Below are 57,671 nucleotides of genomic sequence, written 5' to 3' on the forward strand. Positions count from 1 at the left end.
TAAGTGAACGGAATGACCACCACCGCCGTATATTTCCCTCACCCTAACCCTCTCCCCGGAGGGGCGAGGGGATTGCTCAGTGCTCGCATTAATTTGTGGGGAACCCTCAGCCCCGTGGGAGAGGGCCGGGGTGAGGGCATCAGGCCCCACCCTTTTTTAACTCTCTTTCACCTGCCCCCGTAAAACCGGCACCGGTAACCATGCGCGAATGCTCAAACCACCCCGTTCGCTGGTGCCAATTTCCAGCAGTCCGTTATGGTTATCAACAATACGCTGCACAATCGCCAGGCCTAAGCCGGTTCCGCTGGTGCTGCGCGCGCTGTCGCCGCGCACAAACGGCTGGAACAGGTGCTTACGCTGCTCAGGCTTGATGCCCGGGCCATCGTCTTCCACCTGGAACCAGGCGCGGTTGAGTTCCGTACCGCTGCTGACTTTGATCCAACCGTTGCCGTAGCGCGCCGCGTTGACCACCATATTCGCTACCGCGCGTTTGATGGAGAGCGGGTGCATACGTACCTGAATCTCGCCCGCCTGAAGGTCGGTCGCAATTTCACGTTCGTAGCCGCTTTCGGCGGCAACAACTTCGCCCAGAACCGCGTTCAGATCCGCCATCTCCATCGGCATCTCCTGCCCGGTACGCAGGTAGTCGATAAACTGCTCGATGATGGCGTTACACTCTTCGATATCCTTGTTGATGGACTCTGCAAGATAACCATCCTGCTCGCCCATCATCTCTGTTGCCAGCCGGATACGTGTCAGCGGGGTGCGAAGGTCATGGCTAACCCCCGCCATCAGCAGCGTACGGTCGTCAGCCAGCTGTTTAACGCCTGCCGCCATGTGGTTAAAAGCACGCGTTACCGAGCGCACTTCCGATGCGCCATACTCGCGCAGCGGCGGTGGGATAATACCTTTACCAACCTGCAATGCCGCATGCTCCAGGTCGACCAGCGGTCGGTTCTGGATACGAATAAACAGCCATGCGCCACCGATGGCCAGCAGCATGATCGCCAGGGTGTATCGGAACAGCGGTGAGAAGTCGCCCTGATGAATCTCGGTGAGCGGAACACGCACCCAGATGTTGGGTGACAGCCAGGTTTTCAGCCAGACAACCGGCGAGCTTTTATTGACCTCAACGCGCACTTCCGTCGGGCCGCCAAGCTGCTGCGCCATCTGCTGGCTAAGGAATTCATAGTGCTGCGCCCAGCGCAGGCCGGCATCTTCCGCCGCTTCGTTCGAATAGAGAGAAATGCCCAACTCACGGTAGATTTCCCGACGGAATGCCGGGGGAACAACCAACTGCGTGCCGTCCTCCAGTTGCAGTTTGTCGGTCATCAGCATACGCACTTCGTATGCCAGCACCTTATTAAACTGCTGAAGGCTCGGCAGGATCGCAAAGTTCAGCACCACCAGGTAGGTCGTCACCAGGCTGACAAACAGCAGGGTGACGATCAATAACAGCGTGCGGGCAAACGAACTTCGCGGCGAGAAGCGCATTCGCCTCATGCTTTAGAGCCGTCCGGGACAAACACGTAGCCCAGACCCCACACGGTCTGAATATAACGAGGATGCGCCGGATCTTCTTCCACCATGCGGCGCAGACGAGAGATCTGCACGTCGATAGAACGTTCCATTGCGGAGTATTCACGGCCGCGCGCCAGGTTCATCAGCTTGTCACGTGAAAGCGGTTCACGCGGGTGGCTGACCAGCGCTTTCAGTACCGCAAACTCGCCGCTGGTGAGCGGCATTGGCTCATCTTCACGGAACATTTCACGGGTGCCGAGGTTCAGCTTGAACTTACCGAATGCAATGACGGCCTCTTCCTGAGACGGCGCGCCCGGCAGCTCGTTCGCCTGACGACGCAGCACGGCGCGAATACGCGCCAGCAGTTCACGCGGGTTGAACGGCTTAGGAATGTAGTCATCAGCGCCAATCTCAAGGCCGACGATACGGTCAACTTCTTCACCCTTCGCCGTCACCATGATGATTGGCATCGGGTTGCTCTGGCTACGCAGACGACGGCAAATAGAGAGCCCATCTTCGCCAGGCAGCATCAGGTCCAACACCATCAGGTGGAAGGATTCACGCGTCAGCAGACGATCCATCTGTTCCGCGTTCGCGACGCTACGAACCTGGAAGCCCTGCTCGGTCAGATAACGTTCCAGCAGCGCACGCAGGCGCATGTCGTCATCTACGACCAGAATTTTGTAGTTCTCTTGCATTGTGTGTACTCCCAAAGGTTCGGATAAGCCTGGAACAGCGTATTCTAAAAAAGTGCACGGGTTCGACCAGCAAATTCTGGTATAAATTCTAGACGAAATTGTTACAAAGCATATTTAACAGCAGCTTATCTGTTCATTTCATCACATAAATCATTATTAATCTTGTCTGTTACACTGTGCGCTACGTATTGTGCGCAAAGACAGTTAACCGGCATTAAAGGCAGCACCATGAAAACGCCTCTGATCACCCGTGAAGGGTACGAGAAACTCAAAAAAGAGATGGATTACCTGTGGCGCGAAGAGCGTCCGGAAGTGACCAAAAAAGTCACCTGGGCCGCAAGTCTGGGCGACCGCAGCGAGAATGCGGACTATCAGTACAATAAAAAGCGACTGCGCGAAATCGATCGCCGGGTACGCTACCTGACGAAGTGCCTCGAGAATCTCAAAATTGTCGATTACTCCCCGCAGCAGGAAGGTAAAGTGTTTTTCGGCGCGTGGGTCGAAATTGAAAACGACAACGGCGACACCCTGCGTTTTCGTATCGTTGGCTATGATGAAATTTTCGGTCGTAAGGATTACATTTCTATCGATTCACCCATGGCCCGCGCCCTGCTGAAAAAAGAGGTGGGCGATTTAGCCGTTGTCCAGACGCCCGCGGGTGAAGCAAGCTGGTACGTCAACGAAATCGAGTATGTTAAATAGTCCGAGAGCGCCCTCCCCGGCTGGCATTTTTTGGTGTCAGCCCGTATAACTATCCCCCTGATTTTCGATCCACAAGATGAAATGACCATGATGAAAGAGTCGCTCTGCCGCATTATTGCGGGTGATATTCAGGCCAGAGCCGAACAGGTAGAAGCTGCCGTTCGTCTGCTTGATGAAGGGAACACCGTGCCGTTTATTGCACGTTATCGTAAGGAAGTCACCGGCGGTCTGGATGACACGCAGCTGCGTAACCTTGAGACCCGTCTGGGCTATCTGCGCGAGCTGGAAGACCGACGTCAGGCGATCCTCAAATCTATCGGCGAGCAGGGAAAGCTGACCAGTGACCTGGAAAAAGCCATTAACGGTACCCTGAGCAAAACCGAACTTGAAGATCTCTATCTGCCGTACAAACCGAAGCGCCGCACGCGCGGGCAGATTGCGATCGAAGCCGGCCTTGAGCCGCTGGCCGACCTGCTGTGGAACGAGCCGTCTCACGATCCGGAAACCGAAGCCGCCAGATTTATCGACGCCGAAAAAGGCGTAGCGGACACCAAAGCCGCGCTGGACGGCGCTCGCTACATTCTGATGGAGCGCTTCGCCGAAGACGCGGCGCTGCTGGCCAAAGTGCGTGATTACCTGTGGAAGAACGCCCATATCGTCTCCACCGTGGTGTCCGGCAAAGAGGACGAAGGCGCGAAATTCCGCGACTACTTCGATCACCACGAACCCATTTCTACCGCGCCGTCTCACCGCGCGCTGGCGATGTTCCGCGGTCGTAACGAAGGCGTGCTGCAACTCTCCCTGAATGCCGATCCGCAGTTTGACGAGCCGCCTAAAGAGAGCCACTGTGAGCAGATCATTATGGATCACCTCGGTCTGCGCCTGAACAACGCCCCGGCGGACAGCTGGCGCAAAGGCGTGGTGAGCTGGACCTGGCGCATCAAGGTGCTCATGCACCTCGAAACCGAGCTGATGGGCACCGTGCGCGAGCGCGCCGAAGACGAAGCGATCAACGTCTTCGCCCGTAACCTGCACGACCTGCTGATGGCTGCGCCGGCTGGCCTGCGCGCCACCATGGGTCTCGATCCGGGTCTGCGCACCGGCGTGAAGGTGGCCGTGGTTGACGGCACCGGCAAGCTGGTTGCCACCGACACCATTTACCCGCACACCGGTCAGGCAGCGAAAGCGGCTGTCGTGGTCGCCGCGCTGTGCGAGAAGTACAACGTTGAGCTGGTTGCCATCGGTAACGGTACGGCGTCCCGCGAAACCGAACGTTTTTATCTCGACGTGCAGAAGCAGTTCCCGAAAGTGACGGCGCAGAAAGTGATCGTCAGCGAAGCGGGGGCATCTGTCTATTCCGCCTCTGAGCTGGCAGCGCAGGAGTTCCCGGAACTGGACGTTTCCTTGCGCGGTGCGGTCTCTATCGCCCGTCGTTTGCAGGATCCGCTGGCGGAGCTGGTGAAAATTGACCCGAAATCCATCGGCGTGGGCCAGTATCAGCACGACGTGAGCCAGACGCAACTGGCGCGCAAGCTGGATGCGGTGGTGGAAGACTGCGTTAACGCCGTCGGCGTGGACCTGAACACCGCTTCCGTTCCGCTGCTGACCCGCGTAGCAGGCCTGACCCGTATGATGGCGCAGAATATCGTCGCCTGGCGTGATGAGAACGGTCAGTTCCAGAACCGCCAGCAGCTGCTGAAGGTGAGCCGTCTGGGGCCGAAAGCTTTTGAGCAGTGCGCGGGCTTCCTGCGCATCAACCACGGCGATAACCCGCTGGATGCCTCTACCGTTCACCCGGAAGCCTATCCGGTTGTCGAGCGTATCCTGGCCGCCACCCAGCAGGCGCTGAAAGACCTGATGGGCGACAGCAGCGCGCTGCGTAACCTGAAAGCGGTGGATTTTACCGACGAACAGTTCGGCGTGCCGACGGTCACTGACATCATCAAAGAGCTGGAAAAACCGGGCCGCGATCCGCGTCCTGAGTTTAAAACCGCGACCTTTGCTGACGGCGTGGAAACCATGAACGACCTGCTGCCGGGCATGGTGCTGGAAGGGGCGGTAACCAACGTCACCAACTTTGGCGCGTTTGTGGATATCGGCGTGCATCAGGACGGTCTGGTGCATATCTCTTCCCTCGCCGACAAGTTCGTTGAAGATCCGCACACCGTGGTCAAAGCGGGCGACATCGTGAAGGTGAAAGTGCTGGAAGTGGATCTTCAGCGTAAGCGTATCGCCCTGACCATGCGTCTGGACGAGCAGCCGGGCGACACTAACGCGCGCCGTGGCGGTAATGGCGGTGGCCGTGAACAGCAGCGTCCGGCAGCGAAAGCCGCGAAGCCACGCGGACGTGACGCACAGCCAGCAGGCAACAGCGCGATGATGGATGCTCTGGCAGCGGCGATGGGTAAGAAACGCTAATCCTGTAAATGCCCCTCACCCTAACCCTCTCCCCAAAGGGGAGAGGGAACTTGAACACCCTCGCCCCTTTGGGGAGAGGGCCGGGGTGAGGGGAAAAATTATATCGTAAAATATGAAACCGATTGCATATCCATATTTAAACCGCTACTTATCACTCCATTAACAAATACGCTTTTTATTCCTTCCCGGGTATTCCCGCAAATCTTGAGCAAGGTCAAGCAGACCGCAAATTAATACGATTAACAACATCCCGTCACATTTTTATTATTGCTGATAAAAACTATTCTCATTATCATCGCAGTGTTGATTATTTAACCTCTCGTGGAATCAGGCGCTATGCAATTCACTCCAGAAAGTGCGTGGAAAATTATCGGTTTTACCCGTGAGATAAGCCCGGCCTATCGGCAGAAGCTACTGTCACTGGGCATGCTACCCGGCTCATCATTCCAGGTGGTGCGCGTGGCGCCGTTGGGCGATCCTGTTCATATCGAAACCCGACGCGTTAATCTGGTTCTGCGTAAAAAAGACCTCGCATTAATTGAAGTTGAATCTTTATCCCGTTAACAAGCCAGCGGTTTCAGTGAGTCTAAAACAATGAAAAAATTAACTATTGGCTTAATTGGCAATCCTAATTCCGGCAAGACAACCTTATTTAATCAGTTAACCGGCGCACGCCAGCGTGTGGGAAATTGGGCAGGCGTAACGGTTGAACGCAAAGAAGGCCAGTTCACCACGACAGATAATCAGGTCACGCTGGTTGATTTACCGGGGACCTATTCACTCACCACAATTTCATCTCAGACCTCTCTCGATGAGCAAATTGCCTGCCACTATATTCTGAGCGGCGACGCGGATCTGCTCATCAATGTGGTGGATGCCTCCAATCTCGAACGAAATCTGTACCTCACGCTACAGCTGCTGGAGCTGGGGATCCCCTGCATCGTAGCGCTTAACATGCTCGACATCGCCGAGAAGCAAAAGCTGCGCATCGACGTCGACGCCCTCTCCGCCCGTCTGGGCTGCCCGGTGGTTCCGCTGGTTTCTACCCGCGCGCGCGGCATTGACGCCCTGAAGCTGGCAATTGACCGCCACACGGGCAATGCCGACGTCGAACTGGTGCACTACGCCCAGCCGCTGCTGCGCGAGGCCGGGCAGCTGGCGCAGGAGATGGACAACGCCATGCCCGCCAGACAGCGCCTGTGGCTTGGCCTGCAAATGCTGGAAGGCGATATATACAGCCGCGCCTACGCAGGCGATGCGGCGGATAAACTGAGCGTTGCACAGGCTCGCCTGAGCGACGAGCTCGACGACCCGGCCCTGCATATTGCGGATGCGCGCTATCAGGCCATCGCCGCTATCTGTGACGTGGTCAGCAATGCATTAACCGCTGAACCCAGCCGCTTCACCGCCGCCGTGGATAAGATTGTGCTCAACCGCTTCCTCGGTTTGCCAATCTTTTTACTGGTGATGTACGTAATGTTCCTACTCGCTATAAACATCGGCGGTGCATTACAACCCATCTTTGATGGCGGCTCTGTCGCTATCTTCGTGCACGGTATTCAGTGGCTGGGCTACACCCTCCACTTCCCGGAATGGTTGACCATCTTCCTTGCGCAGGGGATCGGCGGCGGGATCAACACCGTCCTGCCGCTGGTACCGCAGATCGGCATGATGTACCTGTTCCTCTCCTTCCTTGAGGATTCCGGTTACATGGCACGCGCCGCCTTCGTGATGGACCGCCTGATGCAGGCGCTGGGGCTGCCGGGGAAATCCTTCGTGCCGCTGATTGTCGGTTTTGGCTGTAACGTGCCGTCAGTCATGGGCGCGCGTACGCTGGACGCACCGCGCGAACGCCTGATGACCATCATGATGGCGCCGTTCATGTCCTGCGGCGCACGTCTGGCGATCTTCGCGGTCTTTGCCGCGGCGTTCTTTGGTCAGGAAGGGGCGCTGGCCGTCTTCTCCCTGTATGTGCTGGGTATCGTGATGGCTATTCTCACCGGCCTGATGCTGAAGCACACCATCATGCGTGGCGAAGCGTCGCCGTTCGTGATGGAACTGCCGGTTTATCACGTTCCGCACCTGAAAAGCCTGATTATTCAAACCTGGCAGCGCCTGAAGGGCTTTGTTCTGCGCGCCGGTAAGGTGATTGTAGTGGTCAGCATTTTCCTGAGCGCCCTGAACAGCTTCACCCTGAGCGGCCAGGCAGCGGACAACATTAATGACTCTGCCCTTGCCTCCGTCAGCCGGATCATTACGCCGGTCTTCAAACCGATTGGCGTACAGGAAGACAACTGGCAGGCAACCGTGGGCCTGTTCACCGGCGCGATGGCAAAAGAGGTGGTTGTCGGCACCCTGAACACGCTCTACACCGCGGAAAACATCCAGGAAGAGGAGTTCAACCCGGCAGAGTTCAGCCTCGGTGACGAACTTCTGGGTGCAGTAGAAGAGACCTGGCAGAGCCTGAAAGACACCTTCAGCCTGAGCGTGCTGGCGAACCCGATTGAAGCCAGCAAAGGCGACGGCGTAATGGCGACCGGAGCAATGGGCGTGATGGGCCAGAAATTTGGCAGCGCGTCGGCGGCCTACAGCTACCTGATCTTCGTCCTGCTCTATATTCCGTGCATCTCGGTCATGGGCGCCATTGCCCGTGAGTCCAGCCGCGGCTGGATGGGCTTCTCCATTCTGTGGGGGCTGAACATTGCCTACTCGCTGGCGACCGTGTTTTATCAAACCGTCAATTACAGCCAGCATCCGCGCTACAGCCTGGTCTGTATCCTCGCGGTGATCCTGTTTAACGTGATGGTGATTGGCCTGCTGCGCCGGGCACGTAGCCGCGTTGACGTTAACCTGCTGGCAACGCGCAAAAACCCAACGACCTGCTGTAGTAGCCCTGCGGGCGACTGTCACTGAGGGGAAAAAAGATGGCATCGTTGATTCAGGTCCGTGACTTACTGGCGTTACAGGGACGAATGGAGGCGAAGCAGCTCAGCCTCAGCCTGCATACGCCGCAGCCGATGATCGATGCCATGCTGGAACGGCTGGAGGCGATGGGGAAAGCCGTGCGCATTCAGGAAGAGCCGGACAGTTGTCTGTCCGGCAGTTGTAAAAGTTGTCCGGAAGGTAAAGCCTGCCTCAGGGAGTGGTGGGCGCTTCGCTGATAAAATTGGACAGCGCCGAACAAAACTCAGCAGGATGAGAGATGAACGGCGCATGTGCCGCTTTGGCAACCACCATTGATTCACTCTCCGGCCACAGCGCATCCAGCAGCGGAACCACCTTGCGCGGGACCAGCCCATCCAGATAGCCATAAATACGCAGATGCGGCACCGTCAGTGACGCCAGCGGCTCACGCAAATCGGCCGTTTTCAGGATCTCCAGTCCACCGTTCAGCACCTCAACCTCCGGCATCGGCAGGGAAAGCACCGTCTGCTTCAGCATTCGCGCGTCCTGACGGGCGGTTTCTGTTCCCATCGTCTGCAACGCCAGGAAACGCTCCACCGTCCGCTGGAAATCTTCGCTCAACTGGTGCTGGAACCCGGCCAGCACCTCAGGTTTGATGCCCGGCCACGCCTCGCGGGCGCTGAAACAGGGTGATGAGGCAACGGTGATCAGCGCCTGGACCCGCTCAGGATGGCGCAGCGCAATCTGGCTTGCCACCAGCCCGCCCAGGCTCCAGCCGAGCCAGACGGCTTTTTGCGGCGCCGCTTCCAGAACCTGCTCCGCCATGTCCTCGAGCGTCATCGCGCCGTAGCCGTGGCTACGGCCATACCCCGGCAGATCCACCAGGTGTACCGTAAATTGCGAGGCCAGTTCCTCACTTATGCAACGCCACACTTCGGCGTTCAGTCCCCATCCGTGCAGCAGCACAAGATGACAATTTCCCGTCCCAACGGTCTGCCACCACAGCGTCTTCATCAGTTAACGTTCTCTTTTTTCACATGGAGGTTGCGTATGCTAACAGTGCCCGGCTTGTGCTGGCTATGCCGAATGCCACTTGCGCTGAGCGCGTGGGGCGTCTGTTCCGTTTGCACGGGAGCGCTGGGTTACCTGAAGGGCTGTCCGCAATGCGGCTTGCCTGCCGTAAGCCAGACGCTCCCCTGTGGTCGATGCCTGAAAAAAGTGCCGCCGTGGAGCGCGCTGGTGGCGGTGGATGATTACGTTTTGCCGCTGAGTCGTCTGGTTCATCAGTTTAAGTTTTCCAGCCAGTTCGCGCTGGCGCAGCCACTGGCACGCCTGTTATTACTGGCGGTATTGCAGGCGCGAAGAACGCGTGGGCTACCGTCGGTCGACACGCTCGTGAACGTGCCACTCTTTCAGCGTCGGCACTGGCGGCGGGGATACAATCAGAGCGACCTGCTGTGCCGTCCGCTCGCCCGCTGGCTGGGTTGCCGGTACCCCGCCTCTGCACTGAAACGTATTCATGCCACTGCCGTTCAGCACCGGCTCAACGCCCGGTCGCGCCAAAGAAACCTGAAAAACGCCTTTCGCCTTGAATTGCCGGTCAACGGTCTCCATATCGCGATTGTGGATGATGTCGTCACCACGGGCAGTACCGTGGCTGAACTTTCCCGACTGCTTTTGCAAAGCGGCGCCGCGTCAGTTCAGGTATGGTGTCTGTGCCGTACCTTGTAGCCCTTCTTCAATGGGCGTATGATTATACCCAGGTAATTTAGTCAACTATTAGGCCAAAGCTATGATCCGTATTTCCGATTCTGCACAAGCGCACTTTGCCAAACTGCTGGCAAATCAGGAAGAAGGGACGCAGATCCGCGTGTTTGTGATCAATCCAGGCACTCCGAATGCAGAATGTGGTGTCTCTTATTGTCCTCCGGATGCTGTGGAAGCAACTGACACTGCCCTTAAATTTGAACAGCTCACCGCATACGTTGATGAGCTGAGCGCGCCGTATCTTGAAGATGCGGAGATTGATTTCGTCACCGACCAGCTGGGTTCTCAGCTGACGCTGAAGGCGCCAAACGCGAAGATGCGTAAAGTCTCTGACGATGCCCCGCTGATGGAGCGTGTGGAATATCTGCTGCAATCGCAGATCAACCCGCAGCTGGCCGGCCACGGTGGACGTGTTTCCCTGATGGAAATCACCGAAGATGGTCTGGCGATCCTGCAATTCGGCGGCGGCTGTAACGGCTGCTCCATGGTCGATGTAACCCTGAAAGAAGGGATCGAGAAGCAGCTGCTGAACGAATTCCCGGAACTGAAAGGCGTGCGCGATCTGACCGAACACCAGCGCGGCGAGCACTCTTACTACTAATTCAGTGCCCGTCTGTATTGCCCGGTGGCGCTGCGCTTACCGGGCCTGCTTTTTCTTGCCTCCCCCTCTATATGTTGACCTGCGTCTCATAATTCAAATTTTGCCTCCCTGGGTGATTCTCAATCACGTCATGTTACCCGTATCATTCCCATGGGCACTCAACACCCTTATAACAGCCGACTAAACTTATCGTTTTCGCAGGCATTAGTATGAGTGCCGTTAATACTCTGTTCCCAGTTGGGACAACCGGAATTTGTCGTTGAAACAATGACGTTACCCATAACAATTCAAAGGCCAGGTCAATCATGCCATTAGTCATCGTCGCTATCGGTGTTGTGTTATTACTGCTCTTGATGATCCGCTTCAAAATGAACGGATTTATCGCTCTGGTTCTGGTGGCACTTGCAGTCGGTCTGATGCAGGGAATGCCGCTGGTTAAAGTTATCAGCTCCATTAAAGCCGGTGTCGGCGGTACGCTCGGCAGCCTGGCGCTGATCATGGGCTTCGGCGCCATGCTCGGTAAAATGCTCGCGGACTGCGGTGGCGCGCAGCGTATTGCCACTACCCTTATCGATAAATTTGGCAAGCAGCACATCCAGTGGGCGGTGGTGTTAACCGGTTTTACCGTCGGTTTCGCACTGTTCTATGAAGTGGGCTTCGTCCTGATGCTGCCGCTGGTGTTCACCATCGCCGCTGCCGCCAACATCCCGCTGCTGTTCGTAGGCGTACCGATGGCTGCGGCGCTGTCCGTCACCCACGGCTTCCTGCCGCCGCATCCGGGTCCAACGGCTATCGCCACCATCTTCCACGCCGACATGGGTAAAACCCTGCTGTTCGGTACGATTCTGGCGATCCCAACGGTTATCCTGGCCGGTCCTGTTTATGCGCGCTTCCTGAAAGGCATTGATAAGCCCATCCCGGAAGGCCTGTACAGCGCCAAAACCTTCACAGATGCAGAGATGCCTGGCTTTGGCGTCAGCGTCTGGACCTCTCTGGTGCCGGTGATCCTGATGGCAATGCGTGCCGTAGCAGAGATGGTTCTGCCGAAAGGTCACGCGTTCCTGTCCGTTGCGGAGTTCCTGGGCGACCCGGTGATGGCAACGCTGATTGCGGTCCTGATCGCCATGTTCACCTTCGGTCTTAACCGTGGTCGTTCCATGGATCAGATCAACGACACGCTGACCTCTTCCATCAAAATCATTGCCATGATGCTGCTGATCATCGGCGGTGGCGGCGCGTTTAAGCAGGTGCTGGTCGACAGTGGCGTGGATAAATACATTGCTGCCATGATGCATGAAACCAACGTATCGCCGCTCCTGATGGCATGGTCTATTGCCGCGGTGCTGCGTATCGCGCTGGGCTCTGCAACCGTTGCGGCGATTACCGCGGGTGGTATCGTTGCGCCGCTGATTGCGACCACGGGCGTAAGCCCTGAGCTGATGGTTATCGCGGTCGGTTCGGGCAGCGTGATTTTCTCCCACGTGAACGATCCGGGCTTCTGGCTGTTCAAGGAGTACTTCAACCTGACCATCGGTGAAACCATCAAGTCCTGGTCCGCGCTGGAAACCATTATTTCGGTGTGCGGTCTGGTCGGGGTGCTGCTGTTGAATATGGTGATTTAATGCCATGAGTCGGGTGGCGGCTACGCCTTACCCGACCTACTCGATACCTGTAGGCCCGGTAAGCGTTAGCGCCACCGGGCAATAAAAAACCCGCCACTGGCGGGTTTTTTATTATTTCTTCGCGGCTGCTTTTCGCCGTTTATCCAAATCCTTAATCAGCCTGTTCACCCCGTCATCGGCGAACATCGCTTCAAGCGTAGTGGACAGCTTGCGACGCCAGTTTTTGTACTGATAGCTGGTGCCGGGAATGTTTACCGGCTCCGCCATATCAATCCAGTCTTCCGGTTGCAGACCGAGCAACGCGCTGTTGCTGTCGGCAATATAGCGCTGTAAGCCACGGTTAAGCGTTGGCGTCATCGACATCAGCGCCGCCTTATGCCCGGCGCGCTTCGGCAGACAGCCATGCTTATGCAGCGCATCCAGCAGCCCCTGTTTCGCCAGCTCGCGATCCTGATACAACCCACGCAGAACCTCTTCATCCGGGTAGAGACCCAGCGTTTTGCCGAGCGTCAGGTCGCCGCTTTCCCAGTAGCCTCTGAGCGTAGGAAGATCATGCGTCGTCGCGACTGCCATTGACTGTTCAGGGTACGCTTTCGGCGCGCGGAAGGTTTTCTCATGGTCGTTTTCAAAATAGAGCACTTTGTAGGAGTAAACCCCGCTGTCGCGGAGCTTGCTGACAATCTCAACCGGCACGGTACCGAGATCTTCGCCAATCACCATGCACTGATGACGTTTACTCTCCAGCGCGAGGATTGAGAGCAGATCGTCCACCGGATACTGCACGTACGCCCCGTGATCGGCCGTTTCACCGTACGGGATCCACCACAGACGCAGCACGGACATCACATGGTCGATACGCAACGCGCCGCAGTTCTGCATGTTAGCGCGCAGCAGATCGATAAACGGCTCGTAGGCACGCGCCGCCATCACGTGTGGATCCATCGGCGGCAAGCCCCAGTTCTGACCAAGCGGGCCCAGAATATCCGGCGGCGCACCGACGGAGGCTTTCAGACAGTAAAGTTCACGGTCACACCAGGTCTCCGCCCCACCTTCCGCCACGCCGACGGCCAGATCGCGATACAGACCGATCGGCATGTTATAGCCCTGGCTCACCTGCCAGCAGGCAGCAAACTGGCTGTACGCAAGCCACTGCAACCAGAGATAGAAATCCACCTCGTCGGCATGCGTCTCACAGAACGCCTTCACTTCCGGGGTGTCCACGGACTGATACGCTTCCGGCCACACCGGCCAGCCCCAGCGCATCTCATCCTCCTGGACCTGATACGCATGCAGCGCATCAAACGCAGCCTGCCAGTAAAGGCTCTCGCCTTCCTGCATCACAAACTGGCGGAAGGCTGCCATCTGCTCGTCGTCACGCTTCGCAAAGCCCTTCCAGGCCAGACGCAGCGCCGCCATTTTCAGCGCGGTCACGGAGGCATAATCGACCCAGTCCGCATCGCGGGCCTGTTTCAGCATCTGTTGGGTGGTCTCAAGCTTCCACCACGCCTGCGCCTCTTTGCTGTTTTTGAAATCGTCTAACGCGTTAACGTCGATGTAGATCACGTTCAGCCAGCGGCGGGAAGACGGGCTGTACGGGCTGGCGCTTTCCGGATTCGCCGGATAGAGGGCGTGGATCGGGTTGAGACCGATAAATGCCCCGCCGCGCTCACCAACAGATGCCAGCATCTTTTTCAGGTCGCCAAAATCGCCAATGCCCCAGTTGCTGTCTGAACGCAAGGTGTAAAGCTGCACACAGGCGCCCCACAGCTTTTTGCCTTCGAGTAGCGCCTGCGGCTCATAGCAGCGCTTCGGCGCGACGATCACCCGACAGTGGAAGCGGCTGTCATTCTGGGTGAGCGTCAGGCTGTGATAGCCCTCCGGCAGCTTCGCCGGAAGGGTGAGGGTTTTGCCGCCGGTGGCATGGCCTTTATGCTGATGCCCCTCTTCGGTGGTGAGCAGCCAGCTGAACTCGCCGCGCCCTTCCACCGCCAGCGGCATCTTTTTGCCCGCGGTAAAGACCTTCACGTTCGGCACCGGCGCTCCCGACGCTTTCGCGTCGGTTTTGTGCATGGCATCCAGCAAACGTCTTTTGGTGTCCGCACCAATAGACTGCGGTTTGCCGTGCGCATTGATGTAACTGAGGCTAATTCCCGCCGCCTGCGCGGCACTGTCCAGACGTTTACTCTCCATCGCGCTTCCTTAGCGTTTTGCCTGCCAGATACGAGCCTGATAATCACGGATTGAGCGGTCAGAGCTGAACATACCGCAGCGCGCGGTGTTCAGGATACACGCGCGGGTCCAGGCATCCTGGTCGCGATACAGCACGTCGACCTGCTTCTGCGCTTCAACGTAAGCGGTGAAGTCCGCCATCACCAGGTACGGGTCGCCGCCCTGTTTGTCCATGCTGTGCAGCATCTGGTCAAACGCGTGCTTGTCGCCGTCGCTGTACTTCCCGCTTTCCAGCTCTTTCAACACCGCATCCAGCACTTTGTCTTTTTTACGCCATTTCACCGGGTCGTACCCTTTGGCTTTGATGGCTTTCACTTCTTCAACAGTATGGCCGAAGATAAAGATGTTCTCTTCGCCGACCTTCTCGGCAATTTCGACGTTCGCACCGTCCAGCGTGCCGACGGTCAGCGCGCCGTTCAGGGCCAGCTTCATGTTGCCGGTGCCGGACGCTTCTTTACCGGCGGTAGAGATCTGCTCGGAAATATCCGCCGCCGGGATCAGCATTTCAGCCGCAGAGACGCAGTAGTCCGGCAGGAACACCACCTTCAGCTTGTCGCCCACTTTCGGATCGTTGTTGATCGCCGCCGCCACTTTATTAATGGCAAGGATAATGTTTTTCGCCAGGTAGTAGCCCGGCGCCGCTTTCGCACCGAACAGGAACACGCGCGGGACGCGGTCGGCCTGAGGGTTCTCGCGGATCTCTTTGTACAGCGCCAGAATGTGCAGCAGGTTCAGGTGCTGACGTTTGTACTCGTGCAGGCGTTTGATCTGGATATCGAAAATCGCATTTGGGTTAATTTCAATTCCGGTACGCATTTTCACGAACTCGGCCAGACGTACCTTGTTCTCCAGCTTAATGGCGCGGTACTGCTCGCGGAACTTCGCGTCGTCAGCGTATTTTTCCAGGTTGATGAGCTGGTCCAGATCGTTGGCCCACTCTTTCTTCAGGGTCTTGTCCAGCAGGCCGGCCAGCAGCGGGTTGCACTGTTTGATCCAGCGACGCGGCGTAATGCCGTTGGTCACGTTGTGGAATTTGGTCGGCCACAGCTGGTGGTATTCCGGGAAGAGGTCTTTCACCACCAGATCCGAGTGCAGCGCGGCCACGCCGTTCACCGCAAAGCCGCTTACCACGCACATGTTCGCCATGCGCACCTGTTTGTTGTGTACCACGGCCAGCTTCGCCCAAACGGCCTTATCGCCCGGCCAGGTTTTCTCCACCAGCGTTTTGAACTGGTCGTTAATCTTATTGATGATCTGCATATGGCGCGGCAGCAGCGTTTTCACCAGCTTCTCATCCCAGCACTCCAGCGCTTCCGGCATCAGGGTGTGGTTGGTGTAGGCGAAGGTGCGGCTGGTGATGGCCCAGGCGTCGTCCCAGCTCAGCTGATGCTCGTCGATCAGCACGCGCAGAAGTTCCGGGATGGCAATGGTTGGGTGCGTGTCGTTGAGCTGAATAACTTCGAAGTCCGGCAGCTGCGCCAGCTTGCGGCCCGCCAGGTGGTGGCGGCGCAGAATGTCCGCCACGGAGCAGGCGCACTGGAAGTATTGCTGCATCAGGCGCAGCTTTTTACCCGCCAGATGGTTGTCGTTCGGGTAGAGCACTTTGGTCAGCTTCTCGGCGTCGATACCCTGCTGCTCGGCGCGCAGGAAATCACCGTCATTGAATTTAGTCAGGTTGAATGGATGCGCGTGCTTCGCCTGCCACAGACGCAGCGGCTGCGCCACGCCGTTACGGTAGCCGAGCACCGGCAGGTCCCAGGCTTCACCGGTAATGGTGAACGCTGGTTCCCAGAGCCCCTGCTTCGTGACTTTCCCGCCAATCCCGACCTGCACATCCAGCTGTGCGTTGTGGCGGAACCACGGGTAAGTATTACGATGCCAGTCGTCCGGCGCTTCCATCTGGTGGCCGTCAACGAACGACTGGCGGAACAGACCGTACTGGTAGTTCAGACCATAGCCAATGGCCGACTGGCCCACGGTTGCCATGGAATCCAGGAAGCAGGCTGCCAGACGTCCCAGACCGCCGTTACCCAGCGCCGGATCAATCTCTTCTTCCAGCAGATCGGTCAGGTTGATGTCGTGTTCTTTCAGCACATCGCCGACGTCCTGATACCAGCCAAGGTTCAGCAGATTGTTACCCGTCAGACGGCCAATCAGGAACTCCATCGAAATGTAGTTGACGTGACGCTGGCCTTTCACAGGCTTCGTCGCGGGCTGAGCGTCCAGCTGCTCTGCGAGCGCCCCGCTCACCGCCTGCCACCACTGGTGAGGCGTCATCTCGTTTGCAGCATGAAGGCCAAAACGCTGCCACTGACGCGTCAGGGCAGCCTGGAATTGAGCTTTGTTGAAAGTAGGCTGTGACATAGGGAATCGGCATCCTGTAGAGAGAAAACACATTTGGCGCTAGTGTGCCTGGCTCATTGCGCCTCTTCCTCCTCCTGTCGGGGATTAGGCAGGGAGGAGTAGCGGGGATGAGCATAAAAGTGTGATCGAGGCCACTGTGTAAGTGTGCGCTTCGCTGAAAAAGCGATCCCGGAAGAGCGTCAAAGAAATGAAATGCAGTTTCGGAGGAAATTAATCATCGCTGAAATGATTACTTACGTAGAATAATATTTCTCACGTACAGCGGCTTTCCTGCAACACTATTAAGCCAGAGCAACTTTCCCCAAAGTTAATTAACTTCACCGTCATTATCTCTTTCTGAAACCAGTTTCAGCGCAACCGCGCGCCATGCAGACAAGCCAGTAACAGCGCGGCATCCAGCCATTTATGAAAAGTTCCACCAATGATGAGAATGTTTTGTGACAGAGTGCAAATTCAGAGCCTCCAAACCCAGACATAACTTGCAATAGTTCCTCTATTGGCCGAACTTATAGATATTAATTACGAAGCGCAAAAAAAATAAATTCTCTCGTTCCCCACAGTGAAGTGAAAACTATGTTGATTCCGTCCAAATTAAGTCGCCCGGTTCGTCTTGACCATACTGTGGTCCGCGAGCGCCTGCTGGCTAAACTTTCCGGTGCGCATAATTTCCGACTGGCGCTGGTTACGAGTCCTGCGGGTTATGGAAAAACAACGCTCATTTCGCAATGGGCGGCAGGTAAAAGCGATCTTGGCTGGTACTCCCTGGATGAAGGTGATAACCAGCAGGAGCGTTTTGCCAGCTATTTAATTGCCGCGATTCAGCAGGCAACCAACGGACACTGCGTCACCAGCGAGGTGATGGTGCAAAAGCGCCAGTACGCCAGCCTGTCCTCTCTGTTCTCCCAGCTGTTTATCGAACTGGCCGAATGGCATCGCCCGCTGTATGTGGTGATTGATGATTATCATCTGATCACCAACCCGGTTATTCACGAGTCCATGCGGTTCTTCCTGCGCCATCAGCCGGAAAACCTGACGCTGGTCGTCCTGTCGCGCAACCTTCCGCAGCTGGGCATTGCCAACCTGCGGGTGCGCGATCAGCTGCTGGAAATCGGCAGTCAGCAGCTGGCCTTTACCCATCAGGAAGCGAAACAGTTCTTTGACTGCCGTCTGACTTCTCCGATTGAGGCGTCGGAAAGCAGCCGCCTGTGTGATGACGTTGCAGGCTGGGCCACGGCGCTTCAGCTGATTGCCCTTTCCGCGCGGCAAAACAATAGCCCAACGCACCAGTCCGCGCGCCGCCTGGCGGGCATCAACGCCAGCCACCTGTCGGATTATCTGGTGGATGAGGTACTCAACAGCGTAGACCTCACTACCCGCCATTTCCTGCTGAAAAGCTCCCTGCTACGTTCGATGAACGATGCGCTGATTGTGCGCGTCACCGGTATTGAAAACGGGCAGCTTCAGCTCGAAGAGATTGAACGTCAGGGTTTGTTCCTGACGCGAATGGACGATCCCGGCGAATGGTTTAGCTACCATCCGCTGTTTGGCAGCTTCCTGCGCCAGCGTTGCCAGTGGGAGATGGCCGCAGAGCTGCCAGAAATTCACCGCGCCGCCGCCGAAAGCTGGATGGCGCAAGGTTTCCCGAGCGAGGCTATCCACCATGCGCTGGCCGCCGGAGATGCCGGTATGCTGCGCGATATTCTGCTCAACCACGCGTGGGGACTGTTCAACCACAGCGAACTGACGCTGCTGGAAGAGTCGTTAAAAGCGCTGCCGTGGGAGAGCCTGCTGGAGAATCCGCGTCTGGTGCTGCTCCAGGCCTGGCTGATGCAGAGCCAGCATCGCTACAGCGAAGTGAACACCCTGCTGGCGCGCGCCGAGCAGGAGATGGAAAGCGAGATGGATGCCACCCTGCACGGCGAATTTAACGCCCTGCGTGCGCAGGTGGCGATTAACGACGGCGACCCGGAAGAAGCCGAACGGCTGGCGATGGTCGCGCTGGATGAGCTGCCGCTGGCGAATTTCTACAGCCGTATTGTGGCCACCTCGGTACACGGCGAAGTGCTGCACTGTAAGGGCGACCTCACGCGTTCGCTTTCGCTCATGCAGCAAACCGAACAGATGGCCCGCCGCCACGATGTCTGGCACTACGCACTGTGGAGCCTGATCCAGCAAAGCGAGATTTTATTTGCTCAGGGGTTCCTGCAGGCCGCCTGGGAAAACCAGGAGAAAGCGTTCCAGCTGATCCGTGAACAGCATCTGGAACAGCTGCCGATGCACGAGTTCCTGTTGCGTATTCGCGCTCAGCTGCTCTGGGCATGGTCGCGTCTGGATGAAGCAGAAAGCTGCGCCCGCCAGGGCCTGAATGTGCTTTCGAGCTTCCAGCCGCAGCAGCAACTCCAGTGCCTGGCCCTGCTGGTGCAGTGCTCGCTGGCACGCGGCGACCTGGATAATGCCCGCAACCACCTTAACCGCCTGGAAAACCTGCTCGGCAACGGGCAGTACCATAGCGACTGGGTCTCCAACGCCGATAAGGTCCGGGTGATTTACTGGCAGATGACCGGCGATAAAAAGTCCGCCGCCAACTGGCTGCGTCACACGCCTAAACCAGAATTTGCCAATAACCACTTCCTGCAAAGCCAGTGGCGCAATATTGCCCGCGTGCAGATCCTGCTGGGTGACTTTGAGCCTGCCGAGATTGTGCTGGAAGAGTTAAACGAAAACGCCCGCAGCCTGCGCCTGATGAGCGATTTAAACCGCAACCTGCTGCTGTTAAACCAGCTTTACTGGCAGGCGGGCCGCAAAAACGATGCCCAGCGCGTACTGCTGGAAGCGTTACAGCTGGCGAACCGCACCGGGTTTATCAGCCACTTTGTGATTGAGGGTGAAGTGATGGCCCAGCAGTTGCGCCAGCTGATTCAGCTCAACACGCTGCCGGAACTCGATCAGCATCGCGCCCAGCGCATTCTGCGCGAGATCAACCAGCACCATCGCCACAAGTTTGCGCACTTCGATGAGAACTTTGTTGAACGTCTGCTGAACCATCCGGAAGTACCGGAGCTTATCCGCACCAGCCCGCTCACACAGCGTGAATGGCAGGTGCTGGGGCTGATCTATTCAGGCTACAGCAACGAGCAGATAGCCGGTGAGCTGGCGGTGGCGGCAACCACCATCAAAACGCACATTCGCAATCTGTATCAGAAGCTGGGCGTGGCGCACCGTCAGGACGCGGTGCAGCATGCGCAGCAGTTGTTGAAGATGATGGGGTACGGAGTTTAGTTTTGTGCGGCCTGATGCCCTCACCCCGGCCCTCTCCCACAGGGAGAGGGAGAACAATTTGTAGGTCGGGTAAGCGCAGCGCCACCCGACACAACCGCTAGCACAACTCCAGCTGCAAATTGTTATCCTTAATCACCTGCAACACGCCCGCCGGCGGCATCTCGTCGGTGTAGACCGCATTCACCATGCTAATGCTGCCCATGTTGACCATCGCATTGCGGCCAAATTTCGAGTGATCCACCACCAGCATCACGTGGCGTGAGTTCTCAATAATCGCGCGCTTGGTGCGCACCTCGTGGTAATCAAACTCCAGCAGCGAGCCGTCGGTGTCGATGCCGCTGATCCCCAGAATGCCGAAATCGAGGCGAAACTGAGAGATAAAATCGAGCGTCGCTTCGCCGATAATGCCCCCGTCGCGGCTGCGCAGTTCGCCGCCCGCGAGGATGATGCGAAAATCGTCTTTCTGCATCAACGTGTTAGCCACGTTCAGGTTGTTGGTCACCACGCGGAGGTTCTCGTGATTCAGCAGCGCATGGGCGACCGCTTCCGGCGTGGTGCCGATATCAATAAACAGCGTCGCGCCGTTCGGGATCTGGCTCGCCACTTTACGGGCGATACGCTCTTTCTCTGCCGTTTGCGTCGCCTTACGGTCATGCCATGAGGTGTTCACCGAGCTGGACGGCAGCGCCGCGCCGCCGTGATGGCGCAGAATACGGTTCTGATCGGCCAGGTCGTTGAGGTCACGACGGATGGTTTGCGGGCTGACGGCAAACTGCTCCACCAGCTCTTCAGTACTGACGTATCCCTGTTTTTTTACCAGTTCGATAATGGCGTCATGACGTTGTGTTTGTTTCATGAAATATCCCTGGGAATTATGTTCGTTTTCGCGCATGGAGCGTATCGGCCAGCGCCATCGCCAGCCCGACCGCCAGGCCGGTAACGTGCGCACCATTGGCGATAGACATACCAAACAGATCAAACCATCCGGCAATAAGCCATATTAACGCAAAGGTTATTAATCCACGTTGTAAATAGATGCCGCTTTCCGGGTCGCGCTCGCCTCTGAGCCAGGCGTAACCCATCAGGGCGTACACCACGCCGGATAACCCGCCAAACCACGGACCGCTGAATTTATGCTGCACATAGCCGCTTAACAGGGCGCTGATAAGGGTGATCACAATCAGCTTGCCGCTGCCGAGCCGCTTCTCCACTGCTCCGCCGAGATACCACCACCACAGCAGGTTAAAGAGGATATGCATCACCGAGAAGTGCATCAGCGCATGCGTGAAGTAGCGCCAGACGTCAAATTGCAGGGAGGGATCGTACGGCCATGCGAGGGCAATCATCACGCTCTGGTCGCCCACCACGCTCATAATAATGAAGACGATGATGCAGGCTGCCATCAAAAGCAGCGTAAACGGTCCTGCGCGCTCGCGGAGGGTGGCGAGAAACGGAAAACGTTGATAGTGCAGGCCACTGTCGGTCTGGCCGGATTGCCAGCTTGCTGCCAGATAACGCGGGTCGCCCGGGTTTTCCAGGAAACGCGCCAGCTCGGCGTTCACGCGCCCAGCCTGGCTTTCGTCTGCCAGCCAGACATCCGTCTGTGTATGCTGCTGAATAGTCAGGATAATGCCCTGCGTCGCCATATAGTCGACAAACGCCTGGGCGACGCGCGGGTTGCTAAAAGAGGTGATCATCAACATGGGCAGCGGTCGCTTATTTCCACACAAAAGGGGACAGTATAGCGGGATCAGCGCTCAAACGCGTATTCAACTTCTGCCGGGAAATGACGATGCCATGCATCGAAGCCGCCATCGACGCTGTATACCGCGTCGTAACCCTGCTGGAGCAGATACTGCGCCGCGCCTTTACTGCTGTTGCCGTGATAGCACATCACCATCACCGGCGTGTCGAAGTCGTTATCGCGCATAAACGCGCCCAGCGTGTCGTTGGTGAGATGGAACGCGCCCGGCGTGTGGCCCATCGCAAAGCTCTGCGGATCGCGGATATCCACCAGCACCGCGGTTTTCTGGTGCATCTTCTGATGGGCTTCTTCTACGTTAATACATTCAAACTGATCCATGGTGTTCTCTTTCTGTTGTTCTGGTTGGGTGCGCTCTGGTGCCCTCACCCCAGCCCTCTCCCACAGGGAGAGGGAGAAAAGTTAGTCGCACGATTTTACCCCGTAGTGTACGTCCTGGCGGCGGGTAAACGCCATTATGTTATCCATATCACTCTAAATTGTTTTTTTGATGTTACCAAAAGCGCGTTCCTTTGCTATTATGAGCGATATCGAACATTTTTGAGCTTTAACGAAAGTGCATGAGGGTGTTATGGAAACCAAAGATCTGATTGTGATAGGCGGGGGCATCAACGGTGCCGGTATTGCGGTTGATGCCGCAGGACGCGGTTTATCCGTGCTGATGCTGGAAGCTAACGATCTCGCCTGCGCGACGTCGTCCGCCAGCTCCAAGCTGATCCATGGAGGCCTGCGCTACCTGGAACACTACGAATTCCGCCTGGTCAGCGAAGCGCTGGCCGAACGCGAAGTGCTGCTGAAAATGGCTCCGCATCTGGCGATCCCGATGCGCTTCCGCCTGCCTCACCGCCCGCACCTGCGTCCGGCGTGGATGATCCGCATCGGCCTGTTCATGTACGATCATCTGGGTAAACGCACCAGCCTGCCGGGTTCGACCGGTTTGCGTTTTGGCTCAGAATCGGTCCTTAAGCCTGAAATCGTGCGCGGTTTCGAATATTCTGACTGCTGGGTGGACGATGCGCGTCTGGTGCTGGCTAACGCGCAGATGGTCGAGAAGAAAGGCGGCGAGGTGAAAACCCGTACCCGCGCGACCGCCGCGCGCCGCGAAAACGGCCTGTGGATTGTGGAAGCGGAAGACGTAGATACCGGTGAGAAGTTTAGCTGGAAAGCGCGCGGCCTGGTGAACGCCACCGGCCCGTGGGTGAAACAGTTCTTCGATGACGGTATGCACCTGCCTTCTCCGTACGGCATCCGCCTGATCAAGGGCAGCCACATTGTGGTGCCGCGCGTGCATACCCAGAAGCAGGCTTATATCCTGCAAAACGAAGACAAGCGCATCGTGTTTGTGATCCCGTGGATGGACGAGTTCTCCATCATCGGCACCACTGACGTGGAGTACAAGGGCGATCCGAAAAACGTTGAGATTGAAGAGAGCGAAGTCAGCTACCTGCTGAAAGTGTACAACGCACACTTTAAAAAACAGCTGGCGCGCGATGACGTGGTCTGGACCTACTCCGGCGTGCGTCCGCTGTGTGATGACGAGTCTGACTCACCGCAGGCCATCACCCGTGACTATACGCTTGATATTCATGACGTGGACGGTCAGGCGCCGCTGCTGTCGGTGTTTGGCGGTAAGCTCACCACCTACCGTAAACTGGCGGAGCACGCGCTGGAGAAACTGGCGCCGTATTACAAAGGCATCGGCCCGGCGTGGACGAAAGGCGCCGTGCTGCCTGGCGGCGATATCGGCAATAACCGCGACGATTACGCCGCGAAGCTGCGTCGCCGCTTCCCGTTCATTACCGAAGGAATGGCGCGCCACTACGCCCGCACCTACGGCAGCAATACCGAACTGTTCCTCGGCGACGCAAAAGAGATTGCCGATCTGGGCGAGCATTTTGGCCATGAGCTGTACGAAGCGGAACTGCGCTACCTGGTGGAACACGAATGGGTGCGCCGTCTGGACGATGCCATCTGGCGTCGTACTAAAGAAGGGATGTGGCTGAATGCCGAGCAGCAGTCTCGCGTGGCGCAATGGTTGCAACAGCATGCGGGAAAGCGTGAATTGTCACTGGCGTCCTGAGGGTGACAAAAAATGCCCGGTGGCGCTGCGCTTACCGGGCCTACAGGATCGAGTAGGCCGGGTAAGGCGGAGCCGCCACCCGGCTTTGTTTTTACAACCGCACCGGATCAATATGCCAGATATTCTCGGCATACTCTTTGATGGTCCTGTCTGACGAGAAGTATCCCATGTTGGCGATGTTATGCATCGCGGCGCTGGTCCACTTCTCCTGCTGACGGTACAGTTCGTCCACCTTATCCTGACAATCCACGTAGCTGCGGTAATCCGCCAGCACCTGATAGTGATCGCCAAAGTTAATCAGCGAGTCCACCAGGTCACGATAGCGCCCAGGCTCCTCAGGGTTAAACACCCCGGTGGCGATTTGCGTCAGCACCTGGCGTAACTCTTCATCCTCTTCATAATACTCACGCGGCGAGTAGCCCTGCTTGCGAAGCGCCTCTACCTCTTCCGCCGTATTCCCGAAGATAAAGATATTCTCCGCGCCCACATGCTCCAGCATTTCGACATTTGCGCCGTCCAGCGTGCCGATGGTCAGCGCGCCGTTCAGGGCAAACTTCATGTTGCTGGTGCCGGATGCTTCCGTCCCCGCCGTGGAAATCTGCTCTGAGAGATCCGCCGCCGGAATAATCAGCTGCGCCAGGCTTACGCTGTAGTTCGGGATAAACACCACTTTCAGCTTGTCGCCAATGTCCGGATCCTGGTTCACTACCTTCGCCACATCGTTGATAAGATGAATGATGTGCTTCGCCATGTAGTACGCGGAGGCCGCCTTACCGGCAAAGATTTTCACGCGCGGCACCCACTCCGCTGTCGGGTCAGCCTTAATGCGGTTGTAGTGAGTGATGACGTGCAGGACGTTCATCAGCTGACGCTTGTACTCGTGGATACGTTTGATCTGCACGTCGAACAGCGCTTTCGGGTTCGCCACCACGTTGAGATGCATCGCCAGCCAGACTGACAGCCGTTTCTTGTTCAGCAGCTTGGCTTCCCGTACGGCTTTGTTCACCGTCGGAAAATCAATGTGTTGCTCAAGCTCGCTCAGCTGGCTCAAATCGGTGCGCCAGGTGCGGCCGATATTTTCGTCCAGCACGTCAGACAGCGGCTGGTTCGCCAGCGCCAGCCAGCGGCGCGGGGTGACGCCGTTGGTCACGTTGCAGAAACGCGTCGGGAAGATCTTCGCAAAGTCTGCAAACAGCGACTGCACCATCAGGTTCGAATGCAGCTCTGAAACCCCGTTAACCTTATGGCTGATCACCACCGCCAGCCAGGCCATGCGTACGCGGCGACCATTGGATTCATCAATGATCGAGGCGCGGCTCAGCAGGCCGGTATCGTTCGGGTACTGCTCCTGCAAGGTCTTGAGGAAGTAGTCGTTGATCTCGAAGATGATTTGCAGGTGGCGCGGCAGAATTTTGCCGAGCATATCCACCGGCCACGTCTCCAGCGCTTCACTCATCAGCGTATGGTTGGTGTACGAGAACACCTGGCAGGTCACTTCAAACGCGTCATCCCAGCTGAACTTATGCTCGTCAATCAGCAGGCGCATCAGCTCAGGGATCGACAGCACCGGATGGGTATCGTTGAGGTGAATAGCGGTTTTTTCCGCCAGATTCGCATAGGTTTTGTGCAGCTGATAGTGACGGCTAAGGATATCCTGAATCGTTGCCGAGACGAGGAAATACTCCTGACGCAGGCGCAGCTCGCGGCCCGAGTAGGTCGAGTCATCCGGATACAGGACGCGGGACACGTTCTCAGAGTGGTTTTTATCTTCCACCGCCGCGAAGTAGTCACCCTGATTGAATTTACCGAGGTTGATCTCGCTACTGGCCTGCGCGTTCCACAGGCGCAGCGTGTTGGTCGCATCGGTGTCGTAGCCGGGGATAATCTGGTCATAGGCCACGGCGAGGATCTCTTCGGTTTCCACCCAGCGGGATTTTTTCCCTTCCTGCTGAATACGCCCGCCAAAACGCACCTTGTAGCGCGTGTTGTGGCGCTTGAACTCCCACGGGTTACCGTACTCCAGCCAGTAGTCCGGCGACTCTTTCTGACGCCCATCAACGATGTTCTGCTTGAACATGCCGTAGTCGTAGCGAATACCGTACCCGCGTCCCGGCAGCGCCAGCGTCGCCAGTGAATCGAGGAAGCAGGCGGCAAGACGCCCGAGACCACCGTTACCCAGCCCCGGGTCGTTCTCTTCGTCAATCAGCTCTTCTAAGTCCAGCCCCATCTCTTCCAGTGCGTTTTTGACGTCGTCATAAATCCCGAGCGATAACAGCGCATTGGAGAGGGTGCGACCAATCAAAAACTCCATCGACAGGTAATACACCTGTCGCGTCTCCTGCGAGAGCTGGGCGCGGTTGGAGCGCAGCCAGCGTTCGACCATACGGTCACGCACCGCAAACAGCGTGGCGTTCAGCCACTCATGTTTGTTGGCAATAACGGGATCTTTCCCAATGGTAAACATCAGCTTATAGGCGATGGAGTGTTTCAACGCCTCAACGCTGAGCGTGGGGGAAGAGTAGCTAAATGGAGCATTCATATCAGTAACTTCGCCTCGTTACATCAAGCGTTGATAAAGGTCGCGGTAGGACTGCGCCGCAACGTGCCAGCCAAAGTCCATGGACATCGCCTGACGTTGTACGTAACGCCACAGGGATGGACGGGACCACAAGACGAAAGCACGCCGGATCGCCCGAAGTAGCGACCAGGCATTACTGTCCTCGAAAACAAACCCGCTGGCGATACCATCCGCCAGGTTTTCCAGGGAGCTGTCAGACACCGTATCCGCCAGCCCGCCCGTGCGGCGTACCAGCGGCAGCGTGCCGTATTTCAGACCATAGAGCTGCGTCAGGCCGCAGGGCTCGAAACGGCTCGGCACCAGAATCACGTCTGCGCCGCCCATGATGCGGTGCGAGAACGCTTCGTGATAGCCAATCTGCACGCCCACCTGCCCCGGATGTTCCGCCGCGGCCGCGAGGAAACCTTCCTGCAATACCGGGTCGCCCGCGCCGAGCAGCGCCAGCTGCCCACCCTGCTCCAGTAATCCCGGCAGCGCTTCCAGCACCAGATCCAGCCCTTTCTGGCTGGTCAGGCGGCTGACCACCGCAAACAGCGGTACCTTGTCGTTGACCTTCAGCCCCATCGCAATCTGTAGCTGACGCTTGTTCTCCGCTTTGTCCTCCACGGAGTCGCGACCATAGCGCGCTGCCAGCAGGAGGTCCGTTTCCGGATTCCAGATCTGTTCATCCACGCCGTTCAGAATGCCCGACAGACGACCTTCACGGTGGCGCTGTTGCAGTAGCCCTTCCATACCGTAACCGAACTCCGGCTGGGTAATTTCCCGCGCGTAGGTTGGGCTGACCGCCGTGATGTGGTCGGCGTAGTACAGACCGGCCTTCAGGAACGAAATCTGTCCGTTAAACTCCAGTCCGTGCATGTTAAAGAACGACCATGGCAGATCGATGTCATTCATATGATGCGCGTAATACATGCCCTGATACGCCAGGTTGTGCACCGTAAACACCGATTTCGCCGGGTGTCCTTTCGCCGCCAGATATGCAGGAGCCAGCCCCGCATGCCAGTCGTGCGCGTGCACCACGTTCGGACGCCAGAACGGATCCAGCCCGACGGCCATCTCCGCCCCCACCCAGCCGAGCAGGGCAAAGCGCAGCACGTTATCGGTATAGGCGTACAGGTTGGTATCGTGATACGGGCTGCCGGGTCGGTCGTATAAATGCGGCGCATCAATCAGGTAAATCCCTACGCCATTGTAATGTCCAAACAGCAGGGTGATACGTCCCGCGAAGGTCTCGCGGCGGGTAACAACCTTCGCATCGGGAATACCACGCCGGATATCCGGAAAAGCGGGTAACAACACGCGGGTATCCACCCCTCCGGCAATTTGCGCCGCCGGTAATGCACCAAGAACATCCGCCAGTCCGCCCGTTTTTAACAACGGGAACATCTCAGAACATACGTGTAAAACCTGCATCATCGCTCCTGTTTGATTTGCAGCTTCCGCAACATTTCCCGTGTTACTAACACGATCCCCTCTTCCGATCGGTAGAAACGACGTGCATCTTCTTCCGCGTTTTCCCCAATCACCATCCCTTCGGGAATGACGCAGGCACGGTCGATAACGCAGCGACGCAGACGACATGAGCGCCCTACCCAGACATCCGGCAGCAGGACTGCCGAATCGATATTACAGAATGAGTTTATACGCACGCGCGGGAACAGCACGGACTGCACCACCACCGAACCGGAGATAATGCACCCGCCAGAGACCAGCGAGTTCAGCGTCATACCGTGGCTGCCGGAGCGATCCTGGACGAACTTCGCCGGCGGCAGCGATTCCATATGGGTGCGAATCGGCCAGTTCTGGTCGTACATATCCAGTTCAGGCGTCACAGATGCCAAATCGAGGTTGGCTTTCCAGTAGGCTTCCAGCGTGCCGACGTCGCGCCAGTAAGGTTCCGCATTTGGATCGGACTGCACGCAGGACAATGGGAAAGGATGTGCATACGCCATGCCAGCTTTGGTAATTTTCGGGATGATGTCTTTACCGAAGTCGTGGCTGGAGTTTTCGTCTTTGTCGTCTTCTTCCAGCAGCTCATAAAGATAATCGGCATCAAAGACATAGATCCCCATGCTGGCGAGCGATTTGGTGTCGTCTCCCGGCATGGTTGGCGGATTCGCCGGTTTTTCGACAAAGTCGATAATCTTGTCGTCGCCATCTACATGCATCACGCCAAACGCGGTTGCTTCTGCAACAGGCACCGGCAGACACGCCACGGTGCAGCGCGCACCTTTTTCGACGTGGTCGATCAGCATGTGGGAGTAATCTTGCTTGTAGATGTGGTCCCCGGCGAGGATAACGATGTATTCCGCGTTGTAGCGGCGAATGATGTCGAGGTTCTGGGTCACGGCATCCGCCGTGCCGCGGTACCAGTTCTCCCCGTGAACGCGCTGCTGCGCCGGGAGCAGATCGACAAACTCGTTCATCTCTTCGCTGAAGAATGACCAGCCGCGCTGAATGTGCTGCACCAGCGTGTGCGACTGATACTGGGTAATGACGCCAATACGGCGAATTCCTGAGTTCAGGCAGTTGGACAGTGCAAAATCGATAATACGGAACTTACCACCAAAGTGAACGGCCGGTTTGGCGCGCTTGATGGTCAAATCTTTCAGACGGGTACCACGCCCGCCCGCGAGGATCAGGGCAACTGTTTTTAATGGTAGCTGGCGCGCCAACATTAACGGATCGTTCTTCTCTAATCTAACCATGACTAACTCCTTTTTTATCATCTTTGGAATACGCACACTCCGTGCGCAGGCCCGTGCCAGACAGCCATAACAACCGGATTATCCGCTCCGGCAAAGGGAGGAATGGCTCGCCATTCCCCGTCAGGTAAAACAATCTCTGCGACGTCATCCGTCGCGTTCAGCGTCACCAGCCACGCATCCGAAAGCAGGATTTGCAGACAGGGTATGCCGTGTTGCCACTCTTGCGCGCTTAACGGTTGCGCGTCTTTATTCAGCCAGCGAACGTTGCCGTCGCCCTCTTCCCACCAGCAGTCGGCGGTGAGCGCGGGGATGTGCTGGCGAAGATGGATCAGCGCCGCGGTGAAATGGGTCAACCCGCTGTTCGCTTCTTCCCAGTTGAGCCAGGTCAGGGTGTTGTCCTGGCAATAGGCGTTGTTGTTGCCGTGCTGGCTGTGACCGTGCTCATCGCCCGCCAGCAGCATCGGCGTGCCCTGCGACAACAAAAGCGTCGTCAGCAGCGCATGAACGCTGGCGCGTCGCCGCTCGATCACATCCAGACTTCCGCCTAACCCTTCTATACCATGGTTAAAGCTATGGTTGTTGTTAGTCCCATCGCGATTCTCTTCGCCGTTTGCCTCATTGTGTTTCTGATTGAAACAAACGCAGTCGCGCAGCGTAAAACCGTCGTGCGCCGTCACCAGATTAATGGTGGCCGACGGACGTTTGCCGTCACGCTTAAAGAGATCGCTGGAGCCGGCAAAGCGACCGGCAAACTCCCCCAGCGACAGATCGCGCGTCAGCCAGAAGCGGCGGACGGCATCGCGGAAGTGGTCGTTCCACTCGGCAAACAGCGGCGGGAAGTTCCCCACCTGATAGCCGCCCTCGCCGATGTCCCAGGGCTCCGCAATCAGCTTCACCTTTGAAAGCACCGGACAGTTTTTGATGGCCTCAAACAGCGGCGCCTGCTGGCTGAACGCCGGGGTGCGCCCCATTACCGGCGCCAGGTCGAAACGAAAACCGTCCACGTGGAACGTCTCAACCCAGTATTTCAGGCACGCGTACGCGTAATGCGTAACGGCCGGATCACTGAGGTTGAGGGTGTTACCGCACCCGGTCCAGTTCTCGTAATCGCCGTCGTCCCTGATCCAATAATAGCTACGGTTATCGATTCCGCGCTGTGAGAGCGTCGGGCCATCAAGATCGCTTTCTGCACTGTGGTTCAACACCACGTCCAGAATGACCTCGATACCCGCCGCGTGAAGCGCCTTCACCGCATCGCGAAACTCATCCCGCGCCTTCTCCGGATGCACCGCGTAGCGCGGGTCGAGGGCGAACATCGCCAGCGGGTTGTAGCCCCAATAGTTGCTTAACCCAAGACGCTGCAGCCGCGGCTCGCTGGCAAAATGCGCCACGGGCAACAGCTCCAGGGCGGTGATCCCTAAGTGCTTCAGGTACGCGACCATCGTCGGATGTCCAAGCGCTTTGTAGGTACCGCGCATCTCTTTGGGGATTGACGGATGCAGATACGTCAGCCCTTTGACGTGGGCTTCATAAATAACGGTGTTGCCCCACGGCGTGCGCGGCGGGGCATCGTCTTCCCAGTCGTAGAGATCGTGTACCACCACGCTTTTGGGCGCGACGGGTGCGCTGTCGCGGTGGTCTGGTTCGCCGTAGCCAACGTGGAACAGCGGGTCGTCTTTAAACTCGCCGTCCACGCGGTGCGCACATGGGTCAATCAGCAGCTTCGCCGGGTTAAACCAGTGCCCCTGAGAGGGCTCCCAGGGGCCGTGTACGCGAAAACCGTAGTGCATCCCCGGCCGTCCTCCGGGCAGGTAGCCATGCCAGGTATCCCCCGTGCGCGCCGGTAAATCGTAACGGTGTTCGTTACCTTCCCCGTCAAACACACAGAGTTCCACCCGCTCAGCATGGGCAGAAAAGAGCGTGAAGTTCACCCCCTTTCCGTCAAAACTCGCCCCGAGCGGTTCGGGTTTACCTGCCGAGAGCTGCGTCATTCTCCCTCCCGCACCAGCCAGATTGTGCTCAGCGGCGGCAGCGTCAGGCCAAGGGAGTTCGGACGACCGTGGCTTTCGATGGCGTCGCTCTGTACCAGCCCGCCGTTACCGGCGTTGCTGCCGTGGTAGTGCATGGAGTCGGTGTTAAGGATTTCGCGCCATTTGCCCGGCTGGTTAATGCCGAAGCGGTAGTGTTCGCGCGGTATCGGCGTGAAGTTGCTGGCGACGATGATCTCGTTACCGGCTTTATCACGTCGTACAAAGACAAACACCGAGCGCTCGTGGTCGTCCACCACCAGCCACTCAAAGCCGTACGGATCGAAGTCCAGCTCGTGCAGCGCTTTGTGGTGGCGATAGGTCAGGTTCAGGTCGCGAACCAGACGCTGCACGCCGTGGTGCCAGTTGTCCGCGCCTTCCAGCAGATGCCAGTCAAGGCTGGTGTCGTGGTTCCATTCGCGCCCTTGCGCAAATTCGTTGCCCATAAACAGCAGCTTTTTGCCCGGGAAGGCGAACATCCAGCCGTAATAGGCGCGCAGGTTGGCAAACTTCTGCCACGCGTCCCCCGGCATGCGGTCGAGAACGGATTTCTTGCCGTGTACCACTTCATCGTGCGACAGCGGCAGCATGAAGTTTTCGGTGTAGTTGTAGAGCAGCCCGAAGGTGAGCTTATCGTGGTGATACTGACGATAAACCGGGTCAAGCTTCATGTAGTCGAGCGTGTCGTGCATCCAGCCGAGGTTCCACTTGTACCAGAAGCCCAGGCCGCCCATTGCCGGTGGACGGGAAACGCCCGGGAAGTCGGTTGACTCTTCAGCCATGGTCACGGCGCCTTCCACCTGCTCGCCGATGATGCGGTTGGTGTTGCGCAGAAACTCAATCGCTTCGAGGTTTTCACGCCCGCCATACTCGTTTGGGATCCACTCACCCTCTTTGCGGCTGTAGTCGCGGTAGATCATCGACGCCACCGCATCGACGCGCAGGGCATCAATGCCGAAACGTTCGATCCAGTACAGCGCGTTCCCGACCAGGTAGTTTGACACTTCACGGCGACCGTAGTTGTAGATCAGCGTGTTCCAGTCCTGGTGATAGCCTTCGCGCGGATCGCTGTGCTCGTACAGCTTCGTACCGTCAAACTCTGCCAGCGCAAAATCATCCGACGGGAAGTGGCCCGGCACCCAGTCGAGGATCACGTTCAGTCCGGCGGCGTGCGCGGCATCAATGAAATAGCGGAAGTCATCGCGCGTGCCGAAGCGGCGCGTAGGCGCATATAGCCCGGTCGGCTGATAGCCCCAGCTACCGTCGAACGGGTGTTCGTTGATTGGCAGCAGCTCCAGATGGGTAAAGCCCATCCATTTGGCGTACGGCACCAGCTGGTCCGCCAGCTCGCGATAGCTCAGCCAGAAGTTGTTATCGGTGTGGCGACGCCAGGAGCCGAGATGCACTTCATAGACGGAGATCGGCGCATCAAAGCGGTTGGCCTGCTTGCGCTCCTCGCTCTGGACAACCTTCTCCGGCAGACCGCAAATCAGCGAGGCGGTATTCGGGCGCAGTTCGGCCTCAAAGGCGTACGGGTCGGATTTAATACGCAGCTTGCCGTTGGCATCGATCATCTCGAATTTGTAGAGCTGACCGTTGTGCGCGCCGGGGATAAACAGCTCCCAGATGCCGGTTTCCCGGCGCAGGCGCATGGGGTGACGACGACCGTCCCAGTAGTTGAACTGCCCGACGACGGAGACGCGCTGGGCGTTTGGCGCCCATACGGCAAAGCGCGTGCCGGTGATACCGTCCATGGTATCCGCATGGGCACCCAGCGTTTCGTAGGGGCGTAAATGGGTCCCTTCGGACAGCAGCCAGGCGTCCATCTCTTTTAAGAGCGGGCCGAAGCTATAGGGATCATCAATCAGGTTTTGCTGACCGTGCCAGATAACGGCAAGCTGATAACGAAAAGGATTTTTACGGCGGGGCATGACGCCCGAGAAGAAGCCACGCGAGTCGAGGCATTCCAGATTACCCACCTTGCGGCCGGTTTTGGGTTCGATAACCCACACTTCTGTTGCATCCGGTAACAGCGCCCGAACTTCCAGTCCGGCCTCTGTACGGTGCATCCCTAGCACAGAAAAGGGGTCGGCAAAGTGACCCGCAATAAGCGCATTAATCACGTCTCTCGAAATACGATCGGACATGGTATTCATCCTGTTTTTTTATGTCGCCCTTTTTACGCGCTCCGGGACGACTTTTAATGTGACCTAAACGGTGCAGTTAATCCTCTCTGCTCCGCCCTACCCTCAGGTGAGAAATAAATCTTCCTTAAAGCATAGCCAACGTCGTGGGCCCTCCTGATAAAAAATAAGACATCTGCGTTTTACTCCATGTAGTACGCAAAAAAAGGGGGTGACATTCACCCCCGGTGTTTAACAAATTATTACGCCAGCTGGCGCAGCATGCGGCGCAGCGGCTCGGCGGCACCCCACAGAAGCTGGTCGCCAACGGTGAACGCGGAGAGGTACTCCGGTCCCATGTTCAGCTTGCGCAGGCGGCCAACCGGGGTGGTCAGCGTGCCGGTAACGGCTGCCGGGGTCAGTTCGCGCATGGTGATATCGCGATCGTTTGGCACCACTTTCGCCCACGGGTTGTGCGCGGCCAGCAGCTCTTCCACGGTCGGAATAGACACATCTTTTTTCAGTTTAATGGTGAAAGCCTGGCTGTGGCAGCGCAGCGCGCCGATACGCACGCACAGACCGTCAACCGGAATGGTGTTCGCGGTGGCGAGGATTTTGTTGGTCTCAGCCTGGCCCTTCCACTCTTCGCGGGTCTGGCCGTTATCCAGCTGTTTGTCGATCCATGGGATCAGGCCGCCGGCCAGCGGTACGCCAAAGTTATCCACCGGCAATTCGCCACTGCGGGTGAGCTGAGTGACTTTACGCTCGATATCGAGGATCGCGGACGCCGGGTTTGCCAGCTCGGTCGCGACGCTCTGGTGCAGCTGGCCCATCTGGGTCAGCAGCTCGCGCATATGACGCGCGCCGCCGCCGGACGCCGCCTGGTAGGTCGCTACGGAGACCCACTCCACCAGATCCTGTGCGAACAGGCCGCCGAGGGACATCAGCATCAGGCTGACGGTGCAGTTACCGCCAACAAACGTTTTCACGCCGTTGTTCAGGCCGTCGGTGATGACATCCTGGTTAACCGGGTCGAGAATGATGATGGCATCGTCTTTCATACGCAGCGAAGAGGCCGCGTCAATCCAGTAGCCCTGCCAGCCGCTTTCACGCAGCTTCGGATAAATTTCGTTGGTATAATCGCCGCCCTGGCAGGTCACAATAATGTCGAGTGCCTTCAGCGCTTCCAGATCGTAAGCATCCTGCAACGTGCCTGTGGTACCACCAAAGGACGGTGCAGCCTGGCCGAGCTGGGAAGTGGAGAAGAAGACCGGGCGGATGGCGTCGAAATCGCGCTCTTCAACCATGCGTTGCATGAGTACAGAGCCGACCATACCGCGCCAGCCGATAAAACCAACGTTTTTCATAGCATTTTTTTCCTGCAAGGGGTGTGTGCTGATTGTGCAAGCCAGTATTGAACTGGGATATGCTTCACATTACAAAATGCTGCCAAAGTCGCAAGCGAAATTAATCGATGATTGCCCGGCAATCAGAAAAAGTGCTAATCATCGCAATGACCACAATAAGTATCAGGGATAATTTAAGATGAGTGAAATCATTTCCGCAGCGGTTTTATTGATCCTGATTATGGATCCGCTCGGTAATCTGCCGATCTTCATGTCGGTGCTGAAGCACACCGAGCCGAAGCGCCGTCGGGCGATCATGATCCGCGAGCTGCTCATCGCCCTGCTGGTGATGTTTATCTTCCTGTTCGCCGGTGAAAAAATCCTCGCTTTCCTGAACTTACGCGCCGAAACGGTCTCCATTTCCGGCGGGATCATTTTGTTCCTGATTGCCATAAAGATGATTTTCCCGAGCGCGGAAGGCAGCAGCAGCAGCCTGCCTGCGGGTGAAGAACCGTTTATCGTGCCGCTGGCGATTCCGCTGGTTGCCGGGCCAACGATTCTGGCAACGCTGATGCTGTTGTCGCATCAGTATCCGAATCAGATGAGCCACCTTGTCATTGCCCTGCTGATCGCCTGGGGCGGGACATTTATTATCCTGTTGCAGTCGTCGCTGTTCCTGCGCCTGCTGGGCGAGAAAGGGGTGAACGCCCTTGAGCGCCTGATGGGGCTGATTCTGGTGATGATGGCGACGCAGATGTTCCTGGATGGGATCCGGGCATGGATGAAAGGGTGAAGATGTAAAAAAGCCGGGTGGCGCTTACGCTTACCCGGCCTACGGGACCTGATTTTTTTGTAGGTCGGGTAAGGCGAAGCCGCCACCCGACAAAATACGGTCTCGTTAGCTCAGCAGCGTAAACGCAATCATCCCGACAACCGCACCCGTCGTGCCGAGGATGGTTTCCATCAGCGTCCAGGTTTTGAGGGTTTGCGCTTCGGTTGCGCCGGTAAATTTACCGAACAGCCAGAAGCCTGCGTCGTTCACGTGAGAAACCACAATCGAACCGCCCGCGATACAGATAGAGAGCGCCGCCATCTGCGCGCCGGAGTAGTTCAGCTGTTCAATCACCGGCATCACCAGCCCCACCGCGGTTAAGCACGCCACGGTCGCGGAGCCCTGAATGATACGCACCGCCGCGGCCAGCACGAAGCAGGTGACCGCAATCGGCAGGCCCATTCCGGTCAGCGCTTCGCCCAGCGCCGGGCCAACGCCGGAATCCACCAGCACCTGCTTGAACACGCCGCCCGCCCCGATCACCAGCAGAATAATCCCCGCCGGTTGTAGCGCGGCACCGCATATCTCCATCACGCGATCTTTTGGCATGCCCTGACGCATCGCCAGCCCGTAAATCGCGACCAGACACGCCACCAGGATCGCAGTGAACGGATGGCCAATAAATTCGAACCATTCGTAAGCGGTTGACCCCACCGGCACAAAACGCGCAGCGATGGTTTTCAGGCCCACCAGCACCAGCGGCAGCAGGATCAGTGACAGACTGAAGCCGAAGGACGGCATTTTGCCCTCGCCCAGGTGCGGCTCGGAGATGTCATCCGGAATGTGCAGCTCAACGTAACGGCTAATGAAGTTGCCCCACAGCGGACCGGCGATAATCATCCCCGGGATCGCCGCACACAGGCCAATCAGGATCATCCAGCCAAAGTCAGCATGCATCTGGGAGGCCAGCAGCATCGGCGCAGGCCCCGGCAGCAGAAACGCCGCCGCCGCCGCCACGCCCGCAAACAGCGGAATGACCAGCTTCACGAGGTTGGTACCGGTATGGCGTGCCATGGAGAACGCCACGCTAATCAGCAGCACCACCGCCACTTCAAAGAACAGCGGCAGCGCGCAAATCAGACCAGCCAGACCAATCGCGTAGTGCGCACGGCTGTGTCCGAAGGATTTCAGCATCTTGACGGCAATCTGATCGACCGCGCCCGTCTCGTGCAAAATCTTGCCAAACATCGCGCCGAGCGCGACTACGATGGCCAGGAAGCCGAGCGTGCCGCCCATCCCTTTTTCCATCGTCGCCGCAATTTTGTCGAGCGGCATTCCGGAAAAGAGACCGGCACCAATAGAAACCACCATCAAAGCAACGAAGGCGTGCATACGTGCCTTCATCACTAAAAACAGCAGCAGCAATACGGAACCCACTGCTGTCAAAACTAGCGTTAATGTACTCAAAACTTACTGCCTTTTATTAATAACCTCGATGGTGCTGGCAACAACACCTTCCAGCGGCTGATCGATATCAACCACTAAGACATCCTGTTCGTCAGCCCCCGGCTCCTGCAACGCTTCGAACTGCGTTACCAGCATCTGGGTTTTGAAGAAGTGGCCTTTACGCGCCTTCAGGCGGCTTTCAATTACCCCGAAATCGCCTTTCAGGTAGATGAAAGAGAGGTTCGGGTTGCCATCGCGCAGCAGGTCGCGATAGGTTTTTTTCAGCGCGGAACAGACTATCAGGGAGACTTTATTGGTGCGCTGCATCGCGAACGCGGCATCATTCAGCGCCTGCAACCAGGGTTTGCGGTCGTCGTCATTCAGCGGCTCGCCGGAAGCCATTTTCATGATGTTGCTGCGCGGATGGAGGAAGTCACCATCAAGAAACGCAGCCTGGAGTTGATGCGCCACTTCGCTCGCCACGGCAGATTTACCGCTACCGGACACGCCCATCAGGACGTAAACGTGGTGATCGTGATTAGTCGTGCTCAAAGGGTGTCCCTCAGTCAATTGTTACGGGTAACAGTTATCGGTAACATTGTCCTGCCGGGGCATAAGAGAAGCAATATCCAAACGTGCGCGAAGTGAATAAGTGTGAGCTACTTCAAATTTGTCGGATTAAATAGATCCACCCGGTGACAAGGTGAAACCTAAATCTAACATTTTAGGGGTAACTGCCTCACCACGAATGCGCGCCAGCAGGCGTTCTGCACCAATGCGGCCCATGCGTTCACGCGGGGTCAGGACGCTTGCCAGACGCGGCTCCATCACCTGGCCAATGTCGTGGCCGTGGAAACCGGCAATCGCCATATCATCCGGGATTTTTAAACCCAGACGCTGACATTCAAACGCGGCGCCGACCGCAAGGTCATCGTTGGTACAGAAAATACCGTCCAGTTGCGGATACTCGCGTCGCGCCTGACGCATCAGCTCAATACCCGACGTATAAGAGGAAGATTGCTCCACCATCACGCTGTACGGGGTTAAACCGGCGTCGAGCATCGCCTGCTCGTATCCCTTCTGTTTGATGATAGTACGTTCATCCAGACGCGCACCCAGATAGGCCACATGGCGATGACCGCGGGCGATGATCGCCGCCGTCATCTGACGCGCCGCTTCAAAGTTATCGAACCCCACGGCGATGTCGAGGCACGGCGACTGGCTGTCCATCAGCTCCACCACCGGAATGCCTGCCACTTCAATCATTTTCAGCGTGCGCGGGGTGTGAGTACGTTCCGTTAAAATCAGGCCGTCAATATTCCAGGAAAGCATCGATTCAAGACGTTCCTCTTCCATTTCCGGCTTGTACCCATAGTGGGCGAGCATGGTCTGATAACCAAAGGCATCGGTCACGCTTTCGATGCCACGCAGCACTTCAGCGAAAACCTGGTTGGTTAAGGAAGGAAGCAGGACGCCCACCGCACGGCTGGTCGCATTAGAGAGAATATCGGGCGCGCGGTTGGGGATATAACCCAGTTCATCAAGGGCGGCGGCAATCTTGCCACGCAACGCCACGGAAACCTGCTCCGGGTTACGTAAAAAACGGCTGACCGTCATTTTGGTCACACCGACGCGATCGGCGACATCCTGAAGTACGGGGCGTTTCTTTTTCATCGTCCTGAGAAATCTTGAAGTGAGAGATTTGCTCAGTTTATCACGGACAAAGCTCAACCTTCCCCGTTTAAAGGGAAGGTTGAGAAATTATTTAGACCGGCGGCAGATCAAACAGCAGAATTTCACTTTCGCTGTCGGCATGCACGGAGAGCGCCTGCTCATCCCAGACTGCCAGGCCATCGGCGGTGGTGGCTTTGGTGCCGTTGATGGACACCTCGCCTTTCACCACCTGGATCCACACGCGGCGGTTGGCGGCGATCTGGTGCACAGACTGTTCATCTTTCGCCAGCGCCCAGCGGTACAGCTCCATATCCTGATGCACTTTCAGGGAACCTTCACGCGCATCCGGGGAGAGCACCAGCTGTTTACCCTGTTTCGCATCGAAGCGGCGCTGTTCGTAGCGTGGCGTGATGCCGGTCTCTTCTGGAATGATCCAGATTTGATACAGGTGCAGTTTTTCCGTTTTGCTCGGGTTGTACTCAGAGTGACGCACCCCGGTCCCCGCGCTCATAATCTGGAACTCGCCCGCCGGAACCTGCTCTTTATTGCCCATGCTGTCCTGGTGCTCAACCGCCCCTTCCAGCACATAGGTCAGGATTTCCATGTCCTTATGCGGGTGGGTACCGAAGCCCTGGCCTGCATCAATCACGTCGTCGTTAATGACGCGCAGCGCGGAGAAGCCCATGAAGTTCGGGTCGTAGTAGTCGGCAAACGAGAATGAATGCCATGAGTCCAGCCAGCCATGATTCGCGTGACCACGTTCGTTTGCTTTGCGTAAGTAGATCATTGTTTTCACCCTCAGTTCGTTTCGATGGAGTAAGTGTGGACGCAAACGCTCAGGGATCATAGAGGGTGAAAATTGACTCCTCTGTTCAAAAATTTAGAACAAGCACAAAGGAGCCATTTTTGCTTATCTGGCGAGGGTTACCGTGGCAGGGGAAGCCTGTTCGAAGGCCCTTTCAAGGATTTCCAGGTTCGTCAGAACGTCAGATTCCTTGACGTAATTCGGCGTGCCGCTGGAAAGGGTTTCATACAGCGCATCGTAGACGCGTCCATAATCGCCCGTTTCCGGCTTCAGCTCTTCCCTGACCGTCAGGCCCTCGTCGTTCACGTACTCCAGCACGCCCACGGAATCATCTGCCGCAAAGCCCGGTTCGCCCGGCATGATGTTGGCCTTCAGGCTGGTCTCCTGCTGGTCAATACCGTACTTGATAAAGGAGCCTTTCTTGCCGTGAACGATAAATTTCGGGTAGTCGATTTTCACCAGATGACTGGTTTTGACGATGGCTTTGAGATCGCCGTAGAACAGCTGTGCTTCGAAGGTATCGTCCGGATTGGCCTTATTGCGCAGGCTGCGGATGTCGTACGCCACGTGGTCCGGGCGGCCAAACAGGGAGATGATCTGGTCCATGGTGTGTACGCCCAGACCGTAGAACGAACCGTCCTGCGGCAGGCCGGGTTTGGTTTCTGCCACAGGGCGGTAGTAATCGAAGTGGCTTTCGATTTCAACGATCTCGCCGAGCTTGCCGCTTTCGATTGCCTTTTTTGCCGTCAGGAAGCAGCTGTCAAAGCGACGGTTCTGGTACGGCGTGACGGTCAGGCCTTTGCTTTTCGCCAGCGCAAAGAGTTCCTTCGCTTCGGCGATGGTCGGGGTGAACGGTTTTTCCACCAGCACGTTTTTACCCGCTTCCAGCGCGCGTTTCGCGTAGTCAAAGTGGCTATCGGCGTGGGTACAGACCACCACCAGCTTCACCTGCGGATCATTTAACACTTCATCAAGATCGCTGGTGAAATGAATATGGGAATACTGCGGAGACTGCTCTTCTGGCTTCGCGCGGCGCCGATAGATATGGGCCACGTGCCAGGTCTCTTTTCGGTTAAGAACATACGGAAGGTGGTAACGCGTGGTGCTTTTGCCAAATCCAATAAATGCACAATGTAGTGTCATGGCTCAGTCCTTTTGGAAGGTTACTGAGTCTAACCATATCAAAAAAAAAGCCAGCGAGAAGCTGGCTAAAGTAATACTGGAAGCAATGTGAGCAATGTCGTGCTTTCAGGTTCCCGTAGGAGGTCTTCCTGAATGCAGAGCAATAATAATCATTCTCATTCGCACTTGTCCAACACTTTTTGCAAAAAATAGCGATTGACTCAACTTTTAAAGTCACTGATGTTGGAAGGGACTTTTAACTGACTGAGGAACAAGGAATGAGTGAGATAGTGATACGCCACGCTGAACCGAAAGATTACGACGCCATTCGTCAGATCCACGCCCAGCCGGAGGTGTACCACAACACGCTACAGGTTCCTCATCCTTCAGAGCAGATGTGGCATGACCGGCTAACCGATCAGCCTGGTATCAAGCAGCTTGTCGCCTGTATTGATGATACCGTCGCCGGGCATCTGTGCATTGCCGTAGCCCAGCGTCCGCGCCGCAGCCACGTTGCCGATTTTGGAATTTGTGTGGGTGCGCAGTGGCAAAACCGGGGCGTCGCCAGCGCGCTGATACGCACCATGATTGATATGTGCGACAACTGGCTGCGCGTCGACCGCATCGAGTTAACGGTGTTTGTCGATAACGCACCGGCAATCGCGGTGTACAAAAAGCACGGGTTTGAGATTGAAGGCACCGGCAGGCGCTACGCCCTGCGCAACGGCGAGTACGTGGACGCGTATTATATGGCGCGGATGAAGTAACCCCTCACCCCGACCCTCTCCCCGAAGGGGCGAGGGAGAAAAGACCGCACCGTGCAATCCCCTCTCCCCTATGGGGAGAGGGTTAGGGTGAGGGGAGCCCTCAATACCCCGCCGTTAAATCATCCACCGACCGCGGATCCGACGCGCCAAACAGTGCCCCGTCCGGCCCGACCATAATGCTCTGGGTGCTGCCCATCGCCTCCTTCACCGCCACCTTCTGCCCGCGCTGCTCAAGCAGCTTGAGGGTATCCGGGCTAAAGCCCTTCTCCACGCGCAACTCGTCCGGCAGCCACTGGTGATGGAAACGCGGCGCATTGGTCGCTTCGGCGACGTTCATCCCAAAGTCGATGCTGTTCACTACCATTTGCAGCACGGTGGTGATAATCCGGCTCCCGCCCGGGCTGCCGGTCACCAGCCAGGTTTTGCCGTCTTTCACCACGATGGTGGGCGACATGGACGACAGCGGGCGCTTCTTCGGCCCGACCGCATTTGCATCGCCGCCGACCAGCCCGTAGACGTTCGGCACGCCCGGCTTGGCCGAGAAGTCATCCATCTCGTTGTTCAGCAAAATACCGCTGTTGCCCGCCACAATCCCGGTGCCGAAGGTGGTGTTGAGCGTGTATGTCACCGCCACCGCGTTTCCGTCTTTGTCCACGACCGAGAAGTGGGTGGTCTGGTTACTTTCATACGGCGCCAGCTTGCCCGGGCGGATCTCGCTGGACGGTTTAGCCTTGTTGATGTCGATCTCATCGGCAATCGATTTGGCATAGGCTTTGTTGGTCAGCGCCTGCCACGGCACCTTCACGAAATCCGGATCGCCAAGGTATTCCGAGCGGTCCGCGTAGGCGCGCTTTTCCGCCTCCGCCATCACCTGCATGGCATCGGCACTACCGAAGCCGAACTTGTGCATATCGAAGTTTTCCAGAATATTGAGGATCTGCACAATGTGAATGCCCCCGGAGGACGGCGGCGGCATGGAGAAGACCTCGTAGCCGCGATAGGTGCCGCTGATCGGCTCGCGCTCCACCGCCTTATATTCCGCCAGATCCGCTTTGGTGATCAGCCCGCCGTTCTTCTGCATCTCATCGGCAATCTGATCGGCAATCGGCCCCTTATAGAAGGCGTCCGGACCGTTTTCGGCAATCAGTTCGAGACTTTTTGCGAGGTTCTTCTGCACCAGCTTATCGCCCTTCTTCAGCGGCTCGCCGTCTTTCCAGAAGATAGCCTTGCTGTTTTCATGATTGGGAATAACTTCGCTGCCGTAGGTTTTGAGGTCGTCCGCCAGCGCGTCGTTGACAACGAAGCCGTCGCGCGCCAGCCTGATGGCAGGCTGCACCACTTTATTCAGCGGCAGCGTGCCGTATTTTTCCAGCGCCAGCGAGAACCCCGCAACGGTGCCCGGCGTGCCGGAGGCAAGGTGCGAGGTCAGGGATTTTTTACTGTCCGGATTGCCCTGATCGTCGAGGAACATATCGCGGGAGGCCTGATTCGGTGCCATCTCACGGAAGTCGATGGCCGTAGTTTTACCGTCTTTCGTGCGCAGCATCATAAACCCGCCGCCGCCCAGGTTCCCCGCCTGTGGATGCGTCACCGCCAGCGCGTACCCGACCGCGACCGCCGCATCCACCGCGTTTCCGCCCTGTTTAAGAATATCGACGCCCACCTGAGTTGCCAGCGCGTCAACCGAGGCCACCATGCCATGCGTCGCCCGCACGGGATGAAAAACATCCTCCTCCACGCCGTAAGAGACCGGAGGAGCGGCGGGCGGGTTGGCCGCCACGGTAAATGTGCCGCCTGCCATCAGCGCAGCGATGGCGACCCAGCGCAAAAAGGTTGGTTTCATCATTATTGTTCTCCAGGTGAAGGGGCCTATATTCCCCGCTTAAGCCTGGTTCACAACTCTTAAAAAATCATCGTTATGCCGGAATCAGGATAAACTTAAGAGAAGCCTCAAAGGAGGAGATAACCATGAAACGATTACCGATCCTGATCGCGCTGCTTCCGTTCGCCGCGCTCGCACAGCCGATAAACACGCTGAACAACCCGAACCAGCAGGGCTATGTCATTCCGAGCCAGCAGCGTATGCAGACGGAGATGATGAGCCAGCAACAGCAGCAGAAAGGGATGCTTAATCAGCAGTTAAAGACGCAGACCCAGGTGCAGCAGCAGCACCTGCAAAACCAGATGAACGCTAATACCCAGCGCGTGCAGCAGGGCCAGATGCGCGAGCAGCCGCTGTCAAACTCAAACGGTGGGATGTTAAGGGGCGGGGTGTCGCAAAGCAGCGGTCAGCAGCATATGCTGCCGACCCAGCAGAACGGCAGTATGCTTAATAAATAAAGTTCGGCCCGATCTGGTCAATCGCATCGGTACAGATGCTGTCCACGCCCCAGCGCAGCAGCTCGGCTGCACGCTGGGGTTTGTTGACGGTGTAGACCAGGATATGCAGACCGGCCTCTTTTAACAGCATCACGCGCGCTTCATCCAGCAGCTTATGGTTGAGGTGGATCGACACGCAACCTAAGCGGGCAGTCAGCGCGCGCCAGTCTTCTCGCCACTCATCCAGCAGCAGCCCGCGCGGCAGCTCTGGTACGGCCGCCTGTGCCGCTTCCAGCGCGTCGATGTCAAACGACGACAGCAGCGGTACCGTCATCCCTTCCCACAGCTCACGCGCGGCCAGCGCGATGACTTTGCCCGTCAGCGGCCCGGTGCCGGTGGTCGGTTTGATTTCGATGTTAGCCATCATGCCGTGCTGTCGGCAGCGGTCCGCCACTTCCGCCAGCAGCGGCAATGGTTCGCCTTTGAATTCACCACTGAACCAGCTTCCGGCGTCCACCTTCAGCAGATCGCGCCACGGCAGTTTGCCCGCCACGCCCCAGCCGTTGCTGGTGCGTTCAAGGTTGTCGTCATGCAGCAGGAAAATTTCGCCGTCCTTCGACAGCTTGGCATCGAACTCGATCATCGTGTGGCCGTAGCGTGCGCCAGCGTCAATTGCCGCCAGGGTGTTTTCCGGCGCCAGTTTACCGCCGCCACGGTGGGCGACAATGTGGGGGTAAGGCCAGTTGCTCATACTCGTTGTCCTGTTTCACCGTCAAATAAGTGCAGGTGATTTTCCGGCATATGCAGCCACAGCGTGCTGCCTGCCTTCGGGCGCTCCTGATGCGGCAGGCGCACCACCAGCTTTTGTTCGCCCCAGCGTCCGTGCGCCAGGTTGTCTGCGCCCAGCATCTCCAGCGTGTCCATCACCAGCGGCACGCCGCCGTCCGCCTGAGACGTCAAACCAATATGTTCGGGGCGGATACCAAGCGTCATCTTACGCCCGGCGTAGCCACGATAGTACCAGTTGATCGGCAACGCCATCCCGCTTTCCAGCTCGAAGTGGGTTCCCGCCGCATTGATCCGCCCGTCCAGCAGGTTCATCGCCGGGCTGCCGATAAAGCTCGCCACAAAACGGCTGGCCGGTTTTTCGTATACCTCCACTGGGGTGCCAATCTGCTCGGCGATGCCTTTGTTCATCACCATCACGCGCTGGGCGAGGGTCATGGCTTCAACCTGATCGTGGGTCACATAGAGGGACGTGGTTCCCAGCCGCCGATGCAGCTGCTGTAGCTCAAGACGCATCTGCACGCGCAGTTTGGCGTCAAGGTTTGACAGCGGTTCGTCGAACAGAAATACCGCCGGATCGCGCACGATGGCGCGCCCCATCGCCACGCGCTGGCGCTGGCCGCCGGAGAGCTCGCGCGGGCGACGCTTGAGCAGGCCGTCCAGCTCCAGAATGCGCGCGGCCTCTTTCACGCGCTCCTCGATATGGCCTTTGCCCATACCGCGAATTTTCAGCCCCCAGGCCATGTTCTCTTCCACGCTCATGTGCGGATAGAGGGCGTAGTTCTGGAATACCATCGCGATGCCGCGATCTTTGGGTTCCATCTCGGTAACGCGCTGGCGGTCAATCCAGATATCCCCGGACGTCACACGCTCCAGCCCGGCCACCATACGCAGCAGGGTGGATTTTCCGCAGCCGGACGGGCCGACCATGACGATAAATTCCCCGTCCGCCACGTCGAGCGTCAGCGGCTGAATGACCTGGGTTTTACCGTCCCAGCTTTTGGTAACTGCCTGTAATTTTAAACCTGCCATCTTATTTCTCGCTATCGACCAGGCCGCGGACAAACGCGCGCTGCATGGCTAAAACAATGACTACGGGTGGGATAAGGGTGAGTAGCATCGCCGCCATCACCTGGTTCCAGAGGGTGGTGCCTTCGCCGGTGGCGATCATGCCTTTGATGCCTGCCACGGCGGTGCCGAGGTTGACGTCCTGAACGATCAGCAGCGGCCACAGGTACTGGTTCCAGCCGTAGATAAAGGTGATCACAAACAGCGCCGCAAGGTTGGTTTTCGACAGCGGCAGCACGATGTCGCGGAAGAAGCGCATCGGCGAGGCGCCGTCAATACGCGCGGCTTCAATCAGCTCATCCGGCAGGGTCATAAAGAACTGGCGGAACAGGAAGGTGGCGGTCGCCGAGGCCATCAGCGGCAGGGTTAAGCCCGCGTAGCTGTCGAGCATCTTCAGGTTGGCGATCACCTCCACCGTCGGGAAGATACGCACCTCTACCGGCAGCATCAGAGTGATGAAAATCATCCAGAAAAACAGGTTACGCAGCGGAAAGCGGAACCAGACGATGGCGAAGGCCGAAAGCATCGACACCGTGATTTTGCCGACGGTGATGCCGAACGCCATGATGAAACTGTTGAGCATCATCAGCCAGAACGGCGCGCTGTTGGCCCCCACGCCCTGGGTCCAGATAGTTTTCATGTTCTCGAAAAGATGCCCGCCGGGGACGAGCGTCATCGGCGTGTCGAACACCGCTTTGGTGTCCAGCGTGGCGGCGACGAAGGCCACGTACAGTGGAAACAGGATGACGAGGATGCCCAGGATCAGCAGGGTATGGCTGAAAATCGTCAGCCCGCGACGGTTCTCAATCATTGGTAGCGCACCTTACTTTCGACATAGCGGAACTGCACCACCGTGAGGATGATGACGAGGAACATCAGCACCACGGACTGGGCGGCAGAGGCAGAGAGATCAAGCCCGGCAAAGCCTTCGCGGTAAATTTTATAAATCAGCGTGGTCGTCGCCTGTACCGGACCGCCCGCAGTGGCGGCATCGATCACCGGGAAGGTGTCGAAGAAGGCGTACACCAGGTTTACCACCAGCAGGAAGAAACTCACCGGGGCGATCAGCGGCAGCGACAGCCGGAAGAAGCGGCGCACTGGCCCTGCGCCGTCAATCGCGGCGGCCTCCACCAGCGAACGCGGGATAGACTGTAGCGCGGCGAAGAAAAACAGGAAGTTGTAGCTGATCTGCTTCCACACCGAGGCGAACACCACCAGGAACATGGCCTGACCGCTGTTCTGGGCGTGGTTCCAGTCATAGCCAAACTCGCCCAGGAAGTGGGTAATCAGCCCGCGCCCCGGGTTAAACAGGAAGATCCACAGCACGGCGGCCACGGCGGGAGCCACAGCGTAAGGCAGCAGCATCAGGGTCTGATACAGACGGCTGCCGCGCACTACGTAATCCACCAGCGCGGCGAAGAACAGCGACGCGACAAGACCGCTGACGGTGACCAGCGCGCTGAATTTGATCGTCGTCCAGAAGGAGTCCAGGTAGTAGCTGTCATGGAACAGCGCGGTAAAGTTGTCCAGCCCGACAAACTGGCTGGAAAGCCCGAACGGATCGACGCTTTGTACCGAGTACCACAGCGCTTCGCCCGCAGGCCAGATAAAGAAGATAACGGTGATGACCAGCTGCGGCGCGACCAGCAGGTACGGCAGCCAGCGGGAACGGAACACCGGACGGGATGATGACATAGGTTAGCTCAAGTAGGTTTTCGCCCCTCACCCCGGCCCTCTCCCCATAGGGGCGAGGGAGAAAAGACGGCTCCGTGCAGTCCCCTCTCCCCTATGGGGAGAGGGTTAGGGTGAGGGGTAAGGTTTTAATTACGATTTCGTCGACTGCTCAAAGCGGCGTAACAGTTGGTTGCCGCGCTCTACCGCTGAATCCAGCGCCTGCTGAGGCGTTTTCTTCCCGGTCCAGACGCTTTCCAGCTCTTCATCAACGATGGTGCGGATCTGCGGCATGTTGCCCAGACGCAGGCCTTTGGTGAACGGCAACGGCGGCTTGTTCAGCATCTGACGCGTCGCGATGTCCGCGCCCGGGTTCTTGCTGTAGAAGCCCTGCTCCCGGGTCAGGTCGTACGCGGCTTTGGTGATCGGCAGGTAGCCGGTCTTCTGGTGCCACTCGGCGGCGTTTTCCGGCTTCGCCAGGAAGTCGAGGAACTCGGCCACGCCTTTGTAGGTGCCGTTGTCTTTACCCTGCATCACCCACAGGCTCGCCCCGCCGATGATGGCGTTCTGCGGCGCGCCTTTTACATCAGCGTCGTACGGCATCATGCCCACGCCGTAGTTGAATTTGGCGTAGTGACGGATGTCCGCCAGCGAACCGGAAGACGCGGTAGTAATGGCGCAGTCACCGTTGTAGAACTTCTCGGTGGATTCGTCTTTGCGCCCGAAATAGCTGAAGTCGCCCTTCTTGTTCAGATCGGCCAGCAGCGCGATGTGCTTCACCTGCTCCGGCTTGTTAAATTCCAGAACCGCGTCGGTGCCATCGAAGCCGTTGTTTTTGGTGGCAACCGGCAGGCCGTGCCAGGCGCTGAAGTTTTCAATCTGGATCCAGCCCTGCCAGCCGCTGGCGTAGCCGCACTTCATCCCCGCCGCTTTCAGCTTCGCGGTGTACTCCGCCAGATCCTGCCAGGTTTTTGGCGGCTGTTCCGGATCTAAACCGGCTTTTTTGAAGGCATCTTTGTTGTAGTACAGCACCGGCGTGGAGCTGTTAAACGGTTGGGACAGCAGGTGGCCGGTTTTGGAATCGGTGTAGTAACCGGAGACGGTCGGCACAAACTGGGATTCGTCAAAGTTGATGCCCGCGTCTTTGAACACTTCATAGACCGGCTTGATGGCTTTGGAGGCCATCATGGTCGCGGTGCCGACTTCATAAACCTGTAACAGGGCTGGCGCATTGCCGGTACGGAAGGCGGCGATGCCCGCGCTCAGGCTCTGCTCGTAGTTGCCTTTGTACACCGGCACAATTTTGTAATCCGGGTGGGTGTCGTTGAAACGTTGCGCCAGGGAGTCAACCTCTTTACCCAACTCCCCTTCCATAGAATGCCAGAACGGAATGGTGGTCACAGCCATTGCGTTCGCCGCAAAAGCCAGACCGATTGCCAGACCCAAAGCTGTGTGTCGTAACGATGTCATTGTCATCTCTCTTATTATGCCGGATGCGCGATATCACGCGTTTTGTGCTCGCGAGGTAACATGACATGCTCGAATGACAGAAAAATAACTGTTTGTTTACAGATAGGTGACAGCCAGGCGTCAGAGGGATGATGGTTGTGTGAAGGGGTTAATATGAAAAAAAGCCGGGTGGCGGCTTCGCCTTACCCGGCCTACATGGTATCCGTAGGCCCGGTAAGCGCAGCGCCACCGGGCGATACAGACGGCTTAGCCGCCCAAATACGCGCTCCGCACCGCTTCGTTCGCCAGCAGCGCATCGCCGGTATCGGAGAGCACCACGCGGCCGTTCTCCAGCACGTAGCCACGGTCAGCGAGCTTCAGCGCCTGGTTGGCGTTCTGCTCGACGAGGAAGATGGTCATCCCCTCTTTGCGCAACTGCTCGATGGTGTCGAAAATCTGCTGAATGATGATAGGCGCCAGCCCGAGCGACGGTTCATCCAGCAGCAGCAGACGCGGCTGGCTCATCAGCGCGCGGCCAATCGCCAGCATCTGTTGCTCCCCGCCGGACATGGTGCCCGCGCGCTGAATTCGCCGCTCCCACAGGCGCGGGAAGAGTTCGTATACCCATTTGATGCGGGTCTGGTATTCATCCCGGTGGGCGAAGAAACCGCCCATCGCCAGGTTCTCTTCGACCGTCATGCGCGAGAACACGCGACGCCCTTCCGGGACGATCGCTACCGCTTCACGCATAATTTTAGCCGTCTGCCAGTCGGTAATATCTTTGCCGTCAAACACAATCCGCCCGCTGGTGGCGCGCGGATCGCCGCACAGGGTGCCGAGCAGCGTGGTTTTCCCCGCGCCGTTGGCGCCAATCAGGGTGACGATCTCGCCCTGATTGATGTGCAGGCTGACGTCGTGCAGCGCCTGGATCTTGCCGTAGTGCGCATTGACCTTGTCGAACGTTAACATCGCTTTTTCCATCTTATGCCTCACCAAGGTATGCGCGGATCACGTCCGGGTTGCTGCGGATCTCTTCCGGCGTGCCGTTCGCCAGCGGCGTGCCCTGGTTAACCACGTAGATACGGTCCGAAATGCCCATCACCAGCTTCATGTCATGCTCAATCAGCAGGATGGTGGTGTCGTGATGATCGCGAAGCTCGGCAATCAGCTCGTCCAGCTCTTTGGTCTCTTTCGGGTTAAGGCCCGCCGCCGGTTCGTCGAGCATCAGGATCTCCGGCTGGGTCACCATGCAGCGCACGATCTCAAGGCGACGCTGGTCACCGTAGGCGAGGTTGCTCGCCTGACGGTTGGCGTGCTGGAGCAGGCCGATACGGTCGAGCCAGGTGGCGGCGCGATCGAGCGCCTCCTCCTGCGCGCGGCGGAAGGCCGGGGTTTTCAGCAGGCCGGAAAAGAGGCCGGTTTTGAGCTGCTGATGTTGCGCCACCAGCAGGTTCTCAATCACCGTCATCTCCCGGAACAGACGCACGTGCTGGAAGGTACGCACCACGCCCATGCGGGCAATCTGCTGGCCCGGTAGCCCTTCGAGGTGCTGGTCGCGCAGCATGATGGTGCCACCTGTCGGCTTGTAAAAACCGGTCAGGCAGTTGAATACTGTGGTTTTCCCTGCGCCGTTCGGGCCAATCAGGGAGACAATCTCTTTCTTATGCAGATCCAGATTCACGTTGTTGACCGCCAGCAGGCCACCAAAACGCATCATCAGACCGTTAACGGATAATAATGGCTGACTCATGCCTGCTCTCCTTTCGCTTCCGCGCTCTTAAGCTTCAGCTGTGGACGCGTCATCGGCAGCAAGCCCTGCGGACGCCAGATCATCATCAGCACCATCAAGCCACCCAGCATCAGCATGCTGTATTCGTTAAAGTCGCGCATCAGCTCGCGCGAGACCACCAGCAGAATGGCCGCGAGGATCACGGCGAACTGGGAACCCATCCCGCCGAGCACCACAATCGCCAGCACGAAGGCCGATTCGGCAAAGGTGAACGATTCCGGGCTGACGAAGCCCTGACGCGCGGCAAACAGCGTTCCGGCGAAACCGGCAAACGCGGCGCTGATGGTAAACGCGGTCAGCTTGATACGGGTCGGATTCAGGCCCAGGGAGCGGCAGGCGATCTCATCCTCACGCAGCGCTTCCCATGCGCGGCCCAGCGGCATGCGCAGCAGACGGTTGATCACAAACAGGGTAATCACCACCAGCAGCAGCGCCACCAGGTAGAGCCAGATCACGCGGTCGGACGGGTCGTATTTGATGCCAAAGAAGTTGCTGAAGGTATCCCAGCCGCCTTCGCGGGCGGTACGGCTGAACTCCAGGCCGAAGAAGGTCGGTTTCGGGATCTGGCTGATGCCGTTCGGACCGCCGGTCACTTCGGTATTGTTGAGCAGCAGGATACGGACGATTTCGCCGAAGCCTAAGGTCACAATCGCCAGGTAGTCACCGCGCAGGCGCAGCACCGGGAAGCCGAGCAGGAAGCCCGCGGCGGCAGAGACCAGCCCCGCCAGCGGCAAACAGGTCCAGAAGCCGAGGCCGTAATAATGGTTCAGCAGCGCGAAGGTGTAGGCGCCGATGGCGTAGAACCCGCCGTAGCCCAGCACCAGCAGGCCAGACAGCCCCACCACCACGTTCAGGCCCAGACCCAGAATCACGTAGATCATGGTCAGGGTGGCAATATCCACCGTCCCGCGCGATACCATAAACGGCCACGCCACGGCAGCCACCAGCAGCGCCACAAGGAACAGCTTCTGCTTCACGGTTGTACCGTCGATCGCCGGCAGGACGAATTTCGGCCCGGAGACGTTCTTCAGCGTCTTCTGGAACAGCGGACGCAGCAGCTGGAACAGGAACACCACGCCAGTACCGATAAACACCCACTGCCAGCGGATATCAGCGGCGGTGTCGACCACCAGCTTAGTGCCGTCCAGCCCTAACTGGACGCCCATAAAGACGCCCGCCAGGACGAAGAACATGGCGGCAGAAAGCAGCGCCATCGCAAAATGCATCGGTTTCATACTTTCTCTACCTCCGGACGGCCCAGAATACCGGTAGGCATCACCAGCAGAACCAGAATCAGCAGGGCAAACGAGACCACATCTTTATATTCGGTGCTCAGGTACGCCGAGGAGAGCGCTTCGGCCACGCCCAAAATCAGGCCGCCAATCATCGCGCCCGGAATGCTGCCGATACCGCCCAGTACCGCGGCGGTGAAGGCTTTCATCCCGGCCATAAAGCCGATGTACGGGTTGATTACGCCGTAGAACTGGCCGAGCAACACGCCCGCCACCGCCGCCATCGCCGCACCGATCACGAAGGTCAGGGCAATCACGCGGTCGGTGTTGATCCCGAGCAAGCTCGCCATCTTCAGGTCTTCCGCGCAGGCGCGGCAGGCGCGTCCCATGCGGGAGTAGCGGATGAAAACGGTCAGGGCCAGCATCGCCAGGAAGGTCACAATCCAGATAACCAGCTGCATGGTGGTGACAGAGGCAGAGAAGTTTTCGCTGGCCCCCACAATCCACTGGCCGTTAAACAGGCTTGGCAGCGCCACGTCACGCGAACCTTCTGTCAGGCTGACGTAGTTTTGCAGGAAGATGGACATACCGATGGCGGAGATCAGCGCAATAAGGCGCTTGGAGCTGCGCACCGGCCGGTAGGCCACCCGTTCGATGCTCCAGCCGTAGGCGCTGGCAATCACAATCGCGCCGACAAACCCGGCGGCCACCAGCAACCAGCTGCTGTCGATGCCCATCATCATCAGCGCGGCGATGATCATAAAGGAGACATAGCTACCGATCATGTACACCTCGCCGTGGGCGAAGTTAATCATGCCGATAATGCCGTAAACCATCGTGTAGCCGATGGCGATCAGCGCGTAGGTGCTTCCCAGCGTGACGCCGTTAAACATCTGCTGCAAAAAGTAGAGAAACTGCTCGGACATATGCAAACCTTTTTATATCCGCCCGGTAAACCGGGCGGTGGGATTATTATCTGGCGACCGAGGACGAACCGTCGGCGTGCCACTTAAAGACACCAAATTCAAATCCCTTCAGATCGCCTTTCTCATCCCAGTTCAGCGGCCCAATCACGGTGTTCGCCCCGTGTGCTTTTAAATCTTTCACCAGATCCAGCGGCTCTTTGCTGCCGGTGCGATCCATGGCCGTGGCCAGCGACTGCACGGCCGCGTAGGTGATCCAGACGTATGGGCCACTCGGATCTTTCTTCTGTGCCTTGAGCGCATCCACGATAGCTTTATTCGCCGGATCCTGGTCATAGCGTTTTGGCATCGTCACCAGCATGCCTTCGGCAGAATCGCCCGCGATGTTCGACAGGGAGGCATTACCGACGCCCTCAGGCCCCATAAACTGGGTTTTCAGACCGGTGGCGCGCGCCTGGCGCAACATCTGCCCCATTTCCGGGTAGTAGCCGCCGTAGTAAACGAAGTCGATATTCTCTTTTTGCAGGCGGGCGATCAGCGCGGAGAAGTCTTTCTCACCGGCGGTAATGCCGTCGAAGAAGACGATATTCGCCCCGCCTTTTTTCAGGCCGTCCTGTACGGAGCGCGCCAGGCCTTCACCGTACTGCTGTTTGTCATGAATGATGGCAATGCGCTTTGGCTTAACGGTTTCGAGGATGTATTTGGCGGCGGTTGGCCCCTGCGAGGAGTCCAGACCGGCGGTACGCATAATGTGCTGGTAACCGCGCTGGGTCAGTTCCGGGTTGGTGGCGCCCGGGGTGATCATCAGGATGCCTTCGTCTTCGTAGATAACAGACGCAGGCTGCGTGGAGGAGGAACACAGGTGCCCGATGACGTACTGGATACCGTCGTTAACGATTTTGTTAGCGACAGCGACGGCCTGTTTTGGATCGCAGGCGTCGTCATACTCCACGCCCACCAGCTTGTCGCCTTTGATGCCGCCTTTAGCATTGATATCTTTGATGGCCTGACGCGCGCCGTTGAACTCCATATCGCCCCACTGGGCAACGGGGCCGGACATCGCACCCACTACCGCAACTTTAATGTCGTCTGCCATAGCGGCATGCGAGATCGACAGTGCGACCATCCCCGCGATTAACGTCTTCGCGTTCCTTTTCATCTCAGAATCCCCATTCGTGAAGTGATGTATATATTTTGTTTTATTATGGTTAAAAAGCATTCTGTACTTTTAATGAACAACGCTATTTTTACCAGTGCCTTTAATGGTTTAGCGCAGGTTTTTAACAAAAACCAGACTAATATCTCTATTTTTCAGGCGATTAAGCAAAGATAATATTCTGAAATCAGACGGAGATAAACAAATAAAAGCGCAGTTTGCAGCATAAAATAACGGTACAAAGCGCCGAATAAATCACTACCCTTCAGGTTAAAATTCTGCTTATTTTTCGATCCATGTGTTTTCAAACTGCCCATCGCGTTGCCAAAAAACTAATCACCTGGTAAATGGGAAGAAAAAGAGAAAGTGCCTGAGCAATTAAATTGAGTACACTGGCCGTACTCTTTTTGATTTGGACAAGCAGCTAATGAAACTGACTATCGTGCGTCTGGTGACCTTTAGCGACCAGGATCATATCGACCTGGGCAAGATCTGGCCGGAATATTCTTCTTCATCGCTGGCCGTCGATGAGAACCACCGCATCTATGCCGCGCGCTTTAACGAGCGCCTGCTGGCCGCCGTCCGCGTAACGCTGAGCGGCACGGAAGGGGCGCTGGACTCCCTGCGCGTGCGCGACGTGACCCGTCGTCGCGGGGTCGGGCAGTATTTGATTGAAGAGGTGATCCGCGAAAACCCGAGCGTGACCTCCTGGTGGATGGCCGACGTGGGCGTGGAGGATCGCGGCGTAATGGCGGCGTTTATGCAGGCGTTAGGGTTTACGGCGCAGGCGAACGGGTGGGAGAAGCGCTAAAAGAAAGCCGGGTGGCGGCTGCGCCTTACCCGGCCTACATTCATTATCTGCCGCATTTTCCCAGGCTGATTGTAGGCCCGGTAAGCGAAGCGCCACCGGGCAAAAGCGGGGCTCTGCGGCCTGATGCCCTCACCCCGGCCCTCTCCCACGGGGAGAGGGAGAAAACATTAAAAAAGGCAACTTACGTTGCCTTTTTGCTTTTATTTTGCGTCTGTCGCCGTGCCGTTGGCATGCCAGTCAAACACGCCGAACTCGAAGCCCTTCAGGTCGCCCTTCTCATCCCAGGACAGCGGCCCCATCACGGTTTCCACCGAGTTCGCTTTCAGCCAGGTGGCAATCTCCGCCGGATCGGCTGACTGGTTCAGGCCCGCTTGCAGAGACTGCAACGCTGCGTAAGTGGTCCAGACGAACGCACCGCTTGGATCCTGTTTCTTCGCCTTGATGGCATCTACAACAGGTTTGTTCGCAGGCACCTGGTCGTAGTTTTTCGGTTTGGTCACCAGCAGCCCTTCAGCAGACTCACCCGCGATGTTAGACAGGGAAACGTTCGCCACGCCTTCTGGCCCCATGAACTGTGTCTTCAGACCCGCCGCACGCGCCTGACGCAGGATCTGCCCCATTTCCGGGTGGTAGCCGCCGTAATAAACGAAGTCGATATTCTCTTTCTTCAGACGCGCTACCAGAGTCGAGAAGTCTTTCTCACCGGCGGTGATACCGTCAAAGAACACCACGTTGGCATTCGCTTTTTTCAGGTTATCCTGCACCGCACGGGCCAGGCCTTCGCCGTACTGCTGTTTGTCATGAACAATCGCGATGCGCTGCGGCTTCACTTTTTCAACAATGTATTTCGCGGCGGTTGGCCCCTGATCGGAGTCCAGACCGGTGGTACGCAGGATCAGCTTATAGCCGCGCGCGGTCAGCTCTGGTGCCGTCGCAGCCGGCGTGATCATCAGAATGCCTTCGTCTTCGTAGATGTCAGACGCGGGCTGAGTGGAAGAGGAGCACAGGTGACCGATAACGTATTTGATCCCGTCATTTACCACTTTGTTCGCCACCGCGACCGCCTGTTTCGGGTCACAGGCATCGTCATATTTTACGATTTGCAGCTTTTCGCCCTTGATGCCGCCCTTAGCATTAATGTCTGCAACCGCCTGTTCCGCGCCGGTAAATTCCTGGTCGCCGTACTGTGCTACCGGACCGGACATCGCGCCCACCACGGCCACTTTAATATCGGCCTGGGCCATAGTGCTGAATGCCAACGCGATACATCCTGCCAGTAACGCTTTACCCTTCATATTCATCCTGAGATTCCCCATTATTATGGTTACAACGATTGTTGTGATGTTGTTGTGTAGCGCTTTATTTCAATTATAGGCGTGCTGTTCGCGCTTTTTCAGCATACTCTGCTAAAACATACCCCATTTTTATGATTTTGGAATAGCTAATTTGAAATGAAAATATGATAAGCCCGACTGTCATTTGAGCCGGGCTTTTGGCTTTATCGTGTCAGCGAGGCGGAAATAATATCCAGCGCTTTACGGAACTGCGCTTCGGGGATGGTGAGCGGGTAGAGGAAGCGGATAACGTTGCCGTAGACGCCGCAACTCAAAAGCAGCAGCCCTTCGTTCAACGCGCGTTCCTGAACCTGACGGGTAAATTCCGGCGACGGCTGTCCGGTTTGCGGATCGGTAAATTCCACCGCCACCATCGAGCCCTGCCCACGGATATCGGCGATCCAGGGACAGCCATCCTTCGCTTTATTCAGCACCTCGACAAGATGATGGCCGAGATGAGACGCGCGCGTGCAGAGATCTTCCTCGTCAATCACGTCCAGCACCGCATGGGCCGCCGCAATCGCCAGCGGGTTACCCGCGTAGGTGCCGCCCAGTCCGCCCGGAGCGGGCGCGTCCATCACCTCTGCCCGGCCAGAGACGGCAGAGAGCGGCATTCCGCCCGCCAGGCTTTTCGCCATGGTGATCAGATCGGGCTTCACGCAGTGGTTTTCCATGGAGAATAGCTTGCCGGTACGGGCGAAGCCGGTTTGCACTTCGTCGGCAATCAGTAAAATCCCGTGGGTATCGCACAGGGCACGCAGCGCCTGCATAAAATCAGCGGGCGCGACGTTGAATCCGCCCTCGCCCTGGACCGGTTCAATAATGATTGCCGCCACCTGATCGGGCGCGATATCGGCTTTGAAGATGCGCTCCAGGCTTTTTAACGCTTCGGCGGTACTGACGCCGTGCAGGCTGTTGGGGAATTGCGCGTGGTACACCGAGCCGGGGAACGGGCCGAAGCCGAGCTTATAGGGCGCCACTTTGCCGGTCAGCGCCATGGTCATAAAGGTACGGCCGTGGAACGCGCCGCCGAAGGTGATAAGGCCGGGACGTCTGGTGTACGCGCGGGCAATTTTCACCGCGTTTTCGACCGCTTCTGCACCGGTTGAGAAAAAGGCGGTTTTGGCTGGCCCCTCTATGGGTACGCGCTGGTTGATGCGCTCGGCAAGCGCCACATAACCTTCATAGGGGACGATCTGGTAAGCGGTATGGGTAAAGGCATGAAGCTGTTTTTCGATGGCGGCGATAACTTTAGGATGGCGATGCCCGGTATTCAGCACGGCGATCCCGGCGGCAAAATCAATATACTCGTTACCTTCTACATCCCACACCGTGGCGTTTTCGGCTTTATCGGCATAGAAGTTACACATGACGCCGATACCGCGCGGCGTCGCCTGTAAACGTCGGTCGTTCAGTTCGTTATTTTTCACCCTGTCACCCTCTGAAAGTCGCCTGCTTAGCGCATCAGTAAGTGTTTGCCAGGGGGATGAAATTCGCCAGAGCGGGCGCTAAAAAAACAAAACCCCCAGACTCTCATCCAGGGGTTCTCGGTGTACTTCGCGGAAATTACGCTTCGATAGCGGCGCGAAGTTTTTTCATGGCGTTCTTCTCAAGCTGACGCACACGTTCAGCGGAGACGCCGTAGCGGTCGGCCAGTTCCTGCAACGTGGACTTGTTATCTTCGTCCAGCCAGCGGGCACGGATGATATCCTGGCTACGCTCGTCGAGGCCTTCCATCGCGAAGGTCAGCTTGTTTGCCGCCTGGTCTTCCCAGTTATCCTCTTCAATGCCGTCAGCAAAGTTAGAGGTTTTATCCTG

47 protein-coding genes (1 of these 47 running past the window's edge) are annotated in these 57,671 nt (G+C 57.4%); 14 read left to right on the forward strand and 33 right to left on the reverse strand.

What is annotated here, in order from left to right; genetic code table 11:
- Nucleotides 1–156: 156 nt before the first annotated feature.
- On the reverse strand, nt 157–1,503 hold the full coding sequence (gene envZ, locus ACOTX2_RS15435; RefSeq protein WP_003861615.1) for a two-component system sensor histidine kinase EnvZ: 1,347 nt from the start codon (nt 1,501–1,503) through the stop codon (nt 157–159).
- Complete coding sequence (ompR, locus tag ACOTX2_RS15440; protein ID WP_001157751.1) at nt 1,500–2,219, reverse strand: two-component system response regulator OmpR; 720 nt, start codon at nt 2,217–2,219, stop codon at nt 1,500–1,502. The genes envZ and ompR overlap by 4 nt, the downstream gene beginning before the upstream one ends.
- A 228-nt stretch (nt 2,220–2,447) precedes the next feature.
- Between ompR and greB the strand changes: the two genes are divergently transcribed.
- From greB to feoC, 5 genes are all read left to right on the forward strand, one after another.
- Nucleotides 2,448–2,921 (forward strand): transcription elongation factor GreB, encoded by a 474-nt coding sequence (greB, locus tag ACOTX2_RS15445; RefSeq protein ID WP_022649631.1) that lies wholly within the window; start codon nt 2,448–2,450, stop codon nt 2,919–2,921.
- Between the two features lie 87 nt (nt 2,922–3,008).
- Nucleotides 3,009–5,339 (forward strand): Tex family protein, encoded by a 2,331-nt coding sequence (locus ACOTX2_RS15450; protein ID WP_046620723.1) that lies wholly within the window; start codon nt 3,009–3,011, stop codon nt 5,337–5,339.
- A gap of 336 nt (nt 5,340–5,675) precedes the next feature.
- Complete coding sequence (gene feoA / locus ACOTX2_RS15455; protein ID WP_022649633.1) at nt 5,676–5,903, forward strand: ferrous iron transporter A; 228 nt, start codon at nt 5,676–5,678, stop codon at nt 5,901–5,903.
- Nucleotides 5,904–5,933: 30 nt separating this feature from the next.
- A complete protein-coding gene (feoB, locus tag ACOTX2_RS15460; protein WP_063138079.1) occupies nt 5,934–8,252 on the forward strand; it encodes a Fe(2+) transporter permease subunit FeoB in 2,319 nt (772 codons plus the stop codon).
- Between the two features lie 11 nt (nt 8,253–8,263).
- On the forward strand, nt 8,264–8,500 hold the full coding sequence (gene feoC / locus ACOTX2_RS15465; RefSeq protein ID WP_063138080.1) for a [Fe-S]-dependent transcriptional repressor FeoC: 237 nt from the start codon (nt 8,264–8,266) through the stop codon (nt 8,498–8,500).
- Here the strand turns inward: feoC and bioH are convergent.
- Nucleotides 8,475–9,257 carry a pimeloyl-ACP methyl ester esterase BioH gene (gene bioH / locus ACOTX2_RS15470; RefSeq protein ID WP_063843865.1) on the reverse strand — a complete coding sequence of 261 codons (783 nt, stop codon included), beginning with the start codon at nt 9,255–9,257 and terminating at the stop codon, nt 8,475–8,477. The genes feoC and bioH overlap by 26 nt on opposite strands.
- Before the next feature lie 36 nt (nt 9,258–9,293).
- Here bioH and gntX point away from each other — a divergent pair, with 36 nt between their 5' ends.
- The 3 genes from gntX (at nt 9,294) to gntT (ending at nt 12,233) form a co-directional block, all read left to right on the forward strand.
- Nucleotides 9,294–9,974: a DNA utilization protein GntX gene (gene gntX, locus ACOTX2_RS15475; protein WP_063138082.1), complete on the forward strand. Its 681-nt coding sequence runs from the start codon at nt 9,294–9,296 to the stop codon at nt 9,972–9,974.
- A gap of 61 nt (nt 9,975–10,035) precedes the next feature.
- On the forward strand, nt 10,036–10,611 hold the full coding sequence (gene nfuA, locus ACOTX2_RS15480; RefSeq protein ID WP_003861601.1) for a Fe-S biogenesis protein NfuA: 576 nt from the start codon (nt 10,036–10,038) through the stop codon (nt 10,609–10,611).
- Between the two features lie 305 nt (nt 10,612–10,916).
- Entirely contained in the window at nt 10,917–12,233 is a 1,317-nt protein-coding gene (gene gntT / locus ACOTX2_RS15485) for a gluconate transporter (protein WP_023298788.1), read from the forward strand.
- Between the two features lie 111 nt (nt 12,234–12,344).
- Here the strand turns inward: gntT and malQ are convergent, their stop codons facing one another.
- Nucleotides 12,345–14,423: a 4-alpha-glucanotransferase gene (malQ, locus tag ACOTX2_RS15490; protein ID WP_045622173.1), complete on the reverse strand. Its 2,079-nt coding sequence runs from the start codon at nt 14,421–14,423 to the stop codon at nt 12,345–12,347.
- 9 nt (nt 14,424–14,432) lie between these two features.
- Complete coding sequence (malP, locus tag ACOTX2_RS15495) at nt 14,433–16,826, reverse strand: maltodextrin phosphorylase (protein WP_063148126.1); 2,394 nt, start codon at nt 16,824–16,826, stop codon at nt 14,433–14,435.
- Between the two features lie 573 nt (nt 16,827–17,399).
- Between malP and malT the strand changes: the two genes are divergently transcribed.
- Nucleotides 17,400–20,105 carry an HTH-type transcriptional regulator MalT gene (malT, locus tag ACOTX2_RS15500; protein ID WP_022649640.1) on the forward strand — a complete coding sequence of 902 codons (2,706 nt, stop codon included), beginning with the start codon at nt 17,400–17,402 and terminating at the stop codon, nt 20,103–20,105.
- Between the two features lie 97 nt (nt 20,106–20,202).
- On the opposite strand, the gene ACOTX2_RS15505 is transcribed toward malT, so the two are convergent.
- From ACOTX2_RS15505 to glpE, 3 genes are read right to left on the reverse strand one after another with little or no spacing between them, the layout of a single operon-like run.
- Nucleotides 20,203–20,961 (reverse strand): DeoR/GlpR family transcriptional regulator, encoded by a 759-nt coding sequence (locus ACOTX2_RS15505; protein WP_022649641.1) that lies wholly within the window; start codon nt 20,959–20,961, stop codon nt 20,203–20,205.
- A gap of 16 nt (nt 20,962–20,977) precedes the next feature.
- Nucleotides 20,978–21,808: a rhomboid family intramembrane serine protease GlpG gene (gene glpG, locus ACOTX2_RS15510; protein WP_022649642.1), complete on the reverse strand. Its 831-nt coding sequence runs from the start codon at nt 21,806–21,808 to the stop codon at nt 20,978–20,980.
- Between the two features lie 47 nt (nt 21,809–21,855).
- Nucleotides 21,856–22,188, reverse strand: a complete 333-nt coding sequence (gene glpE / locus ACOTX2_RS15515) for a thiosulfate sulfurtransferase GlpE (RefSeq protein WP_022649643.1) — start codon at nt 22,186–22,188, stop codon at nt 21,856–21,858.
- Nucleotides 22,189–22,438: 250 nt separating this feature from the next.
- On the opposite strand from glpE, the gene glpD reads away from it, so the two are divergent.
- Entirely contained in the window at nt 22,439–23,947 is a 1,509-nt protein-coding gene (gene glpD / locus ACOTX2_RS15520; protein WP_023298790.1) for a glycerol-3-phosphate dehydrogenase, read from the forward strand.
- A gap of 91 nt (nt 23,948–24,038) precedes the next feature.
- Here glpD and glgP read toward each other — a convergent pair whose 3' ends face one another.
- From glgP to asd, 6 genes are all read right to left on the reverse strand, one after another.
- Entirely contained in the window at nt 24,039–26,486 is a 2,448-nt protein-coding gene (glgP, locus tag ACOTX2_RS15525) for a glycogen phosphorylase (protein ID WP_023307123.1), read from the reverse strand.
- Between the two features lie 18 nt (nt 26,487–26,504).
- Nucleotides 26,505–27,938, reverse strand: a complete 1,434-nt coding sequence (gene glgA, locus ACOTX2_RS15530; protein ID WP_022649646.1) for a glycogen synthase GlgA — start codon at nt 27,936–27,938, stop codon at nt 26,505–26,507.
- Entirely contained in the window at nt 27,938–29,233 is a 1,296-nt protein-coding gene (glgC, locus tag ACOTX2_RS15535; protein WP_003861582.1) for a glucose-1-phosphate adenylyltransferase, read from the reverse strand. The genes glgA and glgC overlap by 1 nt, the downstream gene beginning before the upstream one ends.
- Nucleotides 29,234–29,250: 17 nt before the next feature.
- Nucleotides 29,251–31,224, reverse strand: a complete 1,974-nt coding sequence (gene glgX / locus ACOTX2_RS15540; RefSeq protein WP_063148123.1) for a glycogen debranching protein GlgX — start codon at nt 31,222–31,224, stop codon at nt 29,251–29,253.
- Nucleotides 31,221–33,407, reverse strand: a complete 2,187-nt coding sequence (glgB, locus tag ACOTX2_RS15545) for a 1,4-alpha-glucan branching enzyme (protein WP_023298793.1) — start codon at nt 33,405–33,407, stop codon at nt 31,221–31,223. The genes glgX and glgB overlap by 4 nt, the downstream gene beginning before the upstream one ends.
- A gap of 239 nt (nt 33,408–33,646) precedes the next feature.
- Nucleotides 33,647–34,750, reverse strand: a complete 1,104-nt coding sequence (asd, locus tag ACOTX2_RS15550; RefSeq protein ID WP_022649649.1) for an aspartate-semialdehyde dehydrogenase — start codon at nt 34,748–34,750, stop codon at nt 33,647–33,649.
- Between the two features lie 178 nt (nt 34,751–34,928).
- On the opposite strand from asd, the gene ACOTX2_RS15555 reads away from it, so the two are divergent.
- On the forward strand, nt 34,929–35,522 hold the full coding sequence (locus tag ACOTX2_RS15555) for a YhgN family NAAT transporter (protein ID WP_119916334.1): 594 nt from the start codon (nt 34,929–34,931) through the stop codon (nt 35,520–35,522).
- A gap of 105 nt (nt 35,523–35,627) precedes the next feature.
- On the opposite strand, the gene gntU is transcribed toward ACOTX2_RS15555, so the two are convergent.
- From gntU to ACOTX2_RS15580, 5 genes are all read right to left on the reverse strand, one after another.
- Nucleotides 35,628–36,968, reverse strand: coding sequence for a gluconate transporter (gene gntU / locus ACOTX2_RS15560; protein ID WP_017693851.1), 1,341 nt, complete (start codon nt 36,966–36,968; stop codon nt 35,628–35,630).
- A gap of 3 nt (nt 36,969–36,971) precedes the next feature.
- Entirely contained in the window at nt 36,972–37,499 is a 528-nt protein-coding gene (gene gntK, locus ACOTX2_RS15565; RefSeq protein WP_003861569.1) for a gluconokinase, read from the reverse strand.
- Nucleotides 37,500–37,625: 126 nt separating this feature from the next.
- Nucleotides 37,626–38,621, reverse strand: a complete 996-nt coding sequence (gene gntR, locus ACOTX2_RS15570; protein ID WP_063148121.1) for a gluconate operon transcriptional repressor GntR — start codon at nt 38,619–38,621, stop codon at nt 37,626–37,628.
- Between the two features lie 91 nt (nt 38,622–38,712).
- On the reverse strand, nt 38,713–39,408 hold the full coding sequence (locus ACOTX2_RS15575; RefSeq protein WP_003861565.1) for a pirin family protein: 696 nt from the start codon (nt 39,406–39,408) through the stop codon (nt 38,713–38,715).
- 123 nt (nt 39,409–39,531) lie between these two features.
- Nucleotides 39,532–40,569, reverse strand: coding sequence for an oxidoreductase (locus tag ACOTX2_RS15580; protein WP_022649651.1), 1,038 nt, complete (start codon nt 40,567–40,569; stop codon nt 39,532–39,534).
- Between the two features lie 257 nt (nt 40,570–40,826).
- On the opposite strand from ACOTX2_RS15580, the gene yhhY reads away from it, so the two are divergent.
- The gene (gene yhhY / locus ACOTX2_RS15585) at nt 40,827–41,315 is read left to right on the forward strand and encodes an N-acetyltransferase (RefSeq protein ID WP_023298796.1); all 489 of its coding nucleotides are present in this window, start codon (nt 40,827–40,829) and stop codon (nt 41,313–41,315) included.
- A 100-nt stretch (nt 41,316–41,415) separates the two neighbouring features.
- On the opposite strand, the gene ggt is transcribed toward yhhY, so the two are convergent.
- The gene (gene ggt / locus ACOTX2_RS15590) at nt 41,416–43,161 is read right to left on the reverse strand and encodes a gamma-glutamyltransferase (protein ID WP_072201895.1); all 1,746 of its coding nucleotides are present in this window, start codon (nt 43,159–43,161) and stop codon (nt 41,416–41,418) included.
- A gap of 122 nt (nt 43,162–43,283) precedes the next feature.
- Here ggt and ACOTX2_RS15595 point away from each other — a divergent pair, with 122 nt between their 5' ends.
- Nucleotides 43,284–43,655 carry a DUF2756 family protein gene (locus tag ACOTX2_RS15595; protein ID WP_022649654.1) on the forward strand — a complete coding sequence of 124 codons (372 nt, stop codon included), beginning with the start codon at nt 43,284–43,286 and terminating at the stop codon, nt 43,653–43,655.
- Here the strand turns inward: ACOTX2_RS15595 and ugpQ are convergent.
- The 10 genes from ugpQ to livK form a co-directional block, all read right to left on the reverse strand.
- Nucleotides 43,645–44,385 carry a glycerophosphodiester phosphodiesterase gene (gene ugpQ, locus ACOTX2_RS15600; RefSeq protein ID WP_063148120.1) on the reverse strand — a complete coding sequence of 247 codons (741 nt, stop codon included), beginning with the start codon at nt 44,383–44,385 and terminating at the stop codon, nt 43,645–43,647. The two genes, ACOTX2_RS15595 and ugpQ, sit on opposite strands and share 11 nt — an antisense overlap.
- Nucleotides 44,382–45,452 (reverse strand): sn-glycerol-3-phosphate import ATP-binding protein UgpC, encoded by a 1,071-nt coding sequence (locus ACOTX2_RS15605; RefSeq protein ID WP_003861554.1) that lies wholly within the window; start codon nt 45,450–45,452, stop codon nt 44,382–44,384. The genes ugpQ and ACOTX2_RS15605 overlap by 4 nt, the downstream gene beginning before the upstream one ends.
- 1 nt (nt 45,453) lies before the next feature.
- A complete protein-coding gene (gene ugpE / locus ACOTX2_RS15610; RefSeq protein ID WP_023298800.1) occupies nt 45,454–46,299 on the reverse strand; it encodes a sn-glycerol-3-phosphate ABC transporter permease UgpE in 846 nt (281 codons plus the stop codon).
- Entirely contained in the window at nt 46,296–47,183 is an 888-nt protein-coding gene (gene ugpA / locus ACOTX2_RS15615; protein ID WP_003861551.1) for a sn-glycerol-3-phosphate ABC transporter permease UgpA, read from the reverse strand. Before ugpA ends, ugpE begins: the two co-directional genes overlap by 4 nt.
- Nucleotides 47,184–47,312: 129 nt before the next feature.
- Complete coding sequence (gene ugpB / locus ACOTX2_RS15620; protein ID WP_032626829.1) at nt 47,313–48,629, reverse strand: sn-glycerol-3-phosphate ABC transporter substrate-binding protein UgpB; 1,317 nt, start codon at nt 48,627–48,629, stop codon at nt 47,313–47,315.
- A 246-nt stretch (nt 48,630–48,875) separates the two neighbouring features.
- Nucleotides 48,876–49,589 (reverse strand): high-affinity branched-chain amino acid ABC transporter ATP-binding protein LivF, encoded by a 714-nt coding sequence (livF, locus tag ACOTX2_RS15625; protein ID WP_023298801.1) that lies wholly within the window; start codon nt 49,587–49,589, stop codon nt 48,876–48,878.
- Nucleotide 49,590: 1 nt separating this feature from the next.
- Entirely contained in the window at nt 49,591–50,358 is a 768-nt protein-coding gene (livG, locus tag ACOTX2_RS15630; protein WP_022649661.1) for a high-affinity branched-chain amino acid ABC transporter ATP-binding protein LivG, read from the reverse strand.
- Nucleotides 50,355–51,632 carry a high-affinity branched-chain amino acid ABC transporter permease LivM gene (locus tag ACOTX2_RS15635; protein WP_045622187.1) on the reverse strand — a complete coding sequence of 426 codons (1,278 nt, stop codon included), beginning with the start codon at nt 51,630–51,632 and terminating at the stop codon, nt 50,355–50,357. Before ACOTX2_RS15635 ends, livG begins: the two co-directional genes overlap by 4 nt.
- Entirely contained in the window at nt 51,629–52,555 is a 927-nt protein-coding gene (livH, locus tag ACOTX2_RS15640; protein WP_022649662.1) for a high-affinity branched-chain amino acid ABC transporter permease LivH, read from the reverse strand. Before livH ends, ACOTX2_RS15635 begins: the two co-directional genes overlap by 4 nt.
- A 46-nt stretch (nt 52,556–52,601) precedes the next feature.
- A complete protein-coding gene (gene livK / locus ACOTX2_RS15645; RefSeq protein ID WP_063148119.1) occupies nt 52,602–53,711 on the reverse strand; it encodes a high-affinity branched-chain amino acid ABC transporter substrate-binding protein LivK in 1,110 nt (369 codons plus the stop codon).
- Nucleotides 53,712–54,135: 424 nt separating this feature from the next.
- Between livK and panM the strand changes: the two genes are divergently transcribed.
- On the forward strand, nt 54,136–54,519 hold the full coding sequence (panM, locus tag ACOTX2_RS15650; RefSeq protein ID WP_022649664.1) for an aspartate 1-decarboxylase autocleavage activator PanM: 384 nt from the start codon (nt 54,136–54,138) through the stop codon (nt 54,517–54,519).
- A 200-nt stretch (nt 54,520–54,719) separates the two neighbouring features.
- Here panM and livJ read toward each other — a convergent pair whose 3' ends face one another.
- The 3 genes from livJ to rpoH all read right to left on the reverse strand — a co-directional run.
- Nucleotides 54,720–55,820, reverse strand: coding sequence for a branched chain amino acid ABC transporter substrate-binding protein LivJ (gene livJ, locus ACOTX2_RS15655; RefSeq protein ID WP_015571474.1), 1,101 nt, complete (start codon nt 55,818–55,820; stop codon nt 54,720–54,722).
- Nucleotides 55,821–56,017: 197 nt separating this feature from the next.
- A complete protein-coding gene (locus ACOTX2_RS15660) occupies nt 56,018–57,283 on the reverse strand; it encodes a 4-aminobutyrate--2-oxoglutarate transaminase (RefSeq protein WP_063148118.1) in 1,266 nt (421 codons plus the stop codon).
- 136 nt (nt 57,284–57,419) lie between these two features.
- Nucleotides 57,420–57,671 carry the 3' portion of an RNA polymerase sigma factor RpoH gene (gene rpoH / locus ACOTX2_RS15665; protein ID WP_000159624.1) on the reverse strand. The gene runs 606 nt beyond the window's last position, so only the last 252 of its 858 coding nucleotides appear in the window; its start codon lies off the right edge, out of view — the gene reads right to left on this strand; its stop codon occupies nt 57,420–57,422.

Origin of the sequence: Enterobacter cloacae complex sp. IR5412 (assembly GCF_049237385.1) — a bacterium.
Taxonomy (GTDB): Bacteria; Pseudomonadota; Gammaproteobacteria; order Enterobacterales; family Enterobacteriaceae; genus Enterobacter; species Enterobacter intestinihominis.

Coding starts and splice junctions, on each gene's coding strand:
- ACOTX2_RS15575 (WP_003861565.1), bottom strand. CDS start 39,408: ATGATCTACTTACGCAAAGCAAACGAACGTGGTCACGCGAATCATGGC.
- glpG (WP_022649642.1), bottom strand. CDS start 21,808: ATGTTGATGATCACCTCTTTTAGCAACCCGCGCGTCGCCCAGGCGTTT.
- ggt (WP_072201895.1), bottom strand. CDS start 43,161: ATGATGAAACCAACCTTTTTGCGCTGGGTCGCCATCGCTGCGCTGATG.
- glgB (WP_023298793.1), bottom strand. CDS start 33,407: ATGTCCGATCGTATTTCGAGAGACGTGATTAATGCGCTTATTGCGGGT.
- ACOTX2_RS15505 (WP_022649641.1), bottom strand. CDS start 20,961: ATGAAACAAACACAACGTCATGACGCCATTATCGAACTGGTAAAAAAA.
- ugpE (WP_023298800.1), bottom strand. CDS start 46,299: ATGATTGAGAACCGTCGCGGGCTGACGATTTTCAGCCATACCCTGCTG.
- glpD (WP_023298790.1), top strand. CDS start 22,439: ATGGAAACCAAAGATCTGATTGTGATAGGCGGGGGCATCAACGGTGCC.
- bioH (WP_063843865.1), bottom strand. CDS start 9,257: ATGAAGACGCTGTGGTGGCAGACCGTTGGGACGGGAAATTGTCATCTT.
- gntT (WP_023298788.1), top strand. CDS start 10,917: ATGCCATTAGTCATCGTCGCTATCGGTGTTGTGTTATTACTGCTCTTG.
- envZ (WP_003861615.1), bottom strand. CDS start 1,503: ATGAGGCGAATGCGCTTCTCGCCGCGAAGTTCGTTTGCCCGCACGCTG.
- glgA (WP_022649646.1), bottom strand. CDS start 27,938: ATGCAGGTTTTACACGTATGTTCTGAGATGTTCCCGTTGTTAAAAACG.
- livK (WP_063148119.1), bottom strand. CDS start 53,711: ATGAAAAGGAACGCGAAGACGTTAATCGCGGGGATGGTCGCACTGTCG.
- ACOTX2_RS15595 (WP_022649654.1), top strand. CDS start 43,284: ATGAAACGATTACCGATCCTGATCGCGCTGCTTCCGTTCGCCGCGCTC.
- glpE (WP_022649643.1), bottom strand. CDS start 22,188: ATGGATCAGTTTGAATGTATTAACGTAGAAGAAGCCCATCAGAAGATG.
- livH (WP_022649662.1), bottom strand. CDS start 52,555: ATGTCCGAGCAGTTTCTCTACTTTTTGCAGCAGATGTTTAACGGCGTC.
- greB (WP_022649631.1), top strand. CDS start 2,448: ATGAAAACGCCTCTGATCACCCGTGAAGGGTACGAGAAACTCAAAAAA.
- livJ (WP_015571474.1), bottom strand. CDS start 55,820: ATGAATATGAAGGGTAAAGCGTTACTGGCAGGATGTATCGCGTTGGCA.
- ACOTX2_RS15605 (WP_003861554.1), bottom strand. CDS start 45,452: ATGGCAGGTTTAAAATTACAGGCAGTTACCAAAAGCTGGGACGGTAAA.
- livG (WP_022649661.1), bottom strand. CDS start 50,358: ATGAGTCAGCCATTATTATCCGTTAACGGTCTGATGATGCGTTTTGGT.
- ugpA (WP_003861551.1), bottom strand. CDS start 47,183: ATGTCATCATCCCGTCCGGTGTTCCGTTCCCGCTGGCTGCCGTACCTG.
- asd (WP_022649649.1), bottom strand. CDS start 34,750: ATGAAAAACGTTGGTTTTATCGGCTGGCGCGGTATGGTCGGCTCTGTA.
- gntR (WP_063148121.1), bottom strand. CDS start 38,621: ATGAAAAAGAAACGCCCCGTACTTCAGGATGTCGCCGATCGCGTCGGT.
- livF (WP_023298801.1), bottom strand. CDS start 49,589: ATGGAAAAAGCGATGTTAACGTTCGACAAGGTCAATGCGCACTACGGC.
- ugpQ (WP_063148120.1), bottom strand. CDS start 44,385: ATGAGCAACTGGCCTTACCCCCACATTGTCGCCCACCGTGGCGGCGGT.
- ACOTX2_RS15555 (WP_119916334.1), top strand. CDS start 34,929: ATGAGTGAAATCATTTCCGCAGCGGTTTTATTGATCCTGATTATGGAT.
- glgP (WP_023307123.1), bottom strand. CDS start 26,486: ATGAATGCTCCATTTAGCTACTCTTCCCCCACGCTCAGCGTTGAGGCG.
- glgX (WP_063148123.1), bottom strand. CDS start 31,224: ATGACGCAGCTCTCGGCAGGTAAACCCGAACCGCTCGGGGCGAGTTTT.
- panM (WP_022649664.1), top strand. CDS start 54,136: ATGAAACTGACTATCGTGCGTCTGGTGACCTTTAGCGACCAGGATCAT.
- ACOTX2_RS15580 (WP_022649651.1), bottom strand. CDS start 40,569: ATGACACTACATTGTGCATTTATTGGATTTGGCAAAAGCACCACGCGT.
- glgC (WP_003861582.1), bottom strand. CDS start 29,233: ATGGTTAGATTAGAGAAGAACGATCCGTTAATGTTGGCGCGCCAGCTA.
- gntX (WP_063138082.1), top strand. CDS start 9,294: ATGCTAACAGTGCCCGGCTTGTGCTGGCTATGCCGAATGCCACTTGCG.
- yhhY (WP_023298796.1), top strand. CDS start 40,827: ATGAGTGAGATAGTGATACGCCACGCTGAACCGAAAGATTACGACGCC.
- ACOTX2_RS15635 (WP_045622187.1), bottom strand. CDS start 51,632: ATGAAACCGATGCATTTTGCGATGGCGCTGCTTTCTGCCGCCATGTTC.
- malP (WP_063148126.1), bottom strand. CDS start 16,826: ATGTCACAGCCTACTTTCAACAAAGCTCAATTCCAGGCTGCCCTGACG.
- malQ (WP_045622173.1), bottom strand. CDS start 14,423: ATGGAGAGTAAACGTCTGGACAGTGCCGCGCAGGCGGCGGGAATTAGC.
- malT (WP_022649640.1), top strand. CDS start 17,400: ATGTTGATTCCGTCCAAATTAAGTCGCCCGGTTCGTCTTGACCATACT.
- feoA (WP_022649633.1), top strand. CDS start 5,676: ATGCAATTCACTCCAGAAAGTGCGTGGAAAATTATCGGTTTTACCCGT.
- ompR (WP_001157751.1), bottom strand. CDS start 2,219: ATGCAAGAGAACTACAAAATTCTGGTCGTAGATGACGACATGCGCCTG.
- feoB (WP_063138079.1), top strand. CDS start 5,934: ATGAAAAAATTAACTATTGGCTTAATTGGCAATCCTAATTCCGGCAAG.
- nfuA (WP_003861601.1), top strand. CDS start 10,036: ATGATCCGTATTTCCGATTCTGCACAAGCGCACTTTGCCAAACTGCTG.
- feoC (WP_063138080.1), top strand. CDS start 8,264: ATGGCATCGTTGATTCAGGTCCGTGACTTACTGGCGTTACAGGGACGA.
- ACOTX2_RS15450 (WP_046620723.1), top strand. CDS start 3,009: ATGATGAAAGAGTCGCTCTGCCGCATTATTGCGGGTGATATTCAGGCC.
- ugpB (WP_032626829.1), bottom strand. CDS start 48,629: ATGACATCGTTACGACACACAGCTTTGGGTCTGGCAATCGGTCTGGCT.